General features: G+C 41.7%; 64 protein-coding genes (2 of these 64 cut by a window edge). 43 read left to right on the top strand and 21 right to left on the bottom strand.

Annotated elements, in window-relative coordinates; genetic code table 11:
• Positions 1-730 carry the 3' portion of an aldo/keto reductase gene (locus HNR41_RS11095; RefSeq protein WP_184284665.1) on the top strand. 209 nt of this gene lie to the left of the window's left edge, so the window shows 730 of its 939 coding nt (coding positions 210-939); its start codon lies off the left edge, out of view; its stop codon occupies positions 728-730.
• Between the two features lie 46 nt (positions 731-776).
• Here HNR41_RS11095 and HNR41_RS11310 read toward each other — a convergent pair whose 3' ends face one another.
• From HNR41_RS11310 to HNR41_RS11080, 4 genes are read right to left on the bottom strand one after another with little or no spacing between them, the layout of a single operon-like run.
• Positions 777-929 (bottom strand): hypothetical protein, encoded by a 153-nt coding sequence (locus tag HNR41_RS11310; RefSeq protein ID WP_186100388.1) that lies wholly within the window; start codon positions 927-929, stop codon positions 777-779.
• A 51-nt stretch (positions 930-980) separates the two neighbouring features.
• The gene (locus HNR41_RS11090) at positions 981-2,111 is read right to left on the bottom strand and encodes an ABC transporter permease (RefSeq protein WP_184284664.1); all 1,131 of its coding nucleotides are present in this window, start codon (positions 2,109-2,111) and stop codon (positions 981-983) included.
• Positions 2,098-3,150, bottom strand: coding sequence for an ABC transporter permease (locus HNR41_RS11085; RefSeq protein WP_184284663.1), 1,053 nt, complete (start codon positions 3,148-3,150; stop codon positions 2,098-2,100). The genes HNR41_RS11090 and HNR41_RS11085 overlap by 14 nt, the downstream gene beginning before the upstream one ends.
• Positions 3,150-4,079, bottom strand: coding sequence for an ABC transporter ATP-binding protein (locus HNR41_RS11080; protein ID WP_184284662.1), 930 nt, complete (start codon positions 4,077-4,079; stop codon positions 3,150-3,152). Before HNR41_RS11080 ends, HNR41_RS11085 begins: the two co-directional genes overlap by 1 nt.
• A 114-nt stretch (positions 4,080-4,193) precedes the next feature.
• Here HNR41_RS11080 and HNR41_RS11075 point away from each other — a divergent pair, with 114 nt between their 5' ends.
• The 6 genes from HNR41_RS11075 (at position 4,194) to rbsK (ending at position 9,199) form a co-directional block, all read left to right on the top strand.
• Positions 4,194-5,252 carry a sensor histidine kinase gene (locus HNR41_RS11075; protein ID WP_184284661.1) on the top strand — a complete coding sequence of 353 codons (1,059 nt, stop codon included), beginning with the start codon at positions 4,194-4,196 and terminating at the stop codon, positions 5,250-5,252.
• Positions 5,233-5,832, top strand: a complete 600-nt coding sequence (locus tag HNR41_RS11070) for a response regulator (protein ID WP_184284659.1) — start codon at positions 5,233-5,235, stop codon at positions 5,830-5,832. The genes HNR41_RS11075 and HNR41_RS11070 overlap by 20 nt, the downstream gene beginning before the upstream one ends.
• A gap of 15 nt (positions 5,833-5,847) precedes the next feature.
• The gene (locus HNR41_RS11065; protein WP_184284657.1) at positions 5,848-6,342 is read left to right on the top strand and encodes a GNAT family N-acetyltransferase; all 495 of its coding nucleotides are present in this window, start codon (positions 5,848-5,850) and stop codon (positions 6,340-6,342) included.
• A 78-nt stretch (positions 6,343-6,420) separates the two neighbouring features.
• Positions 6,421-7,356, top strand: a complete 936-nt coding sequence (locus HNR41_RS11060; RefSeq protein ID WP_184284655.1) for a nucleoside hydrolase — start codon at positions 6,421-6,423, stop codon at positions 7,354-7,356.
• Position 7,357: 1 nt separating this feature from the next.
• The gene (locus HNR41_RS11055) at positions 7,358-8,296 is read left to right on the top strand and encodes a nucleoside hydrolase (protein WP_184284653.1); all 939 of its coding nucleotides are present in this window, start codon (positions 7,358-7,360) and stop codon (positions 8,294-8,296) included.
• 18 nt (positions 8,297-8,314) lie between these two features.
• Entirely contained in the window at positions 8,315-9,199 is an 885-nt protein-coding gene (rbsK, locus tag HNR41_RS11050; protein WP_184284652.1) for a ribokinase, read from the top strand.
• Positions 9,200-9,284: 85 nt separating this feature from the next.
• Here the strand turns inward: rbsK and HNR41_RS11045 are convergent, their stop codons facing one another.
• The 4 genes from HNR41_RS11045 to HNR41_RS11030 form a co-directional block, all read right to left on the bottom strand.
• On the bottom strand, positions 9,285-9,809 hold the full coding sequence (locus HNR41_RS11045; protein ID WP_184284650.1) for a hypothetical protein: 525 nt from the start codon (positions 9,807-9,809) through the stop codon (positions 9,285-9,287).
• Between the two features lie 134 nt (positions 9,810-9,943).
• The gene (locus HNR41_RS11040; protein WP_184284648.1) at positions 9,944-10,408 is read right to left on the bottom strand and encodes an S-ribosylhomocysteine lyase; all 465 of its coding nucleotides are present in this window, start codon (positions 10,406-10,408) and stop codon (positions 9,944-9,946) included.
• Positions 10,409-10,515: 107 nt separating this feature from the next.
• A complete protein-coding gene (locus tag HNR41_RS11035) occupies positions 10,516-11,808 on the bottom strand; it encodes a nucleobase:cation symporter-2 family protein (RefSeq protein WP_184284646.1) in 1,293 nt (430 codons plus the stop codon).
• Positions 11,808-12,389 (bottom strand): xanthine phosphoribosyltransferase, encoded by a 582-nt coding sequence (locus HNR41_RS11030; RefSeq protein WP_184284644.1) that lies wholly within the window; start codon positions 12,387-12,389, stop codon positions 11,808-11,810. The genes HNR41_RS11035 and HNR41_RS11030 overlap by 1 nt, the downstream gene beginning before the upstream one ends.
• A gap of 205 nt (positions 12,390-12,594) precedes the next feature.
• On the opposite strand from HNR41_RS11030, the gene HNR41_RS11025 reads away from it, so the two are divergent.
• The 13 genes from HNR41_RS11025 (at position 12,595) to HNR41_RS10965 (ending at position 23,775) form a co-directional block, all read left to right on the top strand.
• Positions 12,595-13,332, top strand: a complete 738-nt coding sequence (locus HNR41_RS11025) for a GntR family transcriptional regulator (RefSeq protein WP_184284643.1) — start codon at positions 12,595-12,597, stop codon at positions 13,330-13,332.
• Between the two features lie 183 nt (positions 13,333-13,515).
• A complete protein-coding gene (locus HNR41_RS11020) occupies positions 13,516-13,935 on the top strand; it encodes a phosphonate C-P lyase system protein PhnG (RefSeq protein ID WP_184284641.1) in 420 nt (139 codons plus the stop codon).
• A 10-nt stretch (positions 13,936-13,945) separates the two neighbouring features.
• A complete protein-coding gene (gene phnH, locus HNR41_RS11015; protein WP_184284639.1) occupies positions 13,946-14,506 on the top strand; it encodes a phosphonate C-P lyase system protein PhnH in 561 nt (186 codons plus the stop codon).
• Positions 14,507-15,586 (top strand): carbon-phosphorus lyase complex subunit PhnI, encoded by a 1,080-nt coding sequence (locus tag HNR41_RS11010; protein WP_184284637.1) that lies wholly within the window; start codon positions 14,507-14,509, stop codon positions 15,584-15,586.
• Positions 15,583-16,434 carry an alpha-D-ribose 1-methylphosphonate 5-phosphate C-P-lyase PhnJ gene (locus tag HNR41_RS11005; protein ID WP_184284635.1) on the top strand — a complete coding sequence of 284 codons (852 nt, stop codon included), beginning with the start codon at positions 15,583-15,585 and terminating at the stop codon, positions 16,432-16,434. Before HNR41_RS11010 ends, HNR41_RS11005 begins: the two co-directional genes overlap by 4 nt.
• Positions 16,421-17,263 (top strand): ATP-binding cassette domain-containing protein, encoded by an 843-nt coding sequence (locus tag HNR41_RS11000; protein ID WP_184284633.1) that lies wholly within the window; start codon positions 16,421-16,423, stop codon positions 17,261-17,263. The genes HNR41_RS11005 and HNR41_RS11000 overlap by 14 nt, the downstream gene beginning before the upstream one ends.
• Positions 17,264-17,276: 13 nt before the next feature.
• A complete protein-coding gene (gene phnM / locus HNR41_RS10995; protein ID WP_184284631.1) occupies positions 17,277-18,452 on the top strand; it encodes a phosphonate metabolism protein PhnM in 1,176 nt (391 codons plus the stop codon).
• Positions 18,453-18,463: 11 nt separating this feature from the next.
• Positions 18,464-19,162, top strand: coding sequence for a phosphonate C-P lyase system protein PhnL (locus tag HNR41_RS10990; protein WP_184284629.1), 699 nt, complete (start codon positions 18,464-18,466; stop codon positions 19,160-19,162).
• Complete coding sequence (locus HNR41_RS10985) at positions 19,159-19,977, top strand: PHP domain-containing protein (protein WP_184284627.1); 819 nt, start codon at positions 19,159-19,161, stop codon at positions 19,975-19,977. The genes HNR41_RS10990 and HNR41_RS10985 overlap by 4 nt, the downstream gene beginning before the upstream one ends.
• 94 nt (positions 19,978-20,071) lie before the next feature.
• On the top strand, positions 20,072-21,130 hold the full coding sequence (locus tag HNR41_RS10980) for a PhnD/SsuA/transferrin family substrate-binding protein (RefSeq protein WP_184284625.1): 1,059 nt from the start codon (positions 20,072-20,074) through the stop codon (positions 21,128-21,130).
• 234 nt (positions 21,131-21,364) lie between these two features.
• Positions 21,365-22,132, top strand: a complete 768-nt coding sequence (phnC, locus tag HNR41_RS10975; RefSeq protein WP_184284727.1) for a phosphonate ABC transporter ATP-binding protein — start codon at positions 21,365-21,367, stop codon at positions 22,130-22,132.
• 9 nt (positions 22,133-22,141) lie between these two features.
• Complete coding sequence (locus HNR41_RS10970; RefSeq protein WP_184284624.1) at positions 22,142-22,954, top strand: PhnE/PtxC family ABC transporter permease; 813 nt, start codon at positions 22,142-22,144, stop codon at positions 22,952-22,954.
• A complete protein-coding gene (locus HNR41_RS10965) occupies positions 22,954-23,775 on the top strand; it encodes a PhnE/PtxC family ABC transporter permease (RefSeq protein ID WP_184284622.1) in 822 nt (273 codons plus the stop codon). The genes HNR41_RS10970 and HNR41_RS10965 overlap by 1 nt, the downstream gene beginning before the upstream one ends.
• A 62-nt stretch (positions 23,776-23,837) precedes the next feature.
• On the opposite strand, the gene HNR41_RS10960 is transcribed toward HNR41_RS10965, so the two are convergent.
• Complete coding sequence (locus HNR41_RS10960; RefSeq protein ID WP_184284620.1) at positions 23,838-24,044, bottom strand: hypothetical protein; 207 nt, start codon at positions 24,042-24,044, stop codon at positions 23,838-23,840.
• Positions 24,045-24,216: 172 nt separating this feature from the next.
• Here HNR41_RS10960 and HNR41_RS10955 point away from each other — a divergent pair, with 172 nt between their 5' ends.
• The 7 genes from HNR41_RS10955 (at position 24,217) to HNR41_RS10925 (ending at position 31,081) form a co-directional block, all read left to right on the top strand.
• Complete coding sequence (locus HNR41_RS10955; protein WP_184284618.1) at positions 24,217-25,056, top strand: alpha/beta hydrolase; 840 nt, start codon at positions 24,217-24,219, stop codon at positions 25,054-25,056.
• A complete protein-coding gene (locus tag HNR41_RS10950; protein WP_184284616.1) occupies positions 25,056-25,646 on the top strand; it encodes a nitroreductase family protein in 591 nt (196 codons plus the stop codon). Before HNR41_RS10955 ends, HNR41_RS10950 begins: the two co-directional genes overlap by 1 nt.
• Positions 25,647-25,811: a hypothetical protein gene (locus HNR41_RS10945; RefSeq protein ID WP_156897177.1), complete on the top strand. Its 165-nt coding sequence runs from the start codon at positions 25,647-25,649 to the stop codon at positions 25,809-25,811.
• A gap of 112 nt (positions 25,812-25,923) precedes the next feature.
• Positions 25,924-27,276 carry a polysaccharide deacetylase family protein gene (locus HNR41_RS10940; protein WP_184284614.1) on the top strand — a complete coding sequence of 451 codons (1,353 nt, stop codon included), beginning with the start codon at positions 25,924-25,926 and terminating at the stop codon, positions 27,274-27,276.
• On the top strand, positions 27,273-28,586 hold the full coding sequence (locus tag HNR41_RS10935; RefSeq protein ID WP_229714999.1) for a putative glycoside hydrolase: 1,314 nt from the start codon (positions 27,273-27,275) through the stop codon (positions 28,584-28,586). Before HNR41_RS10940 ends, HNR41_RS10935 begins: the two co-directional genes overlap by 4 nt.
• Before the next feature lie 279 nt (positions 28,587-28,865).
• The gene (locus HNR41_RS10930) at positions 28,866-30,281 is read left to right on the top strand and encodes a purine-cytosine permease family protein (RefSeq protein ID WP_184284611.1); all 1,416 of its coding nucleotides are present in this window, start codon (positions 28,866-28,868) and stop codon (positions 30,279-30,281) included.
• Between the two features lie 116 nt (positions 30,282-30,397).
• A complete protein-coding gene (locus HNR41_RS10925; protein WP_184284609.1) occupies positions 30,398-31,081 on the top strand; it encodes a DUF421 domain-containing protein in 684 nt (227 codons plus the stop codon).
• A 128-nt stretch (positions 31,082-31,209) separates the two neighbouring features.
• On the opposite strand, the gene HNR41_RS10920 is transcribed toward HNR41_RS10925, so the two are convergent.
• From HNR41_RS10920 to HNR41_RS10910, 3 genes are all read right to left on the bottom strand, one after another.
• Positions 31,210-32,442, bottom strand: coding sequence for a dicarboxylate/amino acid:cation symporter (locus tag HNR41_RS10920; RefSeq protein ID WP_184284608.1), 1,233 nt, complete (start codon positions 32,440-32,442; stop codon positions 31,210-31,212).
• Entirely contained in the window at positions 32,420-33,286 is an 867-nt protein-coding gene (locus tag HNR41_RS10915) for a prephenate dehydratase (RefSeq protein ID WP_184284606.1), read from the bottom strand. Before HNR41_RS10915 ends, HNR41_RS10920 begins: the two co-directional genes overlap by 23 nt.
• A 320-nt stretch (positions 33,287-33,606) precedes the next feature.
• Complete coding sequence (locus HNR41_RS10910; RefSeq protein ID WP_184284604.1) at positions 33,607-35,325, bottom strand: ABC transporter ATP-binding protein; 1,719 nt, start codon at positions 35,323-35,325, stop codon at positions 33,607-33,609.
• Positions 35,326-35,485: 160 nt separating this feature from the next.
• Here HNR41_RS10910 and HNR41_RS10905 point away from each other — a divergent pair, with 160 nt between their 5' ends.
• Genes HNR41_RS10905 through pepT form a run of 3 tightly spaced genes read left to right on the top strand, consistent with a single transcriptional unit; the run spans position 35,486 to position 38,307 of the window.
• The gene (locus HNR41_RS10905) at positions 35,486-36,544 is read left to right on the top strand and encodes a D-alanine--D-alanine ligase family protein (protein ID WP_184284602.1); all 1,059 of its coding nucleotides are present in this window, start codon (positions 35,486-35,488) and stop codon (positions 36,542-36,544) included.
• A 17-nt stretch (positions 36,545-36,561) separates the two neighbouring features.
• Positions 36,562-37,068, top strand: coding sequence for a GNAT family N-acetyltransferase (locus HNR41_RS10900; protein WP_184284600.1), 507 nt, complete (start codon positions 36,562-36,564; stop codon positions 37,066-37,068).
• Between the two features lie 18 nt (positions 37,069-37,086).
• Complete coding sequence (gene pepT, locus HNR41_RS10895; RefSeq protein WP_184284598.1) at positions 37,087-38,307, top strand: peptidase T; 1,221 nt, start codon at positions 37,087-37,089, stop codon at positions 38,305-38,307.
• A gap of 30 nt (positions 38,308-38,337) precedes the next feature.
• On the opposite strand, the gene HNR41_RS10890 is transcribed toward pepT, so the two are convergent.
• Both HNR41_RS10890 and HNR41_RS10885 read right to left on the bottom strand, forming a co-directional pair.
• Entirely contained in the window at positions 38,338-39,819 is a 1,482-nt protein-coding gene (locus tag HNR41_RS10890) for an MDR family MFS transporter (RefSeq protein ID WP_184284596.1), read from the bottom strand.
• Between the two features lie 74 nt (positions 39,820-39,893).
• Positions 39,894-40,070, bottom strand: coding sequence for a hypothetical protein (locus HNR41_RS10885; RefSeq protein ID WP_184284594.1), 177 nt, complete (start codon positions 40,068-40,070; stop codon positions 39,894-39,896).
• A gap of 118 nt (positions 40,071-40,188) precedes the next feature.
• On the opposite strand from HNR41_RS10885, the gene HNR41_RS10880 reads away from it, so the two are divergent.
• Both HNR41_RS10880 and HNR41_RS10875 read left to right on the top strand, forming a co-directional pair.
• The gene (locus HNR41_RS10880) at positions 40,189-40,980 is read left to right on the top strand and encodes a class I SAM-dependent methyltransferase (protein WP_184284592.1); all 792 of its coding nucleotides are present in this window, start codon (positions 40,189-40,191) and stop codon (positions 40,978-40,980) included.
• A 330-nt stretch (positions 40,981-41,310) separates the two neighbouring features.
• Positions 41,311-41,460 (top strand): hypothetical protein, encoded by a 150-nt coding sequence (locus tag HNR41_RS10875; RefSeq protein WP_184284590.1) that lies wholly within the window; start codon positions 41,311-41,313, stop codon positions 41,458-41,460.
• Between the two features lie 58 nt (positions 41,461-41,518).
• Here the strand turns inward: HNR41_RS10875 and HNR41_RS10870 are convergent, their stop codons facing one another.
• Positions 41,519-41,896, bottom strand: coding sequence for a VOC family protein (locus tag HNR41_RS10870; protein WP_184284588.1), 378 nt, complete (start codon positions 41,894-41,896; stop codon positions 41,519-41,521).
• A 138-nt stretch (positions 41,897-42,034) separates the two neighbouring features.
• Here HNR41_RS10870 and HNR41_RS10865 point away from each other — a divergent pair, with 138 nt between their 5' ends.
• The 10 genes from HNR41_RS10865 to HNR41_RS10820 all read left to right on the top strand — a co-directional run bounded on the left by HNR41_RS10865 (position 42,035) and on the right by HNR41_RS10820 (position 52,058).
• Positions 42,035-42,772, top strand: a complete 738-nt coding sequence (locus HNR41_RS10865; protein ID WP_184284586.1) for a methionine ABC transporter ATP-binding protein — start codon at positions 42,035-42,037, stop codon at positions 42,770-42,772.
• On the top strand, positions 42,765-43,451 hold the full coding sequence (locus HNR41_RS10860) for a methionine ABC transporter permease (protein ID WP_184284584.1): 687 nt from the start codon (positions 42,765-42,767) through the stop codon (positions 43,449-43,451). The genes HNR41_RS10865 and HNR41_RS10860 overlap by 8 nt, the downstream gene beginning before the upstream one ends.
• Positions 43,452-43,466: 15 nt before the next feature.
• Positions 43,467-44,291, top strand: a complete 825-nt coding sequence (locus tag HNR41_RS10855) for a MetQ/NlpA family ABC transporter substrate-binding protein (RefSeq protein ID WP_184284582.1) — start codon at positions 43,467-43,469, stop codon at positions 44,289-44,291.
• Positions 44,291-45,121 carry a MetQ/NlpA family ABC transporter substrate-binding protein gene (locus HNR41_RS10850; protein ID WP_184284580.1) on the top strand — a complete coding sequence of 277 codons (831 nt, stop codon included), beginning with the start codon at positions 44,291-44,293 and terminating at the stop codon, positions 45,119-45,121. Before HNR41_RS10855 ends, HNR41_RS10850 begins: the two co-directional genes overlap by 1 nt.
• 106 nt (positions 45,122-45,227) lie before the next feature.
• The gene (locus HNR41_RS10845; RefSeq protein WP_184284578.1) at positions 45,228-46,184 is read left to right on the top strand and encodes an AAA family ATPase; all 957 of its coding nucleotides are present in this window, start codon (positions 45,228-45,230) and stop codon (positions 46,182-46,184) included.
• Positions 46,174-47,382 (top strand): DUF58 domain-containing protein, encoded by a 1,209-nt coding sequence (locus tag HNR41_RS10840; protein ID WP_184284576.1) that lies wholly within the window; start codon positions 46,174-46,176, stop codon positions 47,380-47,382. Before HNR41_RS10845 ends, HNR41_RS10840 begins: the two co-directional genes overlap by 11 nt.
• Positions 47,379-48,575, top strand: a complete 1,197-nt coding sequence (locus HNR41_RS10835; protein WP_184284574.1) for a hypothetical protein — start codon at positions 47,379-47,381, stop codon at positions 48,573-48,575. Before HNR41_RS10840 ends, HNR41_RS10835 begins: the two co-directional genes overlap by 4 nt.
• 93 nt (positions 48,576-48,668) lie before the next feature.
• Entirely contained in the window at positions 48,669-49,820 is a 1,152-nt protein-coding gene (locus tag HNR41_RS10830) for a hypothetical protein (RefSeq protein WP_184284572.1), read from the top strand.
• Positions 49,821-49,838: 18 nt separating this feature from the next.
• Positions 49,839-51,065 carry a metal-dependent hydrolase family protein gene (locus HNR41_RS10825; RefSeq protein ID WP_184284570.1) on the top strand — a complete coding sequence of 409 codons (1,227 nt, stop codon included), beginning with the start codon at positions 49,839-49,841 and terminating at the stop codon, positions 51,063-51,065.
• Between the two features lie 99 nt (positions 51,066-51,164).
• A complete protein-coding gene (locus HNR41_RS10820) occupies positions 51,165-52,058 on the top strand; it encodes a YitT family protein (protein WP_184284568.1) in 894 nt (297 codons plus the stop codon).
• Positions 52,059-52,098: 40 nt separating this feature from the next.
• On the opposite strand, the gene HNR41_RS10815 is transcribed toward HNR41_RS10820, so the two are convergent.
• From HNR41_RS10815 to HNR41_RS10790, 6 genes are read right to left on the bottom strand one after another with little or no spacing between them, the layout of a single operon-like run.
• Complete coding sequence (locus HNR41_RS10815; protein WP_184284566.1) at positions 52,099-52,869, bottom strand: class I SAM-dependent methyltransferase; 771 nt, start codon at positions 52,867-52,869, stop codon at positions 52,099-52,101.
• 41 nt (positions 52,870-52,910) lie between these two features.
• On the bottom strand, positions 52,911-53,450 hold the full coding sequence (locus HNR41_RS10810; protein WP_184284564.1) for a hypothetical protein: 540 nt from the start codon (positions 53,448-53,450) through the stop codon (positions 52,911-52,913).
• A complete protein-coding gene (locus tag HNR41_RS10805; RefSeq protein WP_184284562.1) occupies positions 53,450-54,076 on the bottom strand; it encodes a lysophospholipid acyltransferase family protein in 627 nt (208 codons plus the stop codon). Before HNR41_RS10805 ends, HNR41_RS10810 begins: the two co-directional genes overlap by 1 nt.
• A gap of 9 nt (positions 54,077-54,085) precedes the next feature.
• A complete protein-coding gene (locus HNR41_RS10800; RefSeq protein WP_184284561.1) occupies positions 54,086-55,024 on the bottom strand; it encodes a phosphatidate cytidylyltransferase in 939 nt (312 codons plus the stop codon).
• Entirely contained in the window at positions 55,024-55,626 is a 603-nt protein-coding gene (locus HNR41_RS10795; RefSeq protein WP_184284559.1) for a CDP-alcohol phosphatidyltransferase family protein, read from the bottom strand. The genes HNR41_RS10800 and HNR41_RS10795 overlap by 1 nt, the downstream gene beginning before the upstream one ends.
• Before the next feature lie 32 nt (positions 55,627-55,658).
• Positions 55,659-56,087 (bottom strand): GNAT family N-acetyltransferase, encoded by a 429-nt coding sequence (locus HNR41_RS10790; RefSeq protein ID WP_184284557.1) that lies wholly within the window; start codon positions 56,085-56,087, stop codon positions 55,659-55,661.
• A 152-nt stretch (positions 56,088-56,239) separates the two neighbouring features.
• Between HNR41_RS10790 and HNR41_RS10785 the strand changes: the two genes are divergently transcribed.
• A protein-coding gene (locus tag HNR41_RS10785) for an SRPBCC family protein (RefSeq protein ID WP_184284555.1) crosses the window boundary here: on the top strand, positions 56,240-56,489 show its 5' portion. It continues 176 nt past the right edge of the window; only the first 250 of its 426 coding nucleotides appear in the window; its start codon is at positions 56,240-56,242; the stop codon falls past the right edge of the window.

Here is a 56,489-nt window from a genome sequence, read left to right as displayed (position 1 = left end):
AGTGCTGAAAGAATATAAAAGAAAAGATGTTGTGATTGCAACGAAAGCTGCACAGCGTGAGCTTGAAAATGGCGATATGATTATCGATAACTCACCGGAGTTTTTAAAGCAGTCAGTGGAAGATGCACTGGAAAGACTTCAGACGGATTATATAGACTTGTTCTACATTCACAAACCGGATGAAAAGACACCGAAAGATGAAGCGGTACAGGCGCTCTATGAAATGAAAGCGCAGGGTAAAATTAAAGCAATCGGTGTATCGAATTTTACAGTCGAACAGCTGGCAGAAGCGAATAAGAATAATCATGTTGATGTTATTCAGAATGAATATAACCTGCTTAACCGCGAAGCGGAAAAAGAGATGCTGGATTACACTGCAGCAAATAAAATTACGTTTATTCCATTCTATCCATTAGCTGCGGGACTTCTAGCAGGGAAGTACGATGAGAATACTAAATTTGAAGATCTGCGTTCGAAACTGGCATTTTATCAGGAAGACCAGTTTAAAGAGAACATTCAGAAGGTGGATAAACTGAAAGAACTTGCGAAGAAATATGATGAAGAAGTCGCTCAGCTTGTACTTGCATTTTATTTAACGAGGCCATCAATCGACGTCATTATCCCGGGTGCGAAAAAAGGTGAGCAGATAAAAGCGAATATGCGTGCTGCTGATATTGATCTCGATCCGGAAGATATTGAATATATCGATGAAATTTTTAAAGTGAATTAATAAAAAATCGGTTAGGCGCATAAATCCATGCGCCTAACCGGTTTTTTTATTTGTCTTTGTAAAGAATCAGTACTGCAAATACGCTGCCCACACTGAATTTAATATCCGTTACTTCAATATACTGATTTTCGTAAAAGAATTCTGCAATTTTCTTATCGAGTCCTTTTTCCGTCATGGCGGAAAGTGTTTTTGTTTTCACGGCTGTTCCATCCTTTCAGTAATATCATTAACTTCATTATATATCTGTTCGTTACAATTGTGTACTTTTACGCTGATTACTGAAGATGATGCCGATAATCATAAAGACGATTGTGTACAGCACGAGAATACCGATTGATAATGCTGAATCGCTCCATGTGATATCGCTCGATGCATAAATCTGCGTGTAGTGATACAGCGGCAGAAACTCTGCGACGCGCTGTGCGCCGTCTCCGAACAGTTCAATTGGGATAAAGATACCTGACAGAAATGCCAGCCCGAGCGTAACCAGGTTCGCGATACCATTGACGATAAAACGATTTGTCGTCAGCGCATTAATCGCATACTGGAGAGCAAGCGTGAAGGCCATAATCAGTACCATCGCGACAAATATATGAGCGAGCGGTATCCCTTCGAGACGGTCGTAATATAAGCCGATCAGACCAAAGAACATCACGAGCACTGCGAAAATACCAACCAGCGACTGTGCGCTTAATATCTGAACTGCACCAGAAGTTGATGATACCGGTGCTGCGATAATTCGTTTCTGAAGCTCCGGTTTATTGTACTCAGACATCAGGTTGCCGACTGACAGCATAATGAACAGCATGAGCCAGTATGCAGCGAAGTTAGAATAGGCTGCAGCATTTTCAAAGTTTTCCTCACTTGCAATCACTGTATCGCTGTTCAGTTCAACATCGACTTTATTGTCCAGTGCCGATTGCAATGTGTCTTTATCGAGTGCGCCGGCGTCGTTAAACTGAGCGTTGGCGAACATCAGAAATTTTGAAACCTCGGTCTCCAGCTGGAAACTGGCTGCAGCACGTTCATCAGTAATGATTTCAACAGCCGGTTCTCCGTTTTTAACATGAGTGTCAAAGTTATCGGGAATAATCACAGCACCGTGAATCTCCATCAGAAAAACCTGTTCTTCAAGTACTTTACGGGACACATCATCCCGCACTGTAGCTTCATGCGAGCTGCTTAAATATTCGATCAGCGCTTCTGATGATTCTGAGCCCGATTCATCGACGACAGTAATGCCGAGTGTCTCACTTTCAAACGTTTCGGTGCCGCCGAATAAACTGAACATTGCTGCGATTAAGAAAAACACCAGAGCGAGCGGTATAATCATCCATTTAAACTTCCAGAAGTGGAGGAGTATTATTTTAAAGATTGTCATATTGTTTCCTCCTCAAAGCGATTAATGTAATGAAGAAACTTACAAACGTAATGCCGAGCAGGAAGAGAATCGTTGTCCAGTACCCGTCGAAGCTGTCCATAAGATTTACACGGTAAATTGTATCTGTAATATGAGCCAATGGATTGAACTCATTGATGAACGGCATTTCTCTGTTAACCACCGTTCTGAGACCGGGTCCCATTAAACCTGCAAGAAATGCGAGGCCGACGATAAATATTACCGGAACGACGGATTTTACATTTATATTAACTCTCGGTGTCAGTCCGATAATAAATCCTAGGCCAAGTCCCGCGATATTGCCGGCAAGTATAATGCCGAGCGTCGGCAGCAGGCGGTTGAACAGCACGGACTCGTTAAAGATCATTAAATAGCCGATTAACAGACTGTTCGAAAACAGTCCGAGCAGCAGTCCTGCTGCAGAACTTGCCAGAATATATTTTGATTTACTGAATGGACTGGCAGAGAATCTGGCACCCATCGTACTTAAATTCGGACGCATCGATGAAATAAGCTCCATACTTGTAAACACTGTATAAAGAGAAACCATGGCAATTGTTGAGTAGTACATAATGACCTGCGGTTCAGTTTCCATATCTTCAGTCTGAATAAAGTCTGTATCAAAATTAAAGTTTTCAGGTGATACTCCAAGAGCTGAAGTCTGGCGAATCTGATTCATGACTGATTCCAGCACGGATTGCTGGAATCCGCTGTTTTGCACAATCAGGCTGCCGTCTTCTGTAATGTATCCCGTCACGTTTTCTTCAGCCAGTTCAGCTCTTGCGGTACTGTCGCTCATTTCATGAACATTGATAAAATCAATTTCTTCAAGAATTATGCTGTATTCGTTATCCCCGGAAACCGCAACATCGATATCGGACATATCTTCTCCGCCGATGTTCGAAGTTGTCGCCATAAATATTGTGACTAAAACGATGGGATAACCGATTGTCCAAAAGAGAAAGCCAAAATCCTTAAAGTTAATGATGAGTAAATAATAGGTGAGACGTAAAAAGTTCATCAGTCCCTCAGCTCCTTGCCTGTCAGTTCCAGGAAGATACTGCTCAGCGACGGCTGCTCACTCGCGATTTCTGTATAAGTCAGCGAATGGTCTTCGATAAAACGGATCAGATTGGCTAAGTTGTTATGGTGTTTTTCGAATTGAATGTTATACCTGTCTCCGGTTTTAACGACCTGATTAACATGAGGAAGCTGTTTCAGCCGCTCAGTCAGTGCGTCATCTCCGGAAATGAATTTAACGGTAATGCTTTCCGTCGTTGAAATTGATTTCTGCAGCTCGTCGAGCGTGCCGTTTGCGACATTGCGCCCGTTGTCCATAATGACGAATGAATCACATAAATCTTCAGCTTCTTCCAGGTAGTGTGTCGTATAAACAACAGTCGTGCCCCGGTCTTTCATTTTCTTAACGCCTTCGAGAATAAAGTTTCTGCTTTGCGCATCCACTGCGACTGTCGGTTCATCGAGAAAAAGAATTTCCGGTTTATGTGCGATGCCGCAGGCGATGTTCAGTCTTCTTTTAAGACCGCCGCTCAGCTGTTTAGGCACAAATTTTCTGTATTTCTCAAGGCCGACAAATTCAATTGCTTCGTCGACCAGCTGTTTACGTTCTGCTTTGTTTGTTATATACAGTCCGCAGTAAAAATCAATGTTTTCAACGACGTTCAGCTTATCGAAAATAGCGAGTTCCTGCGGTACGATACCGATGCGGCGCTTAATTTTATTGTTGTTCGGGCTGACAGTATCGCCGAATAATTCAATCGTTCCCTGATCGAATTTCAGCAGTGAAAGCATACAGTTGATTGCTGTCGTTTTACCGCATCCGTTAGGGCCGAGCAGGCCGATAATTTCGTTTCGGCCGGCCCGGAAAGAGAAATGGTCCAGTGCGATAACGTCTTTGTACCTTTTAACTACCTTGTCCATTGCAATCATATTATTGCCCCCTGTACTATATTGGTTAACTTAAGTTTATAATATAAGTAAACGTACCGTTAGTGTCCGGGGTCATGAATCACAGTGACAATTGTCATAATATGAGGTGAAGCGATGTCAAACATGTATGAGAAAATTATGATATTCACAATACTTGCAGCATTTTACCTGATAACTGCGGATGAAAGCCATGTGACAGTTATACTGATTGCTTTTATCGCATCGTTCAGTATCGACGTTATCAGCCGAAAATATATGCTGGCTGTTACAGCAGTCTTGTTTGCAGCACTGCCTTTTATCGATATTAATTTTTTGTATTTCTATCCGCTGTTTGGACACATACTGTATAAGCATTTTCAGATGTACGGCATTATTACGCTGATACCAATACTGATGTTCCAGCAATGGGAGCTGCTTGTTTTGAGCATCGTGATTTTTTATCTGACAATCCTGTCTGAAAAGCTGTCGGCATCAAAACAGCTGAACAGGGAAATGCGCGATCAGCTGACAGAAGATAATATGCGCCTGAAAGCCCAAAGGAACGAGCTGATGAAGAGTCACGAGAAAGATATTTACATGGCGGAGCTGAATGAAAGAAATCGAATTGCACGGGATATGCACGATGCGCTCGGCCATTCACTGTCGAGCAGTATTCTGCTGATTGAATCGCTGCAGTATGTAAAAGATGAAGATAAACTGCGTGAATCGTTAACGCAGCTGCAGACGAGACTGAAATCGGGCATGGACGATGTCCGTCACAGTATTCATAATTTATATGACACATCCATCGATCTTGAAGCGAGAATTGAAAACTATATGTCAGAAATGAAAAGTTATCATGGAGAATTTATTTATGATGTGAAGCTGACACTGACTCGCGAACAGAAAATTGATCTGCTGTCGCTGGTCAGGGAGGCTTTGACAAACATCAAAAAACATTCAAATGCAGAAACATATCAAATTATTATAAAAGAACACCCCAGATTTTTAGCACTGACAGTTAAAGATGATGGGACGGCAGCAGGGCAGTTCAACAGGGGAATGGGACTGCAGTCGATGACAGAGGTTGTACAAAAATACGGCGGTGTACTGAATACTTTTAAAGACGAAGGATTTATCGTACACGCAATATTTTATAAGGAAGGACTGGAAAATGAGAATAATTATAGTTGATGACGATCCGCTTGTAGTATCCGCACTGACGACGATAGTGGAAAACTCGGATTACGAAGTTGCAGCAACGGGAGCGAACGGTTTTGATGCTGTTAAACTTTACAGTGAGTTCAAGCCGGATTTGTTAATGACAGATATCAGAATGCGTGAGAAATCCGGACTTGAAGCGAGCGGGGAAATACTTAAAGAACACCCGGATGCAAAGATTCTGCTGATTACAACATTTAAAGATGATGAGTATATTCACGAAGCATTGAACACAGGCTGCAGAGGATATCTTTTAAAAGATAATCTGTCAGGTATTATACCGGCAGTTGAAGCGGTACTGTCCGGCAACATGGTGTTCGACAGCAACATTGTAAAAAGCATGTCTGCACATTCTGCGCACAGGGATTTTTCAGACCTGTCGACACGGGAGCAGGATATTATCGAACTGGTTGCAGAAGGATATAACAACAAAGAAATCGCCGGTTCATTGTATCTGAGCGAAGGGACGGTCAGAAACTATATATCCCAAATGCTGACGAAACTGGACTTAAGAGACCGGACGCAGCTGGCCGTATACTACTATAAAAAATAATAAGGAGAGAGTCTGATGAAACTCGTAATCCGAAAACCTGAAGTCCGGGATGCAGAACGTATTTCTGTTATTTGCAGCACGGGCTGGCGTGAGACTGTTGAAGGGCAACTGAGTAAGACGTTTCAGCAGCAGACGGTAAACTACTGGTACAGTTCTGAGAAAATCATTCAGGATATTAAGAAGGGCAGCTACTCTTTTGTCGCTGAAACAGAAGGCACGGTTGCCGGTGTCATCGGCGGTGGAATGACGGGTGGCAGGAGTGCCGAAGTGTATGTATTATATATTGATAAAAAATACAGGTATCATGGAATTGGCAAAGCATTATTACATAAATTAACTGAACATCATCAGCGTAAAGGTGCAAAAAAGCAATGGGTTTCCGTGCAGGAGAATAATGAGCTTGGAATGCCGTTTTATAAGGCGCGGGGTTTTGTTCAGCAGTCGGTAAAGAAAACGAAAAGTGCGGCAGGCGAAGTGCAGGTGTCTTTAAGAATGAAGAGAGATATTTAACCGTATGCAGTCTTTCTGTAAAATTAAAGCGGCTCATGAGATAATTATTTTAAGAACGATGAATGGAGTGTTTTACTGATGAGAAATGTTATTTTGGATTGTGATCCCGGACATGATGATGCGATATCGATAATTATTGCGGCTTCAGGTGTCGGTGATTTAAATATTTTAGGAATTACGACCGTTGCAGGCAACGTCGAAGTTGAGAAAAATACAATTAATACATTAAAAATCTGTGAACTGCTTGGACTGGATGTACCTGTTGTTCAGGGCGCCAGACGACCGTTAGTAAAGGAAAGTGAAATTGCACCTGAAATCCATGGAGAAACAGGCATGGACGGCCCGGTGCTTCCGGACCCGCAGATGCAGGTTACCGGCGGGCATGCGGTTGATTTTATTATTGAACAGGTTATGAACTCGAGCGGTCCTGTAACACTTGTACCGACAGGACCGTTAACAAATATCGCGATGGCTTTAATTAAAGAACCGAGAATTATAGAAAATATTGATGAAATAGTTTTAATGGGGGGCGGCACATTCGGCAACTGGACACCGGCAGCCGAGTTCAATATTTTTGTCGATGCAGAAGCGGCAAAAGTTGTGTATGAGAGCAATGTGCCTGTTACGATGTTCGGTCTTGATGTAACGCATCAGGTCATTGCAACTGACGATATTATTGAACGTGTAAGTAAAATCGACAACAGGATTGCGGTATTCGTTAAAGAGTTATTAATCTTCTTCGGAGAAACATACAAAAATCATTTCGGCTTTAACGGCGGACCGATTCACGATGCATGTACGACAATGTATCTGTTAAAACCGGAACTGTTCAAGACGGAATACTTAAATGTCACTGTCGAGACGAAAGGCGAGTATTCATACGGCATGACTGTAATTGATACATTAAGTGTAACGGGCAGAGAGCCGAATACGAATGTCGCACTTGGTGTAAACCAGGATGGGTTCTGGATATTGTTCGAAGAAATTCTGAAGTCATTTGACGGAGGTCAGTAATATGAGGAAAAGAAATATATGGATTGACTGCGACCCGGGTATCGATGACGCGATAGCACTTGCAGCAGCTGCTGCAAGCACAGATGTATTGAACATCCATGGTATTTCTACAGTAGCAGGAAATCAGACGATTGAACGCGTGACGAACAACGCGCTTTTGCTGAGTTCTTTCTTAAACATGAATGTGCCTGTCGTCAGAGGAGCAGAAGGTCCGTTAACGAGAGCGAAAGAAGATGCAGGACATGTCCACGGTGAAACAGGTCTCGGCAACACTGTACTGGCTAAAACATCAAAGCAGGCTGAATCGGGGAACCCGTTCCAGATTATCAGGGATCATATTATGACTCTTCCTGAAGATGAAAAAATGACACTTGTACCGGTCGGCCCGCTGACGAATATTGCACTGCTTTTAAAAGTGTTTCCGGAAGTGTCGGAACGCATAGAAGAAATCGTGTTAATGGGCGGCGGTACATTCGGCAACAGAACACCGACAGCCGAATTCAACATCTGGGGAGATCCTGAAGCGGCAAAAATAGTTTTTGATTCAGGATTGCCGATTGTGATGTGCGGTCTGGATGTCACGCATAAGAGCGGACTTAACAGACCACAGGTTGAAGCGCTGTTTAACAGCGTAGGTGAAGTTCAGAAAGCATTCGGCGAAATGCTGAAGTTCTACTTTGACTCACCGGCATATATTAACAGCGAACTGGTGCATATACACGACGCTGTCGCAGTCATTTATCTTACTGATCCTGAGATTTTTAAAGGGATGCAGGTCAGCGTGGATGTAGACTGTACAGATGATATTAACCGCGGCATGACCGTGTGTGATGTGCGTAAAACAGCACCTGAAGCGGGGCGTAATGTGAACCTGCTTAACGATATTGATTTAACGGCATTTCAAAACATACTGCTTGAGAAACTCGGCAGTTTACAGTAATTTCTGGAGGTATAACAGATGAGTAAGCCTAAGGTAACAATAGTGGGCAGTTTAAATATGGATTTAGTTGTTACAGCAGAACGCCATCCTAAAATCGGTGAGACACTGACGGGTGAAAAATTTACGACACTGTGCGGCGGTAAAGGTGCAAACCAGGCAGTCGCAGCAGCAAGACTCGGCTGTAATGTGACGTTTATCGGGAGAGTAGGAAATGATGCATTTGGCATTGAGATGGTTGAAAGCCTGAAGAGTGAAGGTGTGAACGTCAGCAACATTGAAATGATTGACGACGTGGAAAGCGGCATTGCGATGATTACCGTGAATCCGCTGGATAATACGATTATCGTTGTTCCCGGGGCGAATGCTCATGTTACGAAGGAAGTAATCGATAAACACCGTGAGGCGATTTTGGACAGTGAAGTTGTAGTTACACAGCTGGAAATTCCGATGGATACAGTCGATTACGTGGCACAGGTATGCGGTGAAAATAATATTGAGCTGGTCGTTAACCCGGCGCCGGCACAAAAGCTGACGGACAATATTATTAATTACAGTACATACATTACGCCGAATCAGATTGAACTGACACAGCTTGCAGAGGCACATCCTGAGCTTTTAAAAGACCACATCGATAAATTTGTTGTAACGAGCGGAAGCAAAGGCTGTTATTATACAGTCGATGCCTACCGTGTTGATGTTCCGACGATGAAAGCAGAAGTTGTTGATACGACAGGAGCAGGAGACTGCTTCAACGGCGCATTTGTCAGCTATATTGCAAGGGGCAAAGACCTGCAGGAAAGCTGTCACTTCGCGAACACTGCGGCATCATTGAGCGTTGAAAAATTCGGTGCACAGCACGCGATGCCGACAATTGATCAGGTACTGGAAAGAATGAATCAGTAAATAAAAACTGAAAGCAGACTGTGAAAAGAGATTTTAACTAAAATATAAAAGTTCCCCGGCGAAGATGCCGGGGAACTTTTTGCTGTTAAATGATTGATGAGAATAATGATGTCGGGATAATAATAATCCACGGTGCCATTAATAATGCAGAGATCATGCTGGATTTGGCAATCTGTTTTTCATCCAGACCGAATTTCGAATAGATTTTCCCAGTCAGTTTAAACTGTACTAAAATAATAACTGCAAATAAAATAAGGACAAAAATTATACTGTAAATACTGTTGAACGGATTTGCGAGAATTCCTTCGAAAAACGCAACAATCCAGTCAGGTGTGGCATTACTGATTTCCTTAACATCATCAAATGATGTTGGATTACTTCTGAACAGGGGATCGATATACAGTGCTGCATACATAATTCCAACAGCGGCGAGATGAAGACCGATATCCGTCAGCCAGATTTTCCAGGAAGCCTTAACAGTAATTTCCTTGCGGCTATATTTTTTATCGAGCGGCAGATAAATCGCGAACCAGTCGATTAACATTTTTAACGGTATTATCATAAAAACTGCAGGTGGAATTAACCACATCAGCCATACCGGCATAATCATTAAGAAAACCTCTTTCTCATTTATGTGTATTATCCTGTATATTTTACGCCTAACAGCGGGTGATGTAAATTGAAATGGAAAACTCAGGCTGGTACAAAAAAAGACCACTCGTAGGAGTGGCCCGGATTAAAAAACTATTCAGCGAATACTGTACTCCATGTGCTGCGGTCTTCGAGCATCTTACGCGCGATTTCCTTAGCACCTTCTAAACTGTGGCTCGCTGCCCAGCCGCATTGTACTTCGTTACATGCCGGAACTTCTGTCGCTGCAAGAACATCATTTAAAGTTTTCTCCATAACATCTTCAATGCCGGCTTTATCGTCGTCATTTAATACAGACAGATAAAAACCAGTCTGGCATCCCATCGGGCTTAAGTCGACAACGCGCTCGTGGTGGTTACGGATATTTTCAGCCATCAGGTGTTCAATTGAGTGAAGTGCAGGCATATCCATATGCTCTTTGTTCGGCTGGCAGAAACGGATATCGAACTTATAAATCGTATCTCCGTGCTCGCCTTCGTTTGTCCCTGCAAGTCTGATATAAGGTGCAGCAACTTTTGTGTGATCCAGGTTAAAACTTTCAACGTTCATCTTTTTCATATATGGACACTCCCTAAATTGTTTGGTCTTATTTATCTTATTACAGTTTGAAGTTGAATGGCAACCGGAAGAGACTGAGCGCACCGGCGTGTCCGGTGCGCGGGCTTCTATATATTTCTCGGATCAATAATCGATTTGAAGTTGAATACCGCATTGAGGATGATTGCTGTCAGACTCCCCATTACAATTCCGCTTGATGTGACAACCGACAGGCTTTCAGGCAGTGCACTAAACAGTTCAGGAACTACTGTAACACCAAGCCCCATCGCTACTGAAATCGCCACGACAACCATATTTTCCTGTTTGTTTAAATCGACATGTGACAGCATTTTTATTCCTGCACTGATTACCATACCGAACATCGCAAGCATTGCACCGCCGAGTACAGGACCCGGGATAGCTAATGTTGCTGCCCCGATTTTCGGCATAAGTCCAAGTATAATCAGCATGGATCCCGCAATGTAAATAATTTTATTTCTGCGGACACCTGATATTTGAATCAGTCCGACGTTTTGAGAAAATGTAGTGTAAGGGAAAGCGTTAACGAGTCCGCCCAGAATTATCGCAATACCTTCTGCACGGTAACCGCGTTTTAAATCTTCGCCTTTAATTTTCTTCTCAGTAATATCTCCAAGTGCAAAATATACACCTGTTGATTCAACAAGACTCACTACTGCAACGAGTGTCATCGTTAAAATTGGAACGAGATGAAACTCAGGTGTACCGAAGTAGAAAACTTGCGGCAGGTGCAGCCATGATGCCTCTGCTACCGGGGTAAAATCAACACGTCCGAAAAACGCACCGATAATTGTACCGATAATAATACCTGTTAATATCGCAATAGATCCAAAGAACCCTTTAGCGAATTTTAAAATGATTAAAATAATAATTAATGTAGAAAAACCGAGGAACAAGTTAAGCGGTGAACCGAAATCTTCGGCGCCCTGACCGCCTGCCAGGTCATTAATCGCGACAGGAATAAGTGTAATTCCTATGACTGTAACGACAGTACCGGTCACAATCGGCGGGAAAAATCGTATCAGTTTACTGAAAAATGAAGCAATCAGTACGACGATTAATCCTGAAACTAAAATTGAACCGTAAACGGATTGAATACTGTAGGTGTTTGCAATGTTGATTATCGGTCCGACGGCGGTAAACGTACATCCAAGAACGACGGGCAATCCGATGCCGGAGAACTTATTCTTCCAAACCTGCAGTATTGTTGCCACACCGCACATCATAATATCGATAGCGATTAAGTATGTAAGCTGTGCGGGTGTCAGTCCGATTGCATTCCCGACGATGAGCGGCACGATTACGGCGCCGGCATACATTGCCAGTACATGCTGCAGACCGAGTGAAAAGTCTTTTGCATTGGACGGGTTATGTTCCTGCATTATTCCGTATCCTCTGCGAAAGTAATTGTGCCGTCTGTTAATGACTTGATGCGTGCAAGAGATTCCACGCGGTAGTTCCTGTTTTTAAGAATTGACGCACCGCTCTGGAATGATTTCTCAATCACGATACCAAGTCCGGCAACGTTTGCTTCAGCCTGTTCAACGATACTGATCAGTGCGCCGGCAGCTTCGCCGTTTGCAAGGAAGTCATCGATAATTAAAATATTGTCACCAGGCTGGATGAACTGGTTTGAAACACTGATCATGTTCGTTTCCTGCTTAGTATACGAAAAGACTTGTGCAGATAATAAATCATTAGTAAAAGTCAGTGATTTTCTTTTGCGTGCGAATACTGCAGGGACGTTAAAGTTCAATGCAGTCATGACTGCAGGTGCAATACCTGAAGATTCCAAAGTCAGTACTTTTGTAATCTTGTCATCTTTAAATCTCGCATGGAATTCTTTACCGATTTCGACCATTAATTCAGGGTCAATCTGATGATTTAAAAATTTATCTACTTTTAATACGTTATCGGAAAGTGCGATACCTTCTGATAAAATTTTATTTTTTAACAAGTCCATTATGAGTGCTCCTTTTATTATGTAAGTTTGTGAATGTATTTATATTAACAGAATTTACGAACTTAGCAATGATATTTTTTAATTAAGTTCTTAAAAACCGCTTACAAAGTGTAATATATTAATAAACGTTCGGTTATTGTAATTGTTAGTATGGAATTCGGCATGTGTGTATAATAAATTTATCGTGTTATAAGGAGAATTAATCATGTCCCTGGATAGTAATGTAATAACTAAAGAAACTTTAATCAGAAGTAAAGTTCACGAAATGATACTGCATGGCGTACTGTGTCCCGGCGATAAACTGCCGAGCGAGAATGAACTGGCAGAGCTGTATAATGCGAAGCGGATCGATGCACGCAATGCACTCGTTCAGCTTGAAAAGATGGGGATTGTATATGGCAGGCAGGGGGTAGGGCGTTTTGTAAATGAGCCGCTGCCGGCTGTAGAGTTTTTAATTACGGGAACGACGAGTTTTTCGGAGAAGATGAAGGAACAGGGCATCCCGTATAAAAGCCGTGTAATTTATGCGGATTATGCAGACGATAAGGAACAGGCAAAGTATCGCGGATTACTTGGTGCGGATGATGTGAAGATATTTAAAGTATCACGCTTAAGAATAGTAAATGAAATGCCGTGTGCGATTCATATTTCATATATCCGTGAAGACCTGTTCCCTCATATATATGAGGATAAAGAAAATCTGACATCGGTGTATACGTATTTTAAAGCTGCAGGATATGAACAGTTAAGAAGTAAGGACCGCACACTGTCAGCTCAATTCCCGACACTTGAAGAAATGAAGCTGCTGCAGTGCAGTGAACTGGTGCCGCTGCTCGTCTTTGAAACGGACACATACGATAAGGAAACGAATGACTGTCTTGAAAGAGTGAAAATATTATACAGAAGCGATTTGTTTAAACATCAGCTGTCAGATGAAAACTAGACCGGAACTTTATGTTCCGGTTTTTTTTATTTTGGCGGACGAAGATCGTTGCAAATCAGTCATTCCTAAGCTCTCTTAACAAATGCCAAACATTCATCAACTCAACATTTACATACCTTTACCAACACTTAATCATACTGGACTTGGCAACAAGTTAGGATTAAGTCATAAGGAGGTTGTGACATGCACAGAAAAGAATGGACACGCATTTTCACGAAGTACGGCAGATCCGAGGCTCTCGATTTCTATAACAGGTTTAAAGGGTCACTCGAGTTCGATATCATCAGCGAGCCTGAAGAAGGTCTCGTTATGGTGAAGACGAGAGAGCATGCCAGAAATACTTTATTTTACATGGGTGAGGTGCTTGTGACCGAATCTAAAATAAGACATGGCTCAACTGTAGGACTCGGTCTCGTCAAAGGAACTGACCCCGGGCTGTCAGAGGCGATGGCTTTTATCGACTTAAGTTTTAAACTGGATAAATTTACAGCGGAGTTAAATGACATTTTAAAATCGCTGAAAGATATTGAAGCAAAATCAATCGCAGGTCGCACAGAGAAGATTTTACAGACTAAAGTCAGTTTCGACATGATGAACGACTAGGAGGATTCCGGTGAAAACAATCGTACATACAACACAGCAGGTATACCGTCAGCTCATTAACGCATCGAGCCGTCCCGGTCATACCGAGAATATTTCTGAAGAGGTTAAAAATTATTCGGATTTCAGTGACGCAGCACTGCTTGCAGCAATGACGCTGTTTGATAATGAAATATCATTTTTCTCAAAAGATAAAACGATGAGAAAAGAATTAAAGGTCTTAACAGGCGGCATTCCCAACAAAGATCATACGACTGCTGATTTTATCATTTCAAAAGCAGCGGATTTAAAAAAGAAATACTTCAGAGAAGTGATGAAGGGGATCTTAATTTCTCCTGAAAAATCGGCAACGCTGATTATCGATTTAAACAGTATCGGCGAAGGCACTGAGTACAGTTTGACAGGTCCCGGTATTAAGGATGAAACAAATATTAAACTGTCACTCGACAGCAGCTGGATGGAACTCCGCAATGAAGTATGCAAAGAGTTTCCGTTAGGCATCGACCTGGTTCTGACTGATAAACAAAATAACCTGGTAATTATCCCGAGAACGACGAAAGCGGAGGTGAAGTAGATGGGTTACGTTGCGGTTAAAGGCGGCGCGCATGCGATTAACAACTCGGTCATATTATATAAAAACAGAAGACTCGAAAACGGTGCGGATATTGAAGTCGAAAGCATTAAAACGAATATGCGCCAGCTGATCAATCAGGTGATGAGTGAAGCAAGTTTTTACGACAGAGATACAGCGGCACTCGCGATTAAGCAGGCGGAAGGCAATATGGAAGAAGCGGTATTCCTGATGCGTGCCCATCGTTCGACGCTTCCGAGATTGTATTACTCAACAGTGACGGACACGCGTGAAATGTTCGTTGAACGCAGAGTCTCTGCAAGTTTTAAAGATATTCCGGGCGGACAGATTTTAGGAGCTTCACCCGACTTTACACACCGTCTGCTGGACGATGCTTTAAAAGAATCTGCAGACGGACCGAAGGAAACGATTGAGTATAAAGAAGTGCCGTTCAATTACGAACTCGATAAACTGCCGAAAGTCATCGATTATCTCGAAGGTGAAGGATTGTTCGTAAGAGAGGAAGAAAATAACGATGAGCCGGATGATATTACGAAGAAGGCAATCGAATATCCAAGTACGAGAAGCCAGCGTCTGCAGGCACTGACGCGCGGACAGACAGGTGCTGTTACTTCGCTCGGTTATGCAGAAATCCGCGGGTACGGTATATCGGCTCATCCGAACATCGGGGAATGCCGCGTCGGCCAGCAGCCTGTGCACATTGATCCGGACGACGATTACGGCGAGTATTTTATCGGTGATTTTGAAGTTACTGAAATCGATGCATTTATGCCGGACCTCGATGAAGATGATTCAGATGCAGGCGATAAAGATCTCATGATTAAAATCGGCTACGGTCTTGTCTTCGGGCAGAATGAAACAAAAGCAATCGCAATGAGCGTGCTGGATTACAGTCTAGAACATCCGGTGCCGGGTGTAGCAACAAGTGACGATGAGTTCGTTCTTTATCATATCGACTCAGTTGAATCGACAGGATTCATTTCGCACTTGAAACTGCCGCACTACGTAACATTCCAGTCGAAACTCGACCGTATGCGTCAAAGTAAGGGGGAACAGGAGTGAGCCAGAACTTCGCATTTTTAGATGAACATTCAAAAAAAGAAATCCGAAGAAAAACTTTAAAAGCAATTGCTGTTCCAGGATATCAGGTACCATTCGCATCACGTGAACTGCCGATTGCACGAGGCTGGGGAACCGGCGGACTGCAGCTGACACTGTCACTGATAGGCAGAGAAGACATACTGAAAGTCATTGACCAGGGCTCGGATGAGTCGGTCAACGCGGTGAATATAAGAAATCTCGTACAAAATACAACAGGTGTTGCCGAGACAATCCATACATCGGAAGCGACACTCATTCAGTCGCGTCACAGAATTCCTGAAGTGCCGCTGAAACCGTTCCAGATTTTAGTACTGCAGGTGCCGCAGCCGGAGCCGTTAAGAGCTGTTGAATCGAGTGAAAGAAAAACAAAAATGCTGCACGGGGATAAGGAATACAGCGGCGCGTTTATAAAACTGTTCGAACAGATTATGAAGTTCGGTCACATTACGGATGATGCAGACTATCCGGTTATGGTAAACGACCGTTACGTTATGGCGCCGAGTCCGATTCCGCGATTTGATAATCCGAAGATGAATTACAATGAAGGGCTTATTCTTCTGGGGGCCGGCCGCGAGAAGAAAATTCACGCAGTACCACCGTATACGAAAGTGGAATCGCTGGCATTTGAGGACTATCCGTTTGAAGTGGAAGACTTCGACGATAAAGTCTGCCGCGAATCCGGATTGTCAGGAGTTTACATGGATGAGCTGCAGGACGAAAAAACAGGAGAAACATATTACGTTACAAATGATACAAGCTACATGCTTGAGAAGCTGAACGAGGAGGCTGTACAACATGCCGGCAAATGACGATGTAGTGCTGTCGATCAGAGATTTATCGAAACAATTCGGCCGCGGCTGTGAATATTGCAGCGATGAGAATTATGAACTGCAGAAAAATATGTGTCCGCACTGCCATACGGTATATGCCGTCAGAAATACTTCATTTGATTTATATAAAGGAGAAATTCTCGGGATTGTCGGCGAAAGCGGCAGCGGTAAAAGTACTTTAATGAAGATGCTGTATTTCGATCAGGACGCAACATCCGGCAATTATAATCTGCCGGAAGACCTGACTGTGAAAGGCAATGTCTTTAACGTCTCGAGCCAGAAGAAAAGACAGATCAGAAACGAGCAGCTCGGAATGGTGTATCAGAATCCGATACTCGGACTGAAGATGGACTTTTCGTCGGTGACAAACATTGCCGAGAAACTGATTGCGAGCGGCAACCGCAACGTCGGCGAGATGACGGACCGTGCAGATCACTTTTTGGAGAAAGTAAATATTGCACTGAACCGTAAATATGAAGCGCCGAAAAACTTTTCGGGCGGTATGCAGCAGCGTGTGCAGATTGCGAAAGCACTGTCGAACTACCCGCCGATTTTACTTCTTGATGAAGTAACGACCGGCCTCGATTTATCAGTGCAGGCAGATGTACTGGAACTCATTAAAGAAATCCAGCGGGATATGGGCGTCAGCATGATTGTCGTATCCCATGACCTTGCGATTATCCGGATGCTCTGCGACCGCACGATGGTAATGCTGGACGGCGAAGTGATAGAACACGGTATTACCGATCAGATACTGGAAGACCCGCAGCACAAATATACACAGCAGCTTGTGTATTCAATTTTATAAGAGGTGACATGTTTTGATAATTATAAACAGCAGTGTTATTACAGCAACTGAAATACTTAACGATTACGCGGTCATTGTTAACGGCGATACGATAGAAAAACTGATTCCGATGAGTGAGGTAGACACTGAAGATTACGATAAAGTAATCAATGCTAAAGGCGGTTACGTGACAGCAGGGTTTATCGATATTCATTCCGACTATATAGAGGGCATCATTGCACCGAGACCGACGACGATTATGGACTTTAATATCGGCATCAAAGAATCGGAAAGAATTTTAAGCTCGCACGGTATTACAACAATGTTCCATTCGCTGTCGATTTATAAAGAGGATTTGTTCGGGCATAAGCCTGTCAGACAGCCCGACAATGTCGATAAGCTGATTCATGCAATTCACCGTACGCATACTGAAAAACATTTAATCAGACACCGCATGCATGCGCGCTTTGAACTGGATTCGCTTGAAATGATCGGCACGGTTAAAGAGCATATTAAAGAAAACCGCATTCACCTGCTCAGCTTTATGGACCACACACCGGGGCAGGGACAGTACCGCGATATTGAAAATTACCGTCATACGATGAAGGGCTACAAAGATCTGTCTGACGAAGAAATCAATGAACAGATTGAATTCAAGAAGGAACTCTCCAGACTGTCGGTTGAGGAGATGGAAGAGATGTCGGAACTTGCACGGTCTAAAGGGATTGCAGTAGCTTCCCACGACGATGATGCGACAGAGAAAATTGATTTCAATGAAACACTGCAGACGACAATCAGTGAGTTCCCGATCACGATGGAAGTCGCAAAGTACGCACACAGTAAAGGAATGTTCACGCTCGCAGGAGCTCCGAATATTATGCTCGGCGGCTCGCATTCGGGCAACTTAAATGCGAAAGATGCAATTATGGAAGGGTGCATTTCGATTTTATGCAGCGATTATTACCCCGCAGCCATGCTGCATTCGGTGTTCAAGCTTCACAGAGAAGCAGACTATCCGCTGGTTGACGCTTTTAAACTGATTACATTGAACCCGGCGGAAGCGGTGAAGATGGATGACGAAATCGGCTCAATTGAACCGGGTAAAAAAGCAGATCTAAATATTATCAGACTGTTTGATGACTATCCGACGATAACAGAATGTATCGTTAACGGAAAAGTAGTCAGCCAGTACCACTACAGAATCGATTAGGAGGAAATTCCATGATTACTATAAATGATTTCAGCAAATCATTTACGATTCATCATCTGAATCAGACGAGAGAAGCGGTGAACGGCATCTCGTTCAATGTAGAGAAAGGTGAATTTCTCGGCATTGTCGGTGAGAGCGGCAGCGGCAAGTCAACGATTCTTAAAAGCATTTACGGCACATATAAACCGACATCAGGCACTGTACACTACGACTCTGATATTTATGGCGGTGTGGATCTGCACGATATTTCAGACCGTTCACTGATCAGATTGCGTACACGTGAAATCGGCTATGTATCGCAGTTTCTGAAAGTGATGCCGCGTACCACGACACTTGAGCTGGTAATTAACTCAATGCTTGAAATGGGGACCGATATAGATACTGCAGCGAAAACAGCAGAAGATACGCTGAGACATTTCGATATTCCAAAAGCATTATGGCACAACTATCCAAATACATTCAGCGGCGGGGAGAAACTGCGCTTAAACATCGCGTGTGCAGTCGTTAAAAATCCGCGTCTCCTGCTGCTCGATGAACCGACAGCATCGCTTGATGAAAACTCAAAACTGAAAGTCAGAGAAACAATATCGAAACTGATTGATAACGGCACGACATTAATCGGCATCTTTCATGATCTTGAATTTATGGACGGACTCTGTAATAAAGTGTACGACATGAATACGAAAACTCTGGAGGAACGGGTAATATGAACAGCAAAATAGATCTGCATGTGCACAGTAACTTTTCCGATGGTAAAGATAATGTAAATAAAGTGCTGGATCTGGCAAAAAAACGCAACATTGAAATGTTAAGCTTCGTCGATCATGACACAAATCTGACATATATTGAAGCACTGCCATATGCACAAAAGCTCGATATTAAGCTGATACCGGGCATAGAGATTTCCGCATACGACTTTAAAAGGAAACGGAAAGTCCACGTGCTGGGCTATAACTATAATCCGGAAGCGCCGAATATTAAAGAATTAACCGAACCTTTACTGGCTAAACGCCATAAACATTCGATGGAACAGATTAAAAAAATCGAAGATTACGGCATTGATATCGACACAGATGAAGTGAAAAAGACGGTGGGGCCGCTTGGAGTCATCTACAAGCAGCATATAATGCATGCCATTTGCGATGACCATTATACCTGCCCGAAGTACACGACAAAATACCGTACACTGTTTAAAAACAGCGGGCCTGCTGCCGGGGATATTGAATATATCGACTATATTGACGCGCTTGAAGCGATTAAAAAGGACGGTGGATTTACAGTTATTGCCCACCCGGGACAGCTGCAGAGCTATGAATTGGTCGATGACAGCTACCGGCTGATTGACGGTCTGGAGAAGTACCATCCGGATCACGGTCTTGTGGATTACGAAAAGATTGATGCACTCATAGAAAAGTACGGATTCTTTATTACAGGCGGTTCGGACTTCCACGGTGATTTCGGGAATTATGTTGAAATCGGCATAGACAGTGAATTATTAACGGATACCATCGGTTTATTTAGATAGCATAAAAATGTGTTAAGTAGTTGTAAATCGCATTTACTATATGTCCTGAATGCTTTTAAATTAATCATGTAAATAAAACTTAAGGAGTTTGAAAATGAAAAAGTTATTCAATGTTTTTCTTGGTTCAGCTTTTGTATTGGCACTTGCAGCATGCGGCGGAGAAGATTCACAGACAGAAGACGGGTCAGCTGATGCAGCTTCAAACAGTGATGAACCTCTGAGCGTTGTCTGGTATCCAAACGAATCCGGCAGTGAGCTTGCTGATGCACGCGAAGAAATCGGAGCGATTTTAGAAGAAACAACAGGCAGAGAAGTAGAACATGAACTGACTACAGATTATGCAATCGCAATCGAGAGCATTGTTAATGATAACGCAGACCTGGCATTTACAGGCGCGGAAGGATACATACAGGCTAAAGAACGCAATGAGAACATTGTTCCTCTGGTAGTGCCGTCAGGCCCGTCGGGAACTGAAGAAGACGCGTTATACTACAGCTGGTTTGCAACTCAGGTGGATAACATGGAGAAATTTGAAACAGGCGACGGTGAATACTCAATCGATAAATTCCCGGAGACTAATTTCTCATTCGTTTCAACTTCATCAACATCAGGATTCAGAGTACCGACTTCAACAATTCTGAACCATTTTACCGAAACTGAAGAGTACGCTGATTTAACTGAAGAAGACCTTGCAGAAAGCGGTCGTTTCTTCGAACAGGTAATGTTCGGAAACACTCACCAGGGTTCTGCAGTTAACTTAATTAATGAAAGAGCTGAACTTGCAGCATTCTGTGACAGCTGTTTGGAAAACTACGTTGAACTTGCAGAAGGTGAAGAAAATACACCAGGTGCAATTTACGAAGTATCTGAAGGTGCTGCAGATCCATTCTCAAACCTTGCAGGCGAGCAGTTCGGAATCATTTCAGCAACTCCGGTTCTGAATGCGCCGTTTATCGCTAACGAAAGCACTTTAGGTGCAGACGTTGTTGCTGAACTTCAGGAAGTTTTCTCATCGGACGAAGTAGCGGACAATGAAAAGATTTTCGTGCCGGAAGACTCTGAAGAAGGCGGCTTATTCTCTAAATCAGCAGACGAGCGTTTCGTTGTTGTTGAAGACGGATGGTTTGATCCAATCAGAGAACTGAGCAATTAATTAATAACTGAACTTACTTAACAGCATAAAATATTTTTAAACAGAGAGGGGATTTCCCCTCTTTTTAATTAGGAGGCAATATCCATGGCGGTGGACAATAAAGTAAAGGAAGTCAGAGAAACAAGAACGGACTTCTATAAAAAAGAAGCAGAAGAGGTACTTATTTCATTTGACGATGACATTGAAGTTACAGGTGATGAACTAGAAATTGCAACAAAAGAAGAAGTTAAGGAAATGCCTGTTATTATGTCGATTGAAAATCTGAACAAAGAGTATTCAAAAGGCAAGACGGTACTTAAAGATATAAATTTTGAAATTAAACAGGGTGAACTGCTGTCGATTATCGGTCCTTCCGGAGCCGGTAAATCTACGCTGCTCCGCACCATTAACCGCATGATAGAACCGACTTCCGGCAAGATAACGTTCGACAAGCAAAATATAACGAATGTTAAAGGTAAAGAACTTCGTAAAATGCGGACAAATATCGGAATGATTTTCCAGCATTATAATCTGGTAGACAGATTGTCAGTATTTGAAAATGTGATGCATGGAACACTCGGTTATAAAAATAGTCTGCAAGGAATTTTTTCATTGTATACAGAATCGGAAAAAGAAGAAGCGATTGATATCATTACTGAACTCGGCATCGAAGACCATATTTATAAACGCTGTGATGAACTGTCGGGTGGACAAAAACAGCGTGTCGGCATTGCGCGGGCACTGGTGCAGAAACCGAAAATAATTTTATGTGATGAGCCGATTGCCTCGCTTGATCCAAGTTCTTCAAGAGTGATTATGGAACACTTGAGAAAAATTTGCAGCGAAAAAGGAATTACAGTCATCGTGAACCTGCATCAGGTAGATGTGGCGAAAAATTACTCTGACAGAATTATCGGCTTAAACAGCGGTGAAGTTGTCTTTAATGGCCATCCGACTGAGATTGATAAAGAAGTTATTCAGGCTGTATACGGTACAGACTTTGACGATTTAATTATGGAGTAGGTGACGAGTATGAGTAAAACGGGAACTATTAATGCAAATGAAATTACTATTATTCAAAAGAAAAACTTATATCTGCTGCTGACAGTCGTCGTTATCGTCGGCTTGATTATGCTTGCGGGTTACATAACAGAATACAGTCATATTGAAGGAATCATGTCTATTCCAGCGGCAATGTCATGGATGGCAAGCAACATGTGGTTTTCACAGTCAACGCTGTCAAATCTCGGCAGTGTGCTGCGACTTTTATGGGAAACAATTTTAATCTCGATTGTGTCTACAACAACAGCGGCAGTATTCGCAGTCGTTTTTGCACTTTTCGGTTCGAAGCTGACATATATAAATAAGCCGCTGATGTATGCTGCGAAAATCATTGCATCGATTTCACGTAACATTCCTGTAGTGGCATGGGCACTAATTTTAGTTATCAGTTTTGGGACGAACTCAATGACAGGGTTTTTAGCTTTATTCTTTGGCTCATTCGGGTTTTTAGTGAGAGCATTCCTTGAAACTATTGATGAAGGCAGCGAAGACTCAGTTGAGGCGCTAAGAGCAACGGGAGCAACGTACTGGCATACTATTTTTAAAGCGGTTCTTCCTGCGAGCATGCCGCAGATGTTCAGCTGGATTTTATTTATGATTGAAACAAACATTCGCAGTGCAACGCTTGTCGGACTTCTGACAGGTACGGGTATCGGTTACCTATTCGATCTATACTATAAACAGCTGGATTATGAAATGGTCTCGCTGATTACACTTGCGATTGTGCTGGCTGTCTTAGTTATCGAGGCAATCTCGAACATAATCAGAAGGGAGATTTTATAATGACTGCAGTTGTTGAATATAATAAAAATGGCGGCATTAAAGTCTCTAAACCAAACAGAGGGCAGCGGGTCTTAAAAGGATTATTAATCGGTTCGGCGATTTTCACTGTCATCGGGTTTTTCATAATGGATTACACTGGACTCGATTTATCTCATGCAATTCCGATGACAATCGATAATCTCGGACAGATGTTTTTATCGCCGAGTTTAAATAATACAACATGGCCCAGCGCCTTATGGCAAGTTACCATTACATTGTCGCTCGCTTTTTTAGCGACGGTTTTAGGGGCAGTAATCTCGCTGTTTCTCGCCTTCGGTACGGCAGTAAACTTATCGAAACCATGGGTTAGCAACACGATTAAAGCATTTATAACAGTCGTGCGTGCAGTGCCAACGGTATTATGGGTATTGATATTTGCGATTGCAGCCGGACTCGGTGCTGTTGCAGCAGTTATCGGTATGGTATTTCACTCGGTTGCCTATCTCGTAAAAGCGTACTCAGAAGCATTTGAAGAGGTGGATGAAGGTAAGATAGAAGCACTCCGTGCAACGGGCTCAAGCTATCCCCATATTTTATTCCAGGTTGTAGTACCGCAGACGAAAAGCTTTTTAATTTCATGGACGTTTCTGAGGTTCGAAATTAACTTCGGTGTGGCAGTTGCGATGGGCGCAGCGGCAGGCGCCGGAGGTATAGGTTACGAGTTATTCATGGCAAGTTCATTCTATTACGATATGCAGGAAGTCGGTGCAATTACACTGATTATTCTCGTGGTCGCGATTATTCTTGAACTGATTGCTAACCGCTTGAAGGTGGCAGCGTAAATAGGAGTATTAAATAAAAAATCGTCTTTGGCTCACACGAGTCAAAGACGATTTTTTTATCGTTATATAAAGAACAGCATATGAATCAGTGTCGGGAGAACGAAGCTTCCGATAAAAATCATATAGTAAAGATCCGGACGGTCGCCTTCTTTGGCGAATTTATTTGCCAGAGTTCTGAACAGTACTGATGCAATAAAAGCGAAAATAACGAAAGCGAAAAAGCCGGTCGTATAATAAATGAAGTTAAAGTAAATTAATGCGACAAACATAATGAGGTATAAGAGAAACCCGCATGTAAATGAGAGTATATATTTTTTTTGATTAGACATATTTGCACCTTTATAATTAGTATTTATAACAATAATATATTAACCCTTTAAGATATGCAATTTCACGGCGGAAAGGTTATAATTCCAAGTAACAGAGATTGGAGTGATGAGTTTGTCATTTGTAAAATACATTGAGTCCAAAGACGGAACACTGCTTTACACGAAAGTACAGACGACAGAAAAGCCGGAAACAGCAAAGGCGACAATCATTATTGTCCACGGTCTTGCAGAACATCTTGGAAGATACGATGATATCGCAGGGGTGTTAATACGGAGCGGATTTAACGTCATTCGCTACGATCAGCGCGGACATGGTCATTCATCAGGAGAGAATACTTTTTATTCTAAAGTCGATGAAATCACGGATGATCTCGGTGCAATTGTGATCTATACGAGAAAACTTCTGCCTGAACAGCAAGTATTTGTTATCGGCCACAGTATGGGCGGATATACTGCTGCTCTGTACGGCACAAAATATCCAGGTAAAGTTGAAGGGTATATTACATCGGGCGCTTTAACGCGTTACAATCATGAATTATTTGCCGGTGTGCCTGTCGGTCTAGACAGTAATGACTATGTCAAAAATGAACTTGGCAAAGGGCTCTGCAGCACCGAAATCGTCCTTAAGCATTATGTTGAGGATGCGCTGAATAAAAAAGAAATATCTGTCGGTCTGATCAGAACTCTTGAAAAAGGCATCGAATATTTAAAACTTGAAGCAGGAGACTTTAAAGATCCGGTGCTCATTCTTCATGGTGAAAATGACGGACTGGTCGCAAGCGAAGACTCGGTGCAGTTCCATGACGATATATCTTCAGAGGATAAGAAATTAATTATTTACCCTGAGCTGGAGCATGAAATATTTAATGAATTTACTATGAAGACAGAAATTTTCAATACTATTATAAACTGGATTGAGGAGCGTCTGAAAAGTACGGAGGAAAAAATATAATGAATATAACTGAAGCAATACAAACAAGGCGGAGCATTAAAATCTTTAAAGATAATGAGCCGGTGAGTAAAGAAATTGTAGAACAGCTGCTGCAGGCAGCGATAATGGCACCGAATCACCATCACACAGAACCGTGGAAATTTTTCGTGCTGCAGGGTGACGGGCGTCTGCCGCTGTCGCGTGTGCTAGGCGAATGGGCGAAAACACGTGTAGATGATCCGGCTAGTGAAGCGGGACAGAAACGTATTAAAAAACTCAGCGCGAAGCCGCTTATTGCACCGACTGCAATCGTGGTCGCGCTGAGCCCGGAAGCCGGCAATGATAAGGCTATTTACATTGAAGATGTCTCTGCGGTGTCAGCTGCAGTTCAGAATATACTTCTCGCGGCGCATGGCCTCGGTCTGGGTGCGATATGGAAAAGCGGGCCGGCTTATTATGCTGAACCTGTTAAAAAATACTTTGAGCTGTCAGAAGAAGAAGAAATTTTAGGTGTAATCTTCGTTGGAGAGCCGGATATGAAAAAAATACCGGAAGCAAAACGCATTCCGTTTGAAGAGAAGACGGTATGGATTACAGAGGATGACAAATAAATGAAAAAAGCAGCAATATTTTTATTTTTAACAGCAACGCTGCTGATGTTCAGCGTAGGTACAATTATTCCTGTGGAGTATAATTTTATCGTTTATCTGGCAGTGCTTATATTATTCATTGCGGGAATGTACTGCAGTGTAAGTATCGATCCGGATTCTAAATGAAATAAATGTAAAATATGCATTTTTTACGGCAGAGAGGGTAACTTCATTATATGGAGTTACCCTTTTTTTATTTTACAGAGATTTTTAATGAATTTTGAATGGGGTGTTATAGATGAAAAAATACATAATAGCCATAATGCTTAGTGCAGCAATGGTTATACTTGGCGCATGCGGCAGTCCCGAAAATAAAGTTTTATCAAATATTGAAGATTTTGAAGCGGAAACGGCACCGGCATTAACGAGCAGCATTCAGAGTATGATTGATTATGAAGCAGAAATGTCCGGCTTGTTTAATGAATCGCTGACAGATGAGGAACTGGCTGACTTTAAGGATGACCAGTCACCGCTGTATCAGAATTTAAACGAACGGAATGAACTGGCAGAAGGACTGTCAAAAATACATGAAGAACTGGAGAACAGAGCTGAAGAGTTTGAATCGGCTGATGTCAGCAGCAGCGAAACACTGAATGAAGAAACAGTTCAGAATTTATCTGCAACTCTGGGACAGCTGGCCGCTGACGTTAAGAATGTCCAGTCGGGCTATGAAGAAGTCTTAAGTTCAGAAACAGCATTTTTTGAATCACTTAAGAGTGAAGAAGCTGATTATAATACATTGACTGACGGCATGAGAGAAGTAAACGGCGTTCATAAAGAGGTGACTGCACACTATGAATCAATCAATGAACAGCTGGCGGCCTTTCAAAACCACAGTAATGAAGTAAAAACCGCTCTTGGTGAAGACACTTCAGACGATGAATCAGCGGTCCAGGTTGACGCTGATTCAAATGAAGAAGCGGCAGAAAACAGTGAGCCGGAAACCATGTATACAGTAGAAGCTGCAACATCGGCTATAGTACCTTCAGCAGAAGACGCTGAATCTTCGGCTGTGCTCATTACGATAGACGATGCACCGGATGAGAATGCGGTTGCTATGGCTCATACATTAAAAGAACTTGATGCCCCTGCGATATTTTTCGTAAACGGTATGTTTATAGAATCAAAAGAGGGCCAGGAGAAGCTGAGAGAAATTCACGAGCTCGGCTTTGAAATTGGCAATCATACTTATAATCACTTCAATATGCAGGAGATTACGCCGGAAGATACAGCCCTTGAAATTATCGATACAGGTGACTTAATTGAAGAAGCAATCGGAGAGCGTCCAAAATTTTTCAGAGCGCCGTTTGGGGTGAACAGTGAAGCGTCAATCAGCATCGCTCGAGAAGAGAATATGACCGTAATGAATTGGACCTACGGCTTTGACTGGGAACCTGACTATCAGGAGCCGGGAGCTCTCAGTGACATTATGGTTAATACTGAAATGCTTGGTGACGGTGCTAATCTGCTGATGCACGACCGCCAGTGGACGAGTGAGGCCTTGCCGGATATCGTTAAGGGTCTCAGGGATAAAGGTTATTCACTCATTGATCCTAAACTTATCGATTCAGAAGGCGGGGTGACTGAATGAGTACGAGAAACTTTTTGATTTTGGTTGGAGGTATTCTGGCTGTACTGTTTCTTCTTCTTGCATTGGCTGTAAGAGGTGAGATGGACAGCGGTGAGCCCGACGTTGCAGAAGAGACAGCAGAAAGTCCGGGAGAGGAAGCTGAAACTAAGGAAACTGCTGAAAAACAGGAGCAGAATGACGAAGAAGAAACTGAGACAGCGCCGTCAGCACTTAACTTAAACGACAGTCCGCTGTATACGGTTAATGAGGATACAACGCCTGTATTTCAGTATCAGTCCGGTGTTGATATTGCTTATCCAGAAGAAGGGGTAAAAGGTATTTTTGTTACTGGGTTTTCCGCAGGCGGTGAAAGAATGCAGGAACTGACGGAGCTCGTTAATAATACGGAGTTAAACTCAATGGTCATCGACGTTAAAGAAGATATCGGGGACATCATGATGCCGCTTGATATCGATAATGAAATTGCACAGAGTCATATGTATGATTACGTTAATCCACAACAGCTGATGACGACACTTGAAGATAATCAGATTTATCCGATTGCACGCATCGTTATTTTTAAAGATTCTAGACTCGCAATGGATCGTCCGGATTTATCGTATCAGAACAGCGACGGCACCGTTTGGCAAAATGGCAGCGGTGAAAGTTTCGTCAATCCTTTTCTTAAAGAAGTCTGGGATTACAACGTTGATATAGCAATTGAAGCGGCTAAACTCGGATTTAAAGAAATCCAGTTCGACTACGTGAGATTCCCGGAATCATTCGAAACGATGTCTGCTGATTTAATTTATGATTTCGGTGAATATGCTGATTCTGAAGCTGATGAAGTGCAGCAGAGAGTCAATGCTGTTACGGATTTTGTGGCCTATGCAAATGAACAGTTAAAACCTTATGATGTTGACGTGTCGGTAGATGTTTTCGGCTATGCGGCTACTCAAAGGGAAGCGCCTGGAATCGGTCAGAATTTCTCTCAGATAGCAAATAACGTCGATATCATCTCATCGATGATATATCCATCTCACTGGGGTGCAGGCGCATTTGACTTTGCAGCACCGGATACTGAACCGTATGGGGTAATTGATGAGTATATGAAAGTTGAAAATGAAGTGCTCGGCAAACTTGAAAATCCGCCGAAATCAAGACCGTGGATACAGGACTTTACCGCTTCATATTTAGGAGCGGGAAACTATATAAATTACGGTGCGGCTGAAGTGGAAGCTCAGATTCAGGCATTAAAAGATAATGGTGTTGAGGAATATTTACTGTGGAATGCTCAAAATACGTATTCTGAAGGCGCGGAATACCAATAAATTTCATCAGAATCCCATGTCAGAAAACCTAGTACTGACGTGGGATTTCATCTATATTTAGGGCTTGCATTTTTGTACAGAATTTCAAAAATATTATGCATTTTGAAATATAGTTTCATAATTAAAGTGTTAGTATACTTTCAATTTAATTGTTAATATACATATTATGTCGACTATAATGTGTAAAAGTATACACAACGACTTGATTTATTAACTAAAACAGTGTATAGTGTAAAAGTCGCCTTAATACAAAATTTCATAAGATTGGAGAGGATATTTATGAGTTCTGTAGACACAGAAGGTCAGCAGATTGAATCAAGCGAAAGCGATCACTCATTATCAAAAGTCCCATATAATGAACGTAAAATGGGCTGGCTCAGCATTACAAATATTACATTCGGTATTGCTACAGCAATTTTCTACTTTCAAATCGGAAGTGTAATGGCACTGCAATTCGGTGCGATTAATGCGCTTATATCAGCAGCTTATGCAATTATCGTTGCAGGTGTGCTGGGAACAGTTATCGTATACTTATCAGCAAGATCGGGAATGAACGTTAACCTGATGTCCAGGGGCGGAGGCTTCGGTTACATAGGTGCGTCACTGACATCTTTAATATATGCTTCTAACTTTATTATGTATTGTGCCCTTGAAGGTATGATCCTCGTCTATGCAGTACATGAATTCTTCCCTGTTATTCCTGTATGGCTCCTAATAGTCGTATTTGGAACACTTGTTATTCCACTTAACTGGTTTGGAATTAAACAGCTTGATAAACTACAAAAATGGTCATTACCTATTTTCTTTATATTTTTAATTGCAGCAATCGTTGTGGCATTTATGACACCATCACAATACGACGGTGCATTCTGGACTTACATGCCTGAAGGTATGCAGATCGGCGGGACAGCACTGTTACTTTGTATCGGTATGCAGCACGGTATTATCGGACTGACTGCTCTCATTGCATCAGACTATGCACGATTCTTAAAGCCGGGACACATTAAAGTTGGATCATTTGCGATTGGGTTTATTCCGCAAATATTTGCTTACGGTGTCATGGGTGGACTTGGTATATGGTTTGGTGTGCGTTTAAATGAACCGAATCCAGGAGTTTATATTGTTCACTTACTCGGTATCGGCGGTGCATTATTTACAATGCTGACACAGGTCCGTATTAACGTAACTAACATTTACAGCAGTTCTTTATCGTTATCGAACTTCTTTGAGAATGTATTCCGTTTTAAACCGGGACGCAGATTCTGGGTTGTCGTTGCAGGTGTCACAGCAATGATATTAATGCTCGGCGGTATTACAGATCATTTAGATAATGCTTTGACATTCCAGGGAGTATTCCTGATGTCATGGGCAGCGATATTAGTTACTGACTTTATTGCAGTAAAACGGATCATGAAAATTGGGCCGGGATACTACGAAGAACGACAGGAGTACTTACACAAATGGAATCCGGTCGGCGTATGGTCACTGATTATTTCAAGTCTGCTTGGAACAATTGCAGCACTTGGCTTTATGGGAACATTTTTACAAAGTACTGCGGCATTCTTTGCAGCAGCACTGGCAGCAGTACTTACAATCGTTCTTGCTTATATGACTAAAGGTAAGTACTACCTGAATGATAAAGCTGATGAAATCAATGATGTTGATGAAAAAGACATTCTGGTGAAAGCAAAATAATTTAAACGTTTGATGAAAGGGCTGGGACAATTTTGTCTCAGTCCTTTTGTTTTGATTAAATGGGGAGGGGTATTTCTGTAAGTATATGAAAATACTTATAGAGGTGAGAGAAGACAATGGAAGATATGATGATGTACGCGCTGAAATTAACGTTGGGGTTAATCGGTGTACTGATTGTTTTAAGGCTAATGGGCAAAAAAGAACTGGCTCAAATTACCCCTCTTGATTTTGTTTACGCATTAATACTTGGAGGAATTATAGAAGAATCGCTTTACGACGCGACCGTTCCTGTTTATGAAATGCTGTTCTCTATATTTTTCTGGGCATTACTTATATTCGTACTGGAAAAATTTGCATTGAAAAGCCGCAGATTTAAAAGTCTTGCACAAGGTGATCCTGTAATTTTGATTAATGACGGACAGCTGAATGCAGAAGTGATGGAGAAAAATAACATGGATGTTGACGAAGTACGCATGCTGCTCAGATTAAACGGTGTATTTTCTTTAAGTAAAGTTAAGTATGCAATACTTGAAGAAAGCGGTGGTTTATCGGTGATGCAGTATGCAGGTGAAGAACCGCCTAGCCGTAATGAATTGAAGACGGACTATCCGGAAAATGTAATATCCTATTTGCTTGTTGATGCAGGCAAGTTGGAAGATCAAAGACTTAAAGAAATCGGCAAGGACGAAACATGGCTCCGTGAGAAGCTGAAAGAAGAAAGAGGAGTGGAACTTGAAGACATATTTTTCGCAGAATGGGATGAACAGAACGGATTCTTTATACAAAAACATCAGAAATAAAAGGAAACCATCCGGGAAATATAATTCCGGATAGTTTTTGTATGAGAATATTTGGTTCATTGACCGGTTATTGGGTTTACTGAGCCAAAGAGCCGGATCATGCCCAAGTAAAGAATTGTCCAAAGAAATTATGATTCCGCAGGAAAAGTACTTTTCTTATTACGGCGTTTTTCTGATTCATCAATTAATATTGCGGCCGTTGCATCACCTGTGATATTCATTGTTGTATACGCCATATCAAGTATACGGTAGATTGCAGCGATTGGGCCCATAAGTTCAATTGGCAGACCAAGCAGTGTAAGGAATGAAGCGCCTAGCACTATACCGCCGCCGGGAATACCGGGTGCTGCCATATTAATTACTGTTGCAATAACTACTAGATAAATAATTTGTCCCACGCCGAGCGGGATATTGTAAAAGTCTGATACGAACACAGCGAGCAGACTAAATGAAATAGCTCCGCCTGCCATATTTATTGTGGTACCTAGCGGAACAACGAAGTTGGTAATTGATTCGCTGACTTTAAAATCATTCTTCGTGACTCTGATAGTTGTCGGCATAGTAACGGCAGAGCTTGTCGTTGCCAGTGACACAAGCCAGACTTTATAAATGCCTTTTAAGAATTGAACAGGAGACATTCCCGTATAAATCCAAACTGGAATCAGCATCACTATGATAAATGCAATAATACATGCGGCATACGCAGTAACGATGTAAAGACCGAGAGCTGAGAATATACCTGCACCATACTCTGCAATGGCGAATGCCATTAAGGAAATGATTCCAATCGGTGTTAATTCCATAATATAATTCAATACTTTAAATATGACTGTTGACAGGCTGTTAATGAAGTTTTTAACAGGTTCTGCTTCTTTACCAACTGCAACAATAGCTATGGAAAAAACAACAGTAAAAATAATTGTTGCGAGTATATCTCCTTCAGTCAGTGCCATAAACAAGTTGTCAGGAATAATATTCATAAAGAAATCTTCTACCGACGGGGAAGTAATCTCTCCGTCATATCCTGCAGAATCGATATTAATATGGTTCCCGGGTCTTACGAGATATGAAATTAATAACCCGATACCGGCGGTTGCAATGAACATCAATATAAATACTGATACACTTTTAACACCGATACGTCCAAGATCCTTACCGCTCCCGATATTAATAATACCGGTGGATACTGCGACGAATATAATAGGAATAATCATTGCCTGAATTATATTAAGGTAAATATCACCAATAAATTTTATCTGAATAGAAAAATCGGGGAGAAATATACCGAGTAAAATACCAAGAGCAAAACCAATCGCAATTCTCGTAAATAAATGCTTCTTACCGGTCAGTATGTTTTTCATTTTGAATCACTCCTTCATATTCAGGGATTTGCCCTTTAGCGTAGCTGCCTAATATATTTATATATGATGTTTCCTTTGTCAGCACTGCAAGTGCCGCATCGAAATTCTGCATATCCGTATCGTTTTCTATATCGATAAAGAATCCGTAAGCGAATGGCTTGTTTTGAATCGGACGGCTCATTAAATAGAGCAGGTTAATATTATATGTTTTAAAGATATCCAGGATATCACTTAATGAACCGGTGCTGTGATCGGATTCTATATACAGCGATGTTTTTTCATTAAGAACTTTCTTGCTCAGTTCTTTCGTAAAGATTAAGAAACGTGTCGTATTGAGCGGGTTATCGCTGATGTTCTCACGGATAATATGCATGCCGTACATTTCTGCCGCATGACTGCCCGCGATGCTCGCAATCGTTTCGTTTTCTGATTCTTTCACCATATGTACGGCGCCGGCCGTATCGCTGAATTCCTTAACTTCAATATTCGGGTACCGGCTTAAATACGTGTAGCATTGTTCAAGTGCTTCCGGGTGCGAATAAACTTCTGTAACTTTATCGAGTGGAATCGGATTTTTAGAAATGAGTGCATGATCTATCTTTACGTATACTTCTTTAACGGCTTTCACATCTAAATATTTCATCAGATCAATTGTTCTCGTAATCGGTCCGCTTGTCGAATTTTCAACCGGCAGTGCAATGTAGTCCACTTCGTCATTAAGCAGTGCTTCAACCAGCAGTTTAAAGGTCATATAACCCTCAGCTGTATATTCCTCATCACCTGCGTAAGACGCGCATGCGAGCGTGCTGTAACTGCCTTCTACTCCCTGATAACCAATTTTCATTTGAAACACTCCTTATTTTTAGTAGAAAAAAAGACCAACTTGAATTCTGTGTGAAGAAATCCAACCGGCCTGGTGAAAGTACATATAAAAAAACCAGCCAATTAGATTTTACTAATGGCTGGTTTCTGCATCGTTAATTCAGCCATCATAGATTTAGGTCCCGCCTATATCCACGATGGAATACAGACGCTATCTAAAATAGCTGATAAAGAATTTATTTAATTGTGAAATTTTCGTCTGCTGTAACATAAAAATCACTCTCATCAATTAAAGTTTTAATAATGTTAATTAGTCTAACAATTAAGAATTCTTTTGTCAATTTAAATTTGGCTGAATTGTGCCTGATGAAGTCCTTTGTACACTCCGTTATCAAGTGACAGCAGTTCTTCATGCGTTCCGCTTTCGGCAATACCGTCAGTTGTAACCACCATGATACGGTCCGCATTTTTAATCGTTGCAAGACGATGGGCGATAACAAGCGTCGTACGTCCCTCAGCGAGACGGTTCAGAGCTTCCTGAATGTACATTTCTGTCGCAGTATCAAGTGCACTTGTTGCTTCATCCAGAACTAAAATAGGCGGGTTCTTTAAGAACATGCGGGCGATTGCGATACGCTGTTTCTGTCCGCCGGACAGTTTCACACCGCGCTCCCCGACAACTGTTTCAAGTCCGTCTCTGTAGCTGTCGACGAGTTCTTTCAACTGTGCCTTTTCAAGTGCATCATAAACTTCTTCATCCGTTGCATCCGGTTTACCGTAAGCAACGTTCTCTTTCAGTGTGCCGGAAAATAAGAATACATCCTGCTGCACAGTACCGATGTTTTCACGCAGTGATGACAGCGTGAAATCTCTGATGTCCGTGCCGTCGATCGAAATGTTTCCTTCCGACACATCATAGAAGCGCGGGAGCAGTGAACATAATGTTGTTTTCCCTGCACCTGACGGTCCGACGAATGCGATTGTTTCACCGGGTGTAATGTTAAACGAAATATCTGTCAGCACATTTTTCTCTTCGTATTTGAAAGAAACATTGCTGTAGCGGATATTACCGCTTACGTCAGTTAATTCAACAGCGTCTTCTTTTTCCTTAATATCCGGCTGGACTGCCATCGTATCGAGGAAGTGTTTGAATCCGGCGATACCGTTCGGATAAAGTTCGATAACCGCGTTAATTTTCTCAAGCGGTTTGAACAGTACGTTGGAAATTAAAATGAATGCAGCGAATTCACCGTAAGTCAGTTCGCCCTGCATAACGTAGTATGCACCAGCAATCAGAATGAATACAGTAACGAGACGCATCAGCATATAAGTGCTGGACGTATTGAAAGACATAATTTTATACGCCTTTAATTTCGTTGCCCTGAAGCTGTCGTTAATTTTTTTGAAAGCTTCGAATTCCTCTTCTTCATTTGCAAAAGCCTGTACTAAACGGATACCGCCGATTTTATCTCCGATTAGATGGTTGAACTCGGAAACGCGACCGAATAACTCACGGAAAGCGACAGTCATTTTTTTATTGAAGTAGATCGCGATAACAAGAATCAGCGGTACGACAATAAATGCAATAATTGCGAGTTCCGGATGAATGTAATACATAATTCCGAACGCGCCGAGCAGCGTCATTACAGCGATAAATAAATCCTCAGGTCCATGGTGAGCCATTTCGCCGATATTCATCAGGTCATTGGTTAACCGCGTTAACAGTTTCCCTGTCTTCGTGTTGTCGAAAAATCTGAACGATAATTTCTGTATATGACCGTAAAGATCATTACGTATATCCCGTTCTATATTCGTCCCGAGCATATGCCCCCAGTATGTAACTACAAACTGCAGAAAGGTATTAAATAAATAAATAAGTACTAAACCCAGAGCAGCAATCAATATCCATTGCCAGTTGCCGGTAGGCAGCAGTTCATCTATAAACATGCTGACGATTACCGGGAACGCGAGTTCCAAAAGCCCGACAATAACAGCGGATAGAAAGTCGACTGTGAATAAGACTTTATAAGGTGCGTAATAAGATAAAAACTTCTTCACCATGCCTCACCCTTTTTCATATAATATAAGCATATAGATTATACCACTATTTAATTTTTACCGGATGAAAATATTTCGGAATCCGCATGATAAAAAATTAACTTATGATGTTAATTGGTGTAAAATCAACAGTACAGAATAAACAGATTTGAGGAGCTTAAATATGAGTGAAATAAACGTTGGTATTATATACGGCGGTAAATCGACAGAACATGAAGTATCAATACGTTCTGCAAAAAGTGTATTTGAAGCATTAAATAAAGAAAAATATAACGTCAGTCTGATTCACATTACCAAACACGGTGAGTGGCTGCTTGCGACTGATAATGAAAGTATTAAACCGCTTGATAATACAAACAGTTCAAAAATATCTGTTGCACCGTCACAGGGACTTCTGGCTGACGACAAACAGGTTCAGCTGGATGCCGTACTGCCTATTCTTCACGGTACTGCCGGTGAAGACGGCACGATTCAGGGACTGCTGGAGCTCGCTGATATACCTTATGCCGGATGCGGTGTCCGCAGTTCTGCGGTGTGCATGGATAAGGATATGACGAAAAGGCTCCTTGAACTTAAAGGGATTAAAGTCGCTCCTTCAATCGTGCTGAATTATTATGAAAAAGACGGACAGACATACGACGATGCATATGAAAAGCTTGGTGTGCCGATGTTTATTAAACCGGTAAACCAGGGCTCATCAGTGGGTGTGTCAAAGGTATCTGACGAAAAATCATTTTATGAAGCACTCGACACAGCATTTTCTTTCGATACGAAAGTGATGATTGAAACAGGTATCGACGGCCGTGAAATTGAAGTGTCGGTACTTGGGAACGAAGAATTATTCGTTTCGCTGCCTGGTGAAATCGTGTCACAGACAGATTTCTATTCATACAGTTCAAAATATCTGGATGAAAATGGTGCACTGTTAAATATTCCTGCAGAAATGAATAAGGAAACACTGGAACAGATTCAACAGACGGCGCATGATACATTTAAAGCACTCGACTGTGAAGGTATGGCGAGAGTGGATGTATTCCTGACACCTGACGGAGAAATTATCGTCAATGAAGTAAACACACTGCCAGGCTTCACGAGCATCAGCATGTATCCGAAACTACTTGAAGCATCAGGTGTACCTTACAGCGAGACACTGGACAGACTGATTGAATTAAGCCTTGAGAGATATGAGCGTTCTGAAAGATTGAAAACAGATATTTCTTAAATAAAGGAGATACGTGTATGGCAATCCGATTAGCAGTACCTGGGGATGCCCCAGGTATAGCGAAAGTTCAAGTTGAAAGCTGGAACACTACTTATCCGGGCATAGTGCCGAAAAGCTATCTCGACAGTCTGGATGTTAAAAAGAGAGAAAAGATCTGGAAACAGGCAGCCGGGAATCAGCCACTCTATGTCGCAGAACAAGACGGTGAAATTGTCGGTTTTGCAATCGGCGGTGAAAATAGGGATAAAGACACGTATCCTGAATTTGACGGTGAATTGTATGCGATATATTCCTATAAACACGTTCACGGGCAGGGGATAGGACGTGCGCTGTTTGAACATGCAGCGCGTAACCTGGCAGAACGCGGCTATAAGAAAATGATAGTCGCAGTACTGTCGGAAAATCCGACTGTGGATTTTTATCAACATATGGGCGGCCGTTATCTCGGTGAAGAAACGATTACGATTGACGGAGTAACGATACAGGAATCATTTTACGGTTATGATGATATTAATAAGATATAACAACGGGGGATGAACTGAATGAAGGAAAATCTAATTGAACGTTTATCAAGATATGCAAAAATTGACACACAGTCCGATGCTTCAAGTGAAACAGTACCGTCGACTGACAAACAGTGGGATTTATTAAAAGAGCTTGAAACAGAGCTGAATGCGATCGGCATGAGCGACGTGAATCTGGACGATAAAGGCTATCTGTTTGCAACACTGCCTGCGAATACCGAAGGCAAAAAGACAATCGGTTTCTTAGCGCACGTGGATACAGCAACAGACTTTACAGGGACAAATGTTAAGCCGCAGCTTGTAAAATATGAAGGCGGCAGTATCGTGCTTAACGAAGCATTGAATATTGTACTGACTCCGGAACAGTTCCCGAATTTAAACAATTACAAAGGCCATACACTTATGACAACAGACGGTACAACACTGCTTGGAGCAGACAACAAAGCGGGTGTTGCGGAAATTATTACGGCTGTTGAATACCTGCTTAAACATCCTGAAATTAAACACGGTGCGGTTAAAGTAGGATTTACACCTGATGAAGAAATCGGCCGCGGGCCACATGACTTCGACGTTGAACGATTTGATGCGGATTTCGCATATACAGTCGACGGCGGACCGCTTGGAGAACTTCAGTATGAAAGCTTTAACGCTGCAGGCGCTGCAGTCAGAGTAACGGGGAACAGCGTGCATCCGGGAACAGCGAAAAATAAAATGGTGAACGCAGTACGTATCGCTGCTGACATTATTACCGGTTTCGACGCTGAGGATACACCTGAGAAGACAGAAGGCTATGAAGGATTTAACCACGTACTGAATCTGACTGGTGACGTTGAAACAGCGGAATTCAGCATGATTATCCGTGACTTTGAAACAGCATTATTTAAGGCGAGAAAAGAAGCTGTGGAGCAGAAGATTAAAGAATTCCAGGAAAAATATCCTGAAGCGGAAATAGAGCTGGATATGGCTGATCAGTATTACAATATGAAAGAAGTCATAGAAAAAGACATGACGATTGTGAAGCTTGCTGAAGAAGCAATGAAGTCGCTGGATATTGAACCGGTTATCGAACCAATCCGCGGTGGAACAGACGGCTCACAGCTGTCATATAAAGGGCTGCCTGCACCGAATATTTTTACCGGCGGAGAAAACTTCCACGGTAAATTTGAATTCGCATCGATTGACGACATGGAAAAATCAGCGAATACAATCGTTAAAATTATAGAACTGAACGCAAAATAATAAATTCCTTATAAAAAAACTCAGCAGAAACTAATCTCTGCTGAGTTTTTTTGATTCTTCATTGATAGGACGGGCTTTAGTAAGTCCCTGTCCAATTGTATCTCCTGAATTTGACTGTTTCAGGAAGAATGCTGCAACGAGTGCAAGTGCGAGGAAGCATGTACCGACAAGGAATGACAGGTTAATACCTTCCAATGTTGCCTGGTTTATCATTGCTTCTGTCGGATTATCCATCCTGCTTACAGTTATGTTTGTATATGTCTGCATTACCGTAATCAAAAGAGCGATACCGATTGATCCGCTGACCTGGTTAAGCATACTGTTCAGTGATGAACCATGTGGAGTCAGGTGTGCCGGGAGAGAATTCATCCCGTTCGTCATAACAGGTGTGTTGACCATCGTCATGCCAAGCGCACGAATCATATAAATTGTTAGCAGATACGTAAATGAAGTATCTATTTCAAGACGGCTCAGGAAAAATGTAGTGACAACTGCAAGAGTCAGTCCCGTAATTGCCATTACTTTCGGTCCGTACATATCAAAAAGCTTGCCTGATACAGGACTCATGAGACCCATAATCAGTGCCCCGGGGAGCATGAGCAATCCTGTGTCCAGCGGACTCAGACCCTGGATGTCCTGCATGAAAATAGGAATTAAAATCATTCCTGCGAATAATGCCATGTTTGCTGCACCGATAATCAGTGAAGCGATAGTGTACATCGAGTGTTTGTATACTCTGAAGTCGAGCATCGGGTGTTCCAGTTTAAACTGTCTCATTACATAAAGAGTAACAGCTGCGAGGCCGAGCAGCAGCGGGATTAATACGCTTGAACTTGCAAGACCGTATTCACCCGCAGAGCTCAGTCCGTAAAGTACTCCGCCGAAACCGACAGTCGATAAAATAATAGAAACAATATCAATATGCGCTTCGCGGTGCTGCTGAACTTCCGGCAGCTGCAAGAAACCGACAGCCAGTACGATAATGAGTACCGGAATCATCATATAGAAGAGTACGTGCCATGAATAGTTTTCGACGACAATACCCGATACTGTAGGCCCGATAGCCGGCGCAAAGAACATTACTAAACTGAACAGACCCATTGCCGTTCCGCGTTTGTCAGGCGGAAAGCTGCTGATCATAATGTTCATTAAGAGCGGCATAAGCATTGCCGAACCCGTGGCCTGAATCATACGGCCTAAAATCAGAACGATAAAAGTCGGTGAGAACCCGGCAACAATCGTACCGAGAAGAAACAGGGACATAGCTGTTAAGAATAATGTTCTGGCGCTGAATTTCTGCATAAGATACGCTGTAGTTGGTATGATAATACCGGAAACCAGCATGTACGATGTAGATACCCATTGAACTGCTGAAGTGGAAATCCCGAAATCATTTTTGATGGCGGGAAGTGCGACGTTTAAAAAAGTGTTCGATAAGAACGAAATGAAAGCTCCGGATAATAAAATTATAATTAATCTGTAATCCGGTTTTTTCTGAGTTATTTCAGACATTTATTTTCCCCTTTATACCTTAAAATCAATTTATCTATTATACCTTATATTAAATAAAATTTCACTAAAAAAGTTTAACCGATACGATTATCAATCTGAATATAAATAAAGAAACCTATAGTAATACCCAGCAGTAACGAAATCGGTAATGCGTAAGTGTCACTGATTGATGGTAAGAAAGTTTCAATAACCCAATGAATTCCAAGAAAGCACAATGCCATAATAACTATCGATAGTAAAGTACGTGTCATAATTTTCCTCCTCACAGAAATTACTGTATCCTTAAATCTTATCAAACCTTAAGGTAGACATGTGAGTAAAATACCTTGATAATGTAAGGTAATTAGTATTAGTGGAGGGAAACTTATTATGAAGACAAATTTTCATAATTATGCCGAGGAGTATTTTAAACATAGAAATGATATTCCAAGTGTATTTTTTGAAGAACTGGCTAAAAGAGGTATTGAATTATCGGGAAGTAAAGTTGCGGATATTGGAGCCGGTCCGGGCTTCGTCAGTAAAGCATTAAGTGCACAAGGTGCGATTGTCGATGCAGTGGAGCCTTCGGAAGAATTTATTGAAATAGCAAAAGACTATATCGGTAATGATGATCGAATCAGTTTCACTAAAGGCACTGCAGAAAAAACAGGTCTTCAGGACAGTACTTACGACATCGTAATTGTTATGAGATCATGGCAGTGGTTTGACAGTGAGAAGGCATCCAGGGAAGCGAAACGCATTCTTAAGCCGGACGGTGTGTTAGTCGTTGCAGATATTGGATTTAAAGTATCTAATAAGATGATGAAAGAATCGATGAAGATTGTCAAAAAAAATTCGAAGCACGAAGAATTAAAACCGGCTGGTTCAAAAGAAGACGCAATTCAGACAATCAACGGTTTCCCTGTGGAATGGTTCAGCGACTGGCGTCATGAAAAACTTGATCTTGAAGAGTTCTTCAAACATGAATACAAAGTTAAGTTTACAGATCAGGAGTGGCTCGGCAGACTCGGAACATCATCGTGGCTTGTTAATTTTAAAAAGAAACAGATGGACAAGACGATGGAGAAGATTGCGGAACTTCTCGATTCAATGGATGATGAGAAAAAACACAGAGTACCTCACGTACTGAACGTAGCAATTTTAAGAAATAAAAAGAAATAGCATTGTAAAAAAGAGCGATTATTTCGCTCTTTTTTATTTTTGACACAAATCTATGAAAACGTTTCAATACATAATTAATTAATGAAAACGATAACAACTCATCATATTATGCATAATATTGAATAATATATATAGAGTGTAACTATACATAAAACTTTACTACATTACTAATATTGTATAATTGAATTAACTAAAAATTGACAATAGAGTTACTTTGGTAAAAATATCACATAATCTTTGAAAACCCTTGATATATATAGTATTATTAAGATACATAAAAGAGGTACAGAGAAATACTCTAATATAAAAATTTCACAAGGAGGAACAAAAATGATTATATCTGATAAACTTACAGCAGAAGTTCGTATGCAGGAATACAAAGAAGTTGCGTATAATAATTCAATTCTAGCAGACAAAAAAAGAAATGAGAAAATTAAGCGTCCATTTTTAAACAAACTGATCAGCGCGCTATCTCTCTAATAACAACAATATAAATAAAGACGCCATTCCTGAAGAGAGAGGAATGGCTTTTTTGTGTTTAAATTAAGTTTAATTGCCACGATACACCAAATTGATCCTGAATCCACGCATAGCGTTTACTCATGTTATAGTCATCCAGCGGAATGTGGATAGCTCCATTTTTCTTCAGTTTTCTGTAAAGCAGTTCAATTTCATTTATATCTTCACATTCAATATAAACAGACATACTCGGTGTAAATGTAAATTCAGACGGAACGTCCGAATCGCGCAGCATCAGGTGCATATTCCCGATACGGATAATTGCCTGCTGTATTTTATTTGAGTTTGTATAGTTCACCATTTGAATAATATCAAATTGATGGAACACCTCTTTATAATATTCAAGTGCTTCAAAAGCACGTCCTTCAAACGTCAGGAAGGGCATTGCCGCTTTCATTTTATTTTCCCCCTTTACAACTGATATAGTATTGTTTATCATTTTATGAGAACAGAGTGATACAGTTTGGAACTGTTACATATCTGACCTTATTATAACAGTTTTACTGCAAAGTAATTTTTAAATAGGAGGCTTTAAATGATTGCGTTAGATAGTGTTGTTAAGCAGTATCAAGGTCAAAATGGACCATTCAGCGCCTTGAATAATATATCTGTTCACATAAAAGAAAGTGAAAAATTCGGTATTATCGGCGAAAGCGGATCGGGTAAATCGACGCTTCTCAGAATGATTAATGCATTGGAAACACCGGATAATGGAACAGTTACAGTTGACGGAGAGGATGTCAGCAGCCTGTCAGCGAAACAGTTAAGACTGTATCGTAAAAAAATCGGGATGATCTTCCAGCAGTTCAACCTGCTGAACAATAAAACAGTCCTTGAAAACATCATGCTGCCTTTAAAGCTCCATAAATTTGAATCTGCTTTAGATGTCGATGAAGTACTGGCATTTGTCGGTCTCAGCGATAAAAAAGACAGCTATCCTGGACAATTATCAGGCGGACAGAAACAGCGTGTCGGTATTGCACGGGCTTTAATAACCAATCCTAAAATTCTGCTCTGTGATGAGCCGACGAGTGCACTCGATGAAAAAACAACTGACGAGATTGTCAATGTTCTGAGACGAGCACACGAAGTTTACGGTATGACTATCGTTGTTGTGACGCATGAACTGAATGTAATTAAACAGTTATGCGACAGAACTCTCGTTCTCGAAGCAGGAAGTATTATGGATACAATCGATATAAAACCGTCATCTCATATAATGTCGGAAGCCTCTTATTATGACCGTGTAGTGGAGGTGCTGAAAAATGATTGAGATAATATCACTGTATTTTGAACGTGTTGCAGAATACTGGCCGAGTCTTTTGAAGAGCTTAAATGAAACAGGGATAATGATGGGCTTTGCAATGGTGGCGGCAATAGTGCTTGGACTGCCGCTTGGAACACTGCTTTATTTAACCGATGAAGACAAGCCTTTACATAACAAATTTATATATCATACAGCAAACGTATTCGTAAATATTATCCGGTCATTTCCGTTTCTGCTGCTCGTTATTGCAATGCAGCCGCTGATCCGTGAAGTGTACGGGAGAGCGACAGGAGATCCTGTTGCAGCATCATTCCCGCTGATGGTAATTGCGATTGCACTGTACGCACGTTTTGTGCAGCAGTCGCTTCTTGATGTACCAAAAGGTGTTGTTGAAACAGCACAGGCGATGGGAGCATCAATTCCGCAGCTCGTGTACCGTTTCTTATTCGTTGAAGCGAGAAGTTCTTTAATTATCGGCTTCTCCACAGCGTTTGTAAGCTTTATATCGTATTCGACAATCATGGGAGTTGTCGGCGGCGGAGGTATCGGTGACTTTGCAATCCGGTACGGTTATCAGCGCTATGAAACAGACATTATGTACACAGCAATCGTCATAATTATTATCTTCGTACAGATTGCCCAGTGGTTTGGTCTGTGGCTAGCCAGAAAAATTGATAAAAGATAAAAGGAGATTAGTATTATGAGCAAAAAGTATTGGATGGGAAGTATTTTAAGTGCTTTTGTATTAACTCTTGCTGCTTGCGGCGGAGAAGAAAATGTGGAAGAAGATACTGAAATTACAGTCGTCGCACAAACAACACCGATGACAGATATTGTTGAAATCGCAGGAGAAGCAATCGAGGAACCTTATACGGTTAAACTGGTTGAAGTAGCGGACAATATTCAGTACAACGAAGCAGTGTTTAACGATGAAGCTGATGCGAGTTTCGCTCAGCACGAACCGTTTATGGAGCAGTTTAATGCAGAAAGTGATGCAGATTTAGTGGCGATGTCAGAAATTTATAATGCGATTGTCGGTTTCTATTCACCGGTATATGACTCAATCGATGAACTTGAAGACGGTGCTGAAGTTGCCATTCCAAGCGATCCGACTAACGAAGCACGTGCATTGATGATTCTTGATGATGCGGATATTATTACACTGGCTGACGGAGTTTCATTTGAAGCTTCTGTTGATGACATTGAAGAAAACCCGAAAGATCTTCAGTTTACACATGTTGACCTGCTGAATTTAAGTGCATCATATGAAGACGGTATTCCTTTAGTGTTCAACTATCCGACTTACATTGAGCCAATCGGTTTAACGCCGGAAGATGCAGTGCTGCTTGAAGATGACGATGAAAACACATTTGCACTCCGTGTTGTTGCACGTGAAGGCAACGAAGATTCAGAGAAGATTGAAGCATTGAACAAAGCATTTACTTCCCGGGAAGTTTACGATTTCCTCGATGAACTTTCCGGCAAGGGGCACCTTGAGCCTTCATTTGAACCTGGTGAAGAATAATGAAGAAATTTTTACCTTTCTTTCTTATTGTGGTAATGATGCTTGCAGGATGCGGAAATAAAGATGAGAGTACAGCGGCTGAAGAAGATACACACATTATTATTGCATCTCAGTCAGAACCGCTGACATCGATGGTAGAGGTTGCAGCGGAAGTGATTGAAGAACCATATACGATGGAACTGCTCCCGGTTAACGATAATATCCAATACAATGAAGCGACATTTAATGATGAAGTTGACGGCAGTCTGTCACAGCATGAACTGTATATGGAAGGATTTAATGAAGAAGCAGGAGCTGATCTTGTTGCAATACAGCCGGCATATATTTCAAATGTAGGTTTTTACTCACCTGTCTATGATTCAATCGATGAAATAGAACAGGGAGCGGAGGTTGCGATTCCAAGTGATCCGCCGAATGAAGCGCGCGCACTGCTGATTCTGGACAGTGCCGGACTGATCACACTGGCTGAAGACACAGGAATCGATGCAGCAGTATCGGATATTGTGGAAAATCCGAAAGACCTCCAGTTTACACCTGTCGATCTGTTCAACTTAACAGCGGCATACGAGGATGGTGTTGAACTGGTGTTTGAACATCCGAACTTAATTGCGAATATAGGGCTGTATCCGAAAGATGCAATTCTGCTTGAAGATGAAGACGAGAAAAGATTTGCCTTCCAGCTGGTAACGCGTGAAGGCAAAGCAGATAGTCCTAAAATGCAGGCGGCAAAACGCGCGCTGGCATCTCAGGAAGTTTACGACCTGTTAATGGAAGAAGCTGAAAATGAGATGTTTACACCGGCGTTTGAACCTGGTCAGCCTGCAGAGTAATTTTTAATGAAAGCACCGAGTTTGACCTCCCTTACTCGGTGCTTTTTTATTTTGTTCAAATATTGTTATAATTAAGAAAACTTATACGAAACAAGGGGGATTTTGAATGACAGCGGCAGAAAAACTTAAGCAGTTCAAAGAAGAAATAGGGAAAGTAATTATCGGGCAGGATAAAGTGATGGAACTGGTGTTTATCAGCCTGATTCAGGAAGGTCATATATTGTTTGACAGTGTGCCGGGAACGGGGAAAACGGTATTGTCAAAAGCTGTGGCCGGAACGGTGGACGGGGATTTCTCACGTATTCAGTTCACACCTGATGTGCTGCCGACGGATATTACAGGAATGAATATGTATAATCTAAAAACGCAGAGTTTTGATCTGAGAATGGGACCGGTCAAAACTAATATTCTGCTTGCCGATGAAATTAACAGGGCAACACCGAGAACGCAGTCGGCGCTGCTGGAAGTGATGGAAGAACGTCAGGTGACGATAGACGGGGAGCGGGTAAAACTCGATGATTTATTTATCGTGCTGGCAACGCAGAACCCGATTGAATCGAGACAGGGGACTTTTGACCTGCCTGAAGCGCAGATGGACCGCTTTTTAATGAAGATAACACTCGGTTATCCGAAACGGGAAGAAGAACTGAAAATGCTTGATGTACATAAAGAGAAAAAGAACATTGAAGTAAACCCTGTATTTACACGTGCTGAAATTATGGCACTCAGGGAACAGGCGGCTGATATTCGTATTAATGATACGGTCAAGGAATACATAATAGATATTGTTCAAAAAACGAGAGAGCATAAACATGCTGTGCTTGGTGTGTCTCCGAGAGGCGCACTCGGATTAATGCGCGCGGCAATGGGAGTTGCGCTGATTAATAACCGTGACTACGTCACGCCCGAAGACGTGAAGTATATTGCACCGTATGTGCTCGCACACCGGATTGTACTTAATATAGAAGGAATGACACTTACGACGGAACAGGCACTGATAGAGGAGATTTTAAATGCAACGGCTGTGCCGGTTGAATTTGGAGTGAGCCGGGATGAGGTATAAATACGACTTCAGTGAAACGCAGACAGCTTCACTTTTTATGGTAATTACATCAGTGCTGATTATTTTTGATATCTTTTACGCAGCGACATTAAATATTTATATCGTCTTTATGCTGGGTATTGTGCTGGCATGCATAATGCTGAACAGACTGTATGAACGGAATGTTATGAAGCATCTGCATATCGATATTATTAATGATGAAGTCAGGCATTATAAAGGTGAGTCCGGAGTGCTGAAAATACGTATTGCTCAAAAAGGTATCATGCCGGTATTGAGTGCGTCCCTAACAGTGACAGCTGGAAATGATATTAGATTTATCAACGATCAGGCGCTGAAAATCCGTCAGCAGACAGAAACGACTGCTGTTTTTACAGTACTGCCGAAAAAAGAAACTGTGATTGAAATTCCCTATACAGCAGCAAGACGCGGCGTGAGTTATATCGTCGACAGCCGTATCAGAATTCCGCGGATATTCGGATTCGGGCATATGGATTTAAGACAGGTCGGTCCTGCCAGGCATGAAATTATGATTTATCCCGATAAGTATGCTGTTCATAATGAAGCGATTAAATTCAAAATAGCTCAGGGCCTGTTTAAAAATAATGAATCGCTGTACAATGATCCGCTCTTAACACTCGGCAACCGGGAATATATGGAGATGGATACATTCCGGGATATTAACTGGAAACAGTCGGCCAGAATAGGAAATCTGCAGTCTAAAATTTACGAGAAAACAACCTATACAGAATGGCTTATACTTATTAATCTGCGCTCGGAATCAGTTTTTGCTCCGCCGGGAAATATTGAACGGATATTTGAGAAGCTCAGCTTTTTGACAGGAGAAATCGCAAAAGAAGACATTACGTACAGTCTGATTGCAAACATGAAAACTTTTGATGAAGGCAGTTATTTCAGAATCGATGAACTGAACGGACTCAGAAGCTACAGACCGGTGCTTGAAGCACTCGCAAAAATTAAAACCGTTACTTTTACGATTGCATTTGAACGGTTTTTAAATCACGTGAGACTGTACGAAAAAGTACCGTCCCATATTATTGTTACAGGAGAAACGGACGAACTGATCGACAGGGAACTCGAGTACTTTCTGCACCGGGGTATTACGATTTACCAGCTTAATGATAATGGACTTGAAAGATACGGGAAAAGTTCAGGTACAGTCAGGGCGGTGGGGGAATGAATAAGATGAAGTACTATTCGATGTTTGTTTTTTACTTTATCGTGGAAATGTTTGTGCCGGTGTTCATCGGTGTTCTGATTAATATTCATAACACTTCATCAGGCAGCAGTTATCTTTTACCGCTGATTATTGTCTTAATCGTGATGCTTGCTTTAAGTCATTTTATTGCAGACAGATTCAGTTTGTCAGCTGTATATATTCTCGTGCCGATTGGAATCGTTATGTTAATGGCGACCGGATCATACTGGCTGACTGCATTTTTAGTTACAGGATTTGCAGTCTGGACACTTGAACAGCTGCACGACAATATAAATAATCATTATAACGACAAGATGCTGGTCATTATGTTTGTCCTTCTTATAATTATTAACATGATAAACTCACCTGTATTGCAGACGAATCAGCTGCTCATTCATTTAATCTCCCTGGGTATGTTTGTCTTTTACTTTCCCGGCAGAATAATTATACTGATGACCGGGAGCGGCTATGGTGTGTTCCCGCGAGCGAGAATATTTGTACTGGCAACAGTTCTTCTTCTTAGTGCGGCAACATTATTTACAGGCGTTTATAAATACGTTGTATTCGCAGTGCAGACGATATTTATCTTTCTGCTTAACGGCTTTATCATGATGCTGAGACCATTCTTCTCATTTTTAGAGACTGTGGAATTCAAGTTCCCTGATATGGAACAGGAGCAGATGGAAGTGAATGACGACGGTGATGCAGTAAACGACACGTTTGAAAGTACAGCTGCGGTCAGTGAAGTGCCTGTTATGACTATTTTAGCCGTGCTTGCAGCAGCCGGTATTGCGGTGTTTTTAATTATGTACTTTAAGAAACGAAGCCGTCCCGGAAAAGTAAGTGCTGAAGACCAGACTTATAAAACAACTGTAGCGGAAAGTACATCTGAAAAAAGAAAAAATTCAGGTGTATCAGCGCCGGACAGCAGAGTGAGAAAGCAGTATTATATGTTTGAAAAATGGCTGGCTGAAAGAGATCTCGGACGCTATCACGGTGAAACTATTGATGAGTGGGCAGGGAGACTGAATCTTGGGCACGGCGTAAACAAAGTAATGCTGGAACGGTATAAGCGTTACCGTTATGACAGCCGGGAAATGTCGCAGGACGAGTTCATAGAATTTAAAGAAATGATTAAAAAATTTAAGCGTACAATAGACAGTAAGAGCAGTTAAGTCAGAAAATTCCCACTATGTAAACGTAATCATATTTAAATATTGTTTGAATTGTCGTATAATTCAAACATTACCTTAGAGGGGGAAATCAATATGATTGAACAACCAATAGTGGCAACTGTCATGCTGTTCGCGTTACTGGCACTTGGTGAAGTGATTTCGATTTATTCGAGAGCGCGGATACCGATGCTGATGACAGCAATGGTCGGCTTCTTATTATTAACATGGACAGGGATTTTCCCTGAGAATATTTTGGAATTATCTACGCTGCCTGCACTTGGTGCTTTATTAATCGGGCCGCTTATTATACATATGGGGACATTAATGCCTTTAAGTATATTGAAAAAGCAGTGGAGAGCAGTAGTTATTTCGCTCAGCGGATTACTTGGTGCACTGGCTTTAGTTCTGTTAATCGTCCCTGCAGTGTTTGACTTCGAAACTGCAGCGAGCGGTGTCGGTCCGATTTCAGGTGGTGTTGTCGCACTGCTGATTACGACTGAGAAGTTAACGGAAATAGGGATGACCGCATTAATTGTTGTCCCTGTACTGATTGCAGCATTCCAGACACCAATCGGTATGCCGTTAATTTCATTCTTCCTGAAACGCTACTCAGGTCATTTTGTCAGTACAACAAAAGCGACAGCTGAGGAAATCGAAGCTCAGAATGAAGAAGAAAAACCTGTAAGATTCAATCTGTTAAAAAACAATATCATATTACTGTTTACAGTATTCGTACTGGCGGCAATTGCTACAGTGTTGAGTGAGTGGACGGGCATACACTTTACGCTGTTCTGTCTGCTGTTTGGTATTTTAATGCTGAACGGAAGACTGTTTCCGCAAGGTGTGCTTGAGAAATCAAACTCATTCAGTTTTATGATGGTTGCGTTAATCTTCGTGATTATCGGAACAATGGGAGGCATTACGCCGCAGGACGTTGTGAATAACATTCCGGCAGTACTGTTAATTTTAGTCTGCGGTGTCAGCGGTCTTGCGCTTGGTGGATTTATCGCGTCAAAAGCAGTGGGCTGGCATCCGTTTAAAGGAATGCCGATTGCGCTGACAGCACTTGTCGGTTTCCCTGGAGACTACATTATTTGTGAAGAAGTATCGCGCAGTACAACAGACAATAAGGTCGATCAGACACGCGTTTTTAATGAAATTGTGACACCGATGCTTATCGGAGGATTCGTCACAGTAACAGTCGCGTCGGTCGTTATTGCATCATTTGTTATGGGAATGTTATAGAAAAGGAGATATTTTATAATGAGTAAACTAATCGTAAAAAATATAAATTTAATTGACGGCAGCGGTGCTGACGTTCAGAAAAATGTAACGGTCGTTATTGAAGACGGCCGTTTTACACAGATTGGAAGTTCTGTAGACGAAGAAGGTGCAGAAGTAATCGACGGTCAGGGGAAATACATGCTGCCGGGTATGATTGATACACACGTGCACTTATCGACAGAATTTAAACCGCTGTCAGACCGTGTTGCAACGCCATTTTCATATCTTTTTTATGAAGCAATTCAGTATGCAGAAAGAACAATTAATGCAGGTGTAACAACGGTAAGAGATGCACTCGGCAGCCCGCTTGGATTCAAACAGGCAATCAACGACGATATCATTGCCGGTCCGCGTATGCAGGTATCAATTAACGCGCTGTCAATTACAGGGGGACACGGTGACGGCTATAACTATTCAGGTATCGATCTTGGACTGGTCAGACCGTATGAAGGGATGCCGGACGGGATTGCTGACGGCGTTGAAGAAGTACGCAAGAAAACCCGCGAACTGCTTCGTGCCGGCGCTGATGTTATTAAAGTCATGGCGACAGGCGGTGTTTCAAGTCCGACTGATCACCCGCAGTTTACACAGTATTCACTGGATGAATTAAAAGTTATCGTTGAAGAAGCACAGTTTAGAAACGGTGTGAAAGTCATGGCGCACGCACAGGGACTTGAAGGAATTAAGAACTGTGTTAAAGCAGGCATTCATTCAATCGAACACGGTATTTATTTAGACGATGAAGTGATTGAGAGAATGATAGAAAAAGGAACGTATCTTGTCCCGACACTGCTTGCACCGGTATCGGTTATTGAATTTGCTGATGAACTTGGAATTTCTGCAGTCGGTCTGCAGAAATCAAAAGAAGTCATGGAAGACCATAAAGCGAGTTTCAAAAAAGCCTATGATGCAGGCGTGAAAATTGCAATGGGTACAGATGCAGGAGTATTTAAACACGGTACGAACCTGAGAGAACTTGAACTGATGGTGGAATCGGGAGCAACGCCGATGGATGCTATCGTCATTTCTACGAAGAATGCCGCTGAATGCATGGAGATAGAAGACCTTGGTCTTGTTAAAGAAAATTACATTGCGGACTTTATTTTAACTGACAGCAATCCGCTGGAAGATATCGGTATCCTTAAAAATAATGACGAAATTAAAGTCGTCGCAAAAGATGGTAAAATATTTAAGAATATATTATAAAGAATTAAGCTGTCCAGAGGGCGGCTTTTTTCATGCGTTGAAAGATGTGTTAAAGTAATATAACATAGAAAAAGTACAAGCACTCAAAGGGGGATATGCATGAAAATCAGAAAAGCTTTAAAGAATACCCGGTTCGAAAAGATAAAACTGTCATTTAACTCACAATTTACCGTGCAGACGTTAATTAACGTTCTGACCATCATCGTAGGATCGTTTCTCTTCGCTATCGGTGTAAACAGCTTTATGATTGCAGGAAACCTTGGTGAGGGCGGCTTCATCGGTATTTCGATTATTTTATTTTATGCCTACGGTATACCGACAGCACTGTCTAACTTAATTATGAACTTCATCATACTTATCGTCGGCTTTAAATTTTTAGGCAGACGCTCTATGCTGTATACAATATTTACGATTCCGATGACATCACTTGCCTTATGGGTGACGGAATCATGGCAGATACAGACTGATGAAATTTTAATCAATACAGTATTCGGCGGACTGTTCATCGGAATGGGTATCGGTTTAATTATCCGTATCGGTTCAACGACAGCAGGAACGACACTGCTGGCCAAAATGGCAAATAAGTTTCTCGACGTCAACGTCTCATATGCATTATTGTTCTTTGACTTGATTGTAATTACGATCGGACTGACGGTAATGTCACTTGAACAGGTGCTTCTGACAGTTATTGCATTGTACATCGCAACGAAGGTTATGGACTTTATTATAGAGGGTATGAACCCGAAAAAGGCAGTTACGATTATCTCAAGGGACCCGGATCTCCTGGCGAACTTAATCAATACGAAAATACATCGCGGTGTTACGATTTTAGACGGACACGGTTATTATTCAAAAGAAGAAAAAGACATATTGTTTGTTGTTATTAATAAATCACAGCTTAACCGTCTGAAACGACTTATTAAAGCGAATGACGATCAGGCGTTTGTCGTGGTGCACGATGTAAACAGTGTACTCGGGAACTATCTGATTTAATATATTAAAAATCTGCATCTCAACTGAGATGCAGATTTTTTTATCGTTTAACGGCTTTTAACAGTACAGCCTCTCCCAGGAACGATTCGATTTTGCCGTTACTCTCATGTATGCGGAACTTATGTTTTATATCTTCATCAGCGTTGAGCATAATACTGTTCAGATTTTTAATTTCCGTATCTGTTAAATGCATGCGTGTGCACCAGTCGTCAAATTCAAAACGTTTTTCAAAGCGGTGCATTTCAAAAATCTCGAAGTTTTCCATTTCGAGCATCTGGAACCATTCGGTTTTCTTCCAGGCACGGAAGTGACTGAAATCTCTCAGCTTTTCAATTTTATTGTAGAAATCATCAAATTCATCTTTTTCCGGAGCGGTATTGTCATTCAGCAGGAAATGCCCGCCGGGTTTAAGCACACGGTAAACTTCCTTTACGAATTCTTTAATGTTCGGGAAGTGGTGAGGTGCGATACGGCAGGTGACAATATCAAATGTATCATCTTCAAACGGCATATTTTCAGCATCACCCTCAACGAAATCTACATTGGAGTGACCGTTGCCTTTAATAAACTTCCCGGCGGAGGCAAGCATTTCAGGAGTGAGGTCAAGAGCAGTTACATGGCGGACAAGCGGTGCAAGAGCATTTGCAGTATGTCCGCCGCCTGTTGCGACGTCCAGGGCAATGTCTGACTCATCCGCGTGTGCCATTTCTATTAAAGTATTTAAATCACTGCCAAGACGGTGTATTTTACTGCTGACGTAAGAATCGGCACTGCGGCCGAACTGGTGTTTAACATCCTGTTTATTATCCATTTATTTCATCCTTTAATACTTATTTTAAGAACGAGATTTCATTAAAACGGACTGTGTATGCTGAAGTAAATGACATAAACAATCATCCATACACAGAGCCAGATGATAATTTTTATGCGCGCTCCCAAAGTTTTAAAAATATAATTGGATAGTACATATGCAATCGAAGACACGATTATAAATCTCAGCAGTCTTGACGGAACTGTAAACAAAAGGAACAGAGCAATTCCTGTATATTCCGGTGCAGCCGCAGCAAACAGTTTATACGGTACACCAAAGAGCGGACCGGTAATCAGCGCAGTAAATGTACTGCCGGCCATTGTCCGGTGAACATGTTCAATCATATAGCCGTGAACTGCGGGTATGCCCATCATAAATGCTTCTGCCTGTTCAGCGTTAAAGCTGCTCCATATAAAAATCCCGGTGCCGCCGATCACCGCACCGGTAACGGCGACAGCGTTCGCATACAGTACATATTTAAATTTTTTTATTTGGAGTGCGTAAAGCGACAGAATAACATCCGGGATAATAAAGAACCATACTGCTTCACTGAATCCCCATATAAAAATCAGTATCATCATTACCATTCGTTAAAGTGTCCTTCCTCCTGCAGCGTGTCCATCCGTTCGTTCAGTTCAGTCATAAAATCATTGCGGTTATCCGTATAATAAAATTTATCACCGACAAAAATATCGATAAAGAACGGCACAAAAACAAATGAACCTTTTGGTAATGCTTTACCCAGTCCGTGAATGAACAACGGTACAATCGGCACTTCAGGTTTTTCACGCATCAGATAATATATACCGCTTTTGTACCTGCTGAGCTGTTCAGCTTCTCCACGGGAACCTTCAGGGAATAAAATGATAATGCCACCGTCATCCAGCGCAGACAGCACCGGTTCAAACATTCCTCTGAAATCGCGTGTCATTTTCCGTTCAATCGGAATAATGTTCATCACTTTCGTTGAGAAGAATGCGAGAAATTTATTCTTCATAAAATAATCTCCGGCAGCGACCGGACGGACTTTTGAAAAACTTCTGCCTCTGAAAAGAGACATCAGGACCAGCGTATCGAGATGACTGTTATGATTCGCAATAATGACGCACGGGCCTTTATCCGGGAGCTTATCCCTGCTGCGGATATTCAGTCCGAGCACAAACAGAATAATTGGTCTTACTAAAATAGCAAACAGCATATTTTTCATAATCATCACCTAAAAGTAGAAGTATCTCGTAAAGTGGAAAAACAGCGGTGCTGTATAAGTCAGTGAATCAACACGGTCGAGAATACCGCCGTGTCCGGGAATAATAGCTGATGTATCTTTAATATTCAAGTCGCGTTTTAATGCAGAGATATTAACGTCACCGATAAATCCAGTCAGTCCGATATACAGCCCGGCAATAATACTTGCGAAAAGCGAGAAGGGTGTAATCAGCGGAGCCAGAATAACGGCTAGGACGGTCGTTGTCAGCACGCCGCCGATAAATCCGGCCCATGTTTTATTCGGTGATACTTTCGGAATAATTTTCTTTTTTCCGAGCATCTTGCCCCAGATGAACTGTGCAACATCATTCGCCTGTGTCAGTACGACTAAAAACAGCACAAGTCCGGCACCGGCGATGCTGTTTTCACGACCCGGCAGCACGAGCAGGAAGGCGAGATGCGACAGACCGAAAACCATCAGCATAACTCCCCATTGCACCGTTGCGATAGAACGGAGGAAATTTTTCGTTTCCCCGACGATAATCGCCTGAATCGGAATAAGCAGGAACATATACACAGGTATGAACACGATAAACATACCGTACCATCCAAGATAAATTAACAGGAACTGAATCGGAATTGTCATATACGCCCAAAACAGTACGAGACGATGGGCACGGTTAAACGGAATAAGTGAAAAATATTCTTTCAGCGCAAGGAAACAGAGCAGTGCCATAAAGATCAGGGAAATGGTCGAGTGAATAACGAGAGCAAATGTAAAGATGATAAACATTACCCACCATGAACGGATACGCATTTCCACTTCTTTCAATCCGTCCGAATTATTTTTTCTCTTCATTAGTTTAGTAATGATTGTTGAGAAGACGAGTACACAGACAATGCCAATCAGGACGTAAAGTACTTCATCTGTCAGTAAATTAATATTCATCAGTTTTCCCCCAGTCCGCCAAGTACGCGTTTATAAATATTAACCGCTATTAAAAGTGAAGCGACAATGAAGATTATATACAGATACGGTTCAAGCGGTACGCCGAACAGAATGAGTACTGAAACAGCACCGATTAAAAAGGCGCGGTCGCTCTTGCCCATCGGTCCGTCGTAACGCCGTTCTCCCGATGTGACTTCAGCGAGTACCCCGGCCATCTCACTGATAATGGATAAGGAGATAAAAATTATTACACCCGTCGGAAAAATTTGAGTAATAAAGATAAAAGGAATGAGCAATGCAGTATCACTGATGACATCGGTGAGTTCATTTAAAAACTTGCCGAGTCTGCTCTGCAGATTGAATTTTTTTGCCAGTACGCCGTCAATCGCATTCATTGCCATCCGGACAAACATAAAGACGGGAAGCACTGCATATATCCATGAGGATTCAAAATTAAAATAAAACAGCACACCTGTAATTATTGATAACAGGCATGCTGATACGGTCACCTGGTTAGGGGTGACATTATGTTTGTGAAGATAATTGACGAAGGGCATAAGCATCTGCTGGAATTTTGGTTTCAATTCATAAATGCTGATCATTTAAAATCACTCCAATATTCTATAGCCGGAAGCTAGTATTTAATTTTCCGATCAAGCAGATACAATATAATACTGTCGTTTTCTGCGAGAAGTTTAAAGCCTTTATACTGCAGCCATGTCTTGGAAAAAGATGTGCGGTAATGTCCGTGTGAAAGTATGTATATTTTACTGACATCCGCAGCTGTATCTAAATATGCATCGAGCAGTTTTGAACCGATTCCCTGTGTGGGACAGCCGGCATGCATAACGATTTCTGCAATATACTGGTTTATATTTCCGTCTCCGTTTGAACGAATAATACCGACCAGCCGATCCTGGTCACGAGCTGTAATACAGTAATCTGAATTTAAAATGCTCTTATAAAGTTCATCATAATCAGTATAAAGTCCTTCGTCTCCGGATGTGTAAAGTTCGACAATGTCTTCCAAGGACATGTCTTTACCGGTTGAAATAGTAACCATAGTTCACCCCGTGTCTAATATAAGTACCTTATTATAACAAGAATATTCTGACATTGAAAGATGCTGTCGGGTTGTTTATAATTATAATTGTATACGGTTTCAGGGAAAAGTGAAACGGCAAGTCAAATACTTGGGGAAACAGGGTGGAGTACATGGAACTTCAATTATATTTTTATCATCAGGAAATAGATAAAACACCTGCGGAGATTTTCAGGACAATTGACAGCGATGAAGCGCTGTTAAAGGGTATTGAAAAGTTAACGGACATTGAATACATCGGCGGTGCTTTAAATTCAAGAGAAGCGGGTACGAGAGGAATATTGAGATACGGAAATTCTCCTGTTGAAATAGAAATTACAAGCTATACAAAGAACAGAAGAATTGATCTTAAGATGGAAATCA

The organism is Jeotgalicoccus coquinae, assembly GCF_014207425.1.
GTDB lineage: Bacteria > Bacillota > Bacilli > Staphylococcales > Salinicoccaceae > Jeotgalicoccus > Jeotgalicoccus coquinae.
This window is presented reverse-complemented; position numbering and strand designations above follow the sequence as displayed.

What these genes read in the sequence shown, in the direction of transcription:
- HNR41_RS10875 (WP_184284590.1), top strand. Translation starts at nt 41,311, where the DNA reads ATGATTATATCTGATAAACTTACAGCAGAAGTTCGTATGCAGGAATAC.
- HNR41_RS11030 (WP_184284644.1), bottom strand. Translation starts at nt 12,389, where the DNA reads ATGGACTTGTTAAAAAATAAAATTTTATCAGAAGGTATCGCACTTTCC.
- HNR41_RS11000 (WP_184284633.1), top strand. Translation starts at nt 16,421, where the DNA reads ATGCCGGCAAATGACGATGTAGTGCTGTCGATCAGAGATTTATCGAAA.
- HNR41_RS10905 (WP_184284602.1), top strand. Translation starts at nt 35,486, where the DNA reads ATGAGTGAAATAAACGTTGGTATTATATACGGCGGTAAATCGACAGAA.
- HNR41_RS11080 (WP_184284662.1), bottom strand. Translation starts at nt 4,079, where the DNA reads ATGATTGCAATGGACAAGGTAGTTAAAAGGTACAAAGACGTTATCGCA.
- HNR41_RS11070 (WP_184284659.1), top strand. Translation starts at nt 5,233, where the DNA reads ATGAGAATAATTATAGTTGATGACGATCCGCTTGTAGTATCCGCACTG.
- HNR41_RS10900 (WP_184284600.1), top strand. Translation starts at nt 36,562, where the DNA reads ATGGCAATCCGATTAGCAGTACCTGGGGATGCCCCAGGTATAGCGAAA.
- HNR41_RS10815 (WP_184284566.1), bottom strand. Translation starts at nt 52,869, where the DNA reads ATGGATAATAAACAGGATGTTAAACACCAGTTCGGCCGCAGTGCCGAT.
- HNR41_RS11045 (WP_184284650.1), bottom strand. Translation starts at nt 9,809, where the DNA reads ATGATTATGCCGGTATGGCTGATGTGGTTAATTCCACCTGCAGTTTTT.
- HNR41_RS10860 (WP_184284584.1), top strand. Translation starts at nt 42,765, where the DNA reads ATGATTGAGATAATATCACTGTATTTTGAACGTGTTGCAGAATACTGG.
- HNR41_RS10965 (WP_184284622.1), top strand. Translation starts at nt 22,954, where the DNA reads ATGACTGCAGTTGTTGAATATAATAAAAATGGCGGCATTAAAGTCTCT.
- HNR41_RS11085 (WP_184284663.1), bottom strand. Translation starts at nt 3,150, where the DNA reads ATGAACTTTTTACGTCTCACCTATTATTTACTCATCATTAACTTTAAG.
- HNR41_RS11035 (WP_184284646.1), bottom strand. Translation starts at nt 11,808, where the DNA reads ATGCAGGAACATAACCCGTCCAATGCAAAAGACTTTTCACTCGGTCTG.
- HNR41_RS10850 (WP_184284580.1), top strand. Translation starts at nt 44,291, where the DNA reads ATGAAGAAATTTTTACCTTTCTTTCTTATTGTGGTAATGATGCTTGCA.
- HNR41_RS10970 (WP_184284624.1), top strand. Translation starts at nt 22,142, where the DNA reads ATGAGTAAAACGGGAACTATTAATGCAAATGAAATTACTATTATTCAA.
- HNR41_RS10960 (WP_184284620.1), bottom strand. Translation starts at nt 24,044, where the DNA reads ATGTTTGTCGCATTAATTTACTTTAACTTCATTTATTATACGACCGGC.
- HNR41_RS10935 (WP_229714999.1), top strand. Translation starts at nt 27,273, where the DNA reads ATGAGTACGAGAAACTTTTTGATTTTGGTTGGAGGTATTCTGGCTGTA.
- HNR41_RS10990 (WP_184284629.1), top strand. Translation starts at nt 18,464, where the DNA reads ATGATTACTATAAATGATTTCAGCAAATCATTTACGATTCATCATCTG.
- HNR41_RS10800 (WP_184284561.1), bottom strand. Translation starts at nt 55,024, where the DNA reads ATGAATATTAATTTACTGACAGATGAAGTACTTTACGTCCTGATTGGC.
- HNR41_RS11020 (WP_184284641.1), top strand. Translation starts at nt 13,516, where the DNA reads ATGCACAGAAAAGAATGGACACGCATTTTCACGAAGTACGGCAGATCC.
- rbsK (WP_184284652.1), top strand. Translation starts at nt 8,315, where the DNA reads ATGAGTAAGCCTAAGGTAACAATAGTGGGCAGTTTAAATATGGATTTA.
- HNR41_RS11010 (WP_184284637.1), top strand. Translation starts at nt 14,507, where the DNA reads ATGGGTTACGTTGCGGTTAAAGGCGGCGCGCATGCGATTAACAACTCG.
- HNR41_RS10840 (WP_184284576.1), top strand. Translation starts at nt 46,174, where the DNA reads ATGAGGTATAAATACGACTTCAGTGAAACGCAGACAGCTTCACTTTTT.
- HNR41_RS11060 (WP_184284655.1), top strand. Translation starts at nt 6,421, where the DNA reads ATGAGAAATGTTATTTTGGATTGTGATCCCGGACATGATGATGCGATA.
- HNR41_RS10790 (WP_184284557.1), bottom strand. Translation starts at nt 56,087, where the DNA reads ATGGTTACTATTTCAACCGGTAAAGACATGTCCTTGGAAGACATTGTC.
- HNR41_RS10880 (WP_184284592.1), top strand. Translation starts at nt 40,189, where the DNA reads ATGAAGACAAATTTTCATAATTATGCCGAGGAGTATTTTAAACATAGA.
- HNR41_RS10855 (WP_184284582.1), top strand. Translation starts at nt 43,467, where the DNA reads ATGAGCAAAAAGTATTGGATGGGAAGTATTTTAAGTGCTTTTGTATTA.
- HNR41_RS10865 (WP_184284586.1), top strand. Translation starts at nt 42,035, where the DNA reads ATGATTGCGTTAGATAGTGTTGTTAAGCAGTATCAAGGTCAAAATGGA.
- HNR41_RS10915 (WP_184284606.1), bottom strand. Translation starts at nt 33,286, where the DNA reads ATGAAAATTGGTTATCAGGGAGTAGAAGGCAGTTACAGCACGCTCGCA.
- HNR41_RS10910 (WP_184284604.1), bottom strand. Translation starts at nt 35,325, where the DNA reads ATGGTGAAGAAGTTTTTATCTTATTACGCACCTTATAAAGTCTTATTC.
- pepT (WP_184284598.1), top strand. Translation starts at nt 37,087, where the DNA reads ATGAAGGAAAATCTAATTGAACGTTTATCAAGATATGCAAAAATTGAC.
- HNR41_RS10795 (WP_184284559.1), bottom strand. Translation starts at nt 55,626, where the DNA reads ATGATCAGCATTTATGAATTGAAACCAAAATTCCAGCAGATGCTTATG.
- HNR41_RS10985 (WP_184284627.1), top strand. Translation starts at nt 19,159, where the DNA reads ATGAACAGCAAAATAGATCTGCATGTGCACAGTAACTTTTCCGATGGT.
- HNR41_RS11090 (WP_184284664.1), bottom strand. Translation starts at nt 2,111, where the DNA reads ATGACAATCTTTAAAATAATACTCCTCCACTTCTGGAAGTTTAAATGG.
- HNR41_RS10835 (WP_184284574.1), top strand. Translation starts at nt 47,379, where the DNA reads ATGAATAAGATGAAGTACTATTCGATGTTTGTTTTTTACTTTATCGTG.
- HNR41_RS10870 (WP_184284588.1), bottom strand. Translation starts at nt 41,896, where the DNA reads ATGAAAGCGGCAATGCCCTTCCTGACGTTTGAAGGACGTGCTTTTGAA.
- HNR41_RS11040 (WP_184284648.1), bottom strand. Translation starts at nt 10,408, where the DNA reads ATGAAAAAGATGAACGTTGAAAGTTTTAACCTGGATCACACAAAAGTT.
- HNR41_RS11065 (WP_184284657.1), top strand. Translation starts at nt 5,848, where the DNA reads ATGAAACTCGTAATCCGAAAACCTGAAGTCCGGGATGCAGAACGTATT.
- HNR41_RS10980 (WP_184284625.1), top strand. Translation starts at nt 20,072, where the DNA reads ATGAAAAAGTTATTCAATGTTTTTCTTGGTTCAGCTTTTGTATTGGCA.
- HNR41_RS10825 (WP_184284570.1), top strand. Translation starts at nt 49,839, where the DNA reads ATGAGTAAACTAATCGTAAAAAATATAAATTTAATTGACGGCAGCGGT.
- phnC (WP_184284727.1), top strand. Translation starts at nt 21,365, where the DNA reads ATGCCTGTTATTATGTCGATTGAAAATCTGAACAAAGAGTATTCAAAA.
- HNR41_RS10945 (WP_156897177.1), top strand. Translation starts at nt 25,647, where the DNA reads ATGAAAAAAGCAGCAATATTTTTATTTTTAACAGCAACGCTGCTGATG.
- HNR41_RS10930 (WP_184284611.1), top strand. Translation starts at nt 28,866, where the DNA reads ATGAGTTCTGTAGACACAGAAGGTCAGCAGATTGAATCAAGCGAAAGC.
- HNR41_RS10925 (WP_184284609.1), top strand. Translation starts at nt 30,398, where the DNA reads ATGGAAGATATGATGATGTACGCGCTGAAATTAACGTTGGGGTTAATC.
- HNR41_RS10885 (WP_184284594.1), bottom strand. Translation starts at nt 40,070, where the DNA reads ATGACACGTACTTTACTATCGATAGTTATTATGGCATTGTGCTTTCTT.
- HNR41_RS10950 (WP_184284616.1), top strand. Translation starts at nt 25,056, where the DNA reads ATGAATATAACTGAAGCAATACAAACAAGGCGGAGCATTAAAATCTTT.
- HNR41_RS11075 (WP_184284661.1), top strand. Translation starts at nt 4,194, where the DNA reads ATGTCAAACATGTATGAGAAAATTATGATATTCACAATACTTGCAGCA.
- HNR41_RS11055 (WP_184284653.1), top strand. Translation starts at nt 7,358, where the DNA reads ATGAGGAAAAGAAATATATGGATTGACTGCGACCCGGGTATCGATGAC.
- HNR41_RS10805 (WP_184284562.1), bottom strand. Translation starts at nt 54,076, where the DNA reads ATGAAAAATATGCTGTTTGCTATTTTAGTAAGACCAATTATTCTGTTT.
- HNR41_RS10890 (WP_184284596.1), bottom strand. Translation starts at nt 39,819, where the DNA reads ATGTCTGAAATAACTCAGAAAAAACCGGATTACAGATTAATTATAATT.
- HNR41_RS10845 (WP_184284578.1), top strand. Translation starts at nt 45,228, where the DNA reads ATGACAGCGGCAGAAAAACTTAAGCAGTTCAAAGAAGAAATAGGGAAA.
- HNR41_RS10830 (WP_184284572.1), top strand. Translation starts at nt 48,669, where the DNA reads ATGATTGAACAACCAATAGTGGCAACTGTCATGCTGTTCGCGTTACTG.
- HNR41_RS10940 (WP_184284614.1), top strand. Translation starts at nt 25,924, where the DNA reads ATGAAAAAATACATAATAGCCATAATGCTTAGTGCAGCAATGGTTATA.
- HNR41_RS11025 (WP_184284643.1), top strand. Translation starts at nt 12,595, where the DNA reads ATGTCCCTGGATAGTAATGTAATAACTAAAGAAACTTTAATCAGAAGT.
- HNR41_RS10810 (WP_184284564.1), bottom strand. Translation starts at nt 53,450, where the DNA reads ATGATGATACTGATTTTTATATGGGGATTCAGTGAAGCAGTATGGTTC.
- HNR41_RS10820 (WP_184284568.1), top strand. Translation starts at nt 51,165, where the DNA reads ATGAAAATCAGAAAAGCTTTAAAGAATACCCGGTTCGAAAAGATAAAA.
- HNR41_RS10920 (WP_184284608.1), bottom strand. Translation starts at nt 32,442, where the DNA reads ATGAAAAACATACTGACCGGTAAGAAGCATTTATTTACGAGAATTGCG.